This is a genomic window from Pseudomonas syringae, from assembly GCF_023278085.1.
GTDB lineage: Bacteria > Pseudomonadota > Gammaproteobacteria > Pseudomonadales > Pseudomonadaceae > Aquipseudomonas > Aquipseudomonas syringae_Q.
This window is the reverse complement of the sequence record NZ_CP066265.1, coordinates 111928-168020: the sequence shown is the minus strand read 5'-3', so window position 1 is coordinate 168020 and position 56093 is coordinate 111928. Positions and strand designations below refer to the sequence as shown.

At 59.2% G+C, this 56093-nt stretch carries 53 protein-coding genes and 1 pseudogene (2 of these 54 only partly in view); 18 read left to right on the top strand and 36 right to left on the bottom strand.

Annotated elements, in window-relative coordinates; translation table 11 throughout:
* A protein-coding gene (gene hutI / locus I9H07_RS00840) for an imidazolonepropionase (RefSeq protein WP_236424619.1) crosses the window boundary here: on the top strand, nucleotides 1–349 show its final stretch. The gene continues 857 nt to the left of window position 1, outside the view; only the last 349 of its 1206 coding nucleotides appear in the window; the start codon falls outside the window, past its left edge; the stop codon is at nucleotides 347–349.
* 11 nt (nucleotides 350–360) lie between these two features.
* Nucleotides 361–1161, top strand: coding sequence for an N-formylglutamate deformylase (hutG, locus tag I9H07_RS00835; protein WP_236424621.1), 801 nt, complete (start codon nucleotides 361–363; stop codon nucleotides 1159–1161).
* Nucleotides 1162–1297: 136 nt separating this feature from the next.
* Here the strand turns inward: hutG and I9H07_RS00830 are convergent, their stop codons facing one another.
* Entirely contained in the window at nucleotides 1298–3556 is a 2259-nt protein-coding gene (locus I9H07_RS00830; RefSeq protein WP_236424624.1) for a heavy metal translocating P-type ATPase, read from the bottom strand.
* Between the two features lie 85 nt (nucleotides 3557–3641).
* Between I9H07_RS00830 and cadR the strand changes: the two genes are divergently transcribed.
* Nucleotides 3642–4088, top strand: a complete 447-nt coding sequence (gene cadR / locus I9H07_RS00825) for a Cd(II)/Pb(II)-responsive transcriptional regulator (protein WP_024674598.1) — start codon at nucleotides 3642–3644, stop codon at nucleotides 4086–4088.
* A 61-nt stretch (nucleotides 4089–4149) separates the two neighbouring features.
* Here cadR and I9H07_RS00820 read toward each other — a convergent pair whose 3' ends face one another.
* The 4 genes from I9H07_RS00820 to I9H07_RS00805 form a co-directional block, all read right to left on the bottom strand.
* Complete coding sequence (locus tag I9H07_RS00820) at nucleotides 4150–5121, bottom strand: thymidylate synthase (RefSeq protein ID WP_058823811.1); 972 nt, start codon at nucleotides 5119–5121, stop codon at nucleotides 4150–4152.
* 52 nt (nucleotides 5122–5173) lie between these two features.
* Nucleotides 5174–5986, bottom strand: a complete 813-nt coding sequence (gene lgt, locus I9H07_RS00815) for a prolipoprotein diacylglyceryl transferase (RefSeq protein WP_024674613.1) — start codon at nucleotides 5984–5986, stop codon at nucleotides 5174–5176.
* A gap of 383 nt (nucleotides 5987–6369) precedes the next feature.
* On the bottom strand, nucleotides 6370–8649 hold the full coding sequence (gene ptsP, locus I9H07_RS00810) for a phosphoenolpyruvate--protein phosphotransferase (protein WP_024647673.1): 2280 nt from the start codon (nucleotides 8647–8649) through the stop codon (nucleotides 6370–6372).
* 21 nt (nucleotides 8650–8670) lie between these two features.
* A complete protein-coding gene (locus I9H07_RS00805; protein WP_002555745.1) occupies nucleotides 8671–9150 on the bottom strand; it encodes an RNA pyrophosphohydrolase in 480 nt (159 codons plus the stop codon).
* A gap of 142 nt (nucleotides 9151–9292) precedes the next feature.
* Here I9H07_RS00805 and I9H07_RS00800 point away from each other — a divergent pair, with 142 nt between their 5' ends.
* Nucleotides 9293–9949 carry an HAD family hydrolase gene (locus I9H07_RS00800; protein ID WP_024674614.1) on the top strand — a complete coding sequence of 219 codons (657 nt, stop codon included), beginning with the start codon at nucleotides 9293–9295 and terminating at the stop codon, nucleotides 9947–9949.
* 13 nt (nucleotides 9950–9962) lie between these two features.
* On the opposite strand, the gene I9H07_RS00795 is transcribed toward I9H07_RS00800, so the two are convergent.
* Complete coding sequence (locus tag I9H07_RS00795) at nucleotides 9963–10391, bottom strand: DUF2269 family protein (RefSeq protein WP_024674615.1); 429 nt, start codon at nucleotides 10389–10391, stop codon at nucleotides 9963–9965.
* Between the two features lie 368 nt (nucleotides 10392–10759).
* Nucleotides 10760–12255, bottom strand: a pseudogene (gene ilvA / locus I9H07_RS00790) (threonine ammonia-lyase, biosynthetic).
* Nucleotides 12256–12429: 174 nt separating this feature from the next.
* Here ilvA and rpiA point away from each other — a divergent pair.
* Nucleotides 12430–13101 (top strand): ribose-5-phosphate isomerase RpiA, encoded by a 672-nt coding sequence (gene rpiA, locus I9H07_RS00785; RefSeq protein ID WP_058825239.1) that lies wholly within the window; start codon nucleotides 12430–12432, stop codon nucleotides 13099–13101.
* 45 nt (nucleotides 13102–13146) lie between these two features.
* Here the strand turns inward: rpiA and I9H07_RS00780 are convergent, their stop codons facing one another.
* The 4 genes from I9H07_RS00780 to I9H07_RS00765 all read right to left on the bottom strand — a co-directional run bounded on the left by I9H07_RS00780 (nucleotide 13147) and on the right by I9H07_RS00765 (nucleotide 17414).
* On the bottom strand, nucleotides 13147–14052 hold the full coding sequence (locus I9H07_RS00780) for an SdiA-regulated domain-containing protein (RefSeq protein WP_236425249.1): 906 nt from the start codon (nucleotides 14050–14052) through the stop codon (nucleotides 13147–13149).
* A 125-nt stretch (nucleotides 14053–14177) separates the two neighbouring features.
* The gene (locus I9H07_RS00775) at nucleotides 14178–15110 is read right to left on the bottom strand and encodes an SdiA-regulated domain-containing protein (RefSeq protein WP_024672740.1); all 933 of its coding nucleotides are present in this window, start codon (nucleotides 15108–15110) and stop codon (nucleotides 14178–14180) included.
* A 195-nt stretch (nucleotides 15111–15305) separates the two neighbouring features.
* Nucleotides 15306–15971: a fumarylacetoacetate hydrolase family protein gene (locus I9H07_RS00770; protein ID WP_024672741.1), complete on the bottom strand. Its 666-nt coding sequence runs from the start codon at nucleotides 15969–15971 to the stop codon at nucleotides 15306–15308.
* A 48-nt stretch (nucleotides 15972–16019) separates the two neighbouring features.
* On the bottom strand, nucleotides 16020–17414 hold the full coding sequence (locus I9H07_RS00765; RefSeq protein WP_236425248.1) for an FAD-binding oxidoreductase: 1395 nt from the start codon (nucleotides 17412–17414) through the stop codon (nucleotides 16020–16022).
* 160 nt (nucleotides 17415–17574) lie between these two features.
* On the opposite strand from I9H07_RS00765, the gene serA reads away from it, so the two are divergent.
* The gene (gene serA / locus I9H07_RS00760; RefSeq protein ID WP_003382085.1) at nucleotides 17575–18804 is read left to right on the top strand and encodes a phosphoglycerate dehydrogenase; all 1230 of its coding nucleotides are present in this window, start codon (nucleotides 17575–17577) and stop codon (nucleotides 18802–18804) included.
* Nucleotides 18805–19372: 568 nt separating this feature from the next.
* Here the strand turns inward: serA and I9H07_RS00755 are convergent.
* Nucleotides 19373–19810, bottom strand: coding sequence for a DUF4399 domain-containing protein (locus I9H07_RS00755; protein ID WP_024673041.1), 438 nt, complete (start codon nucleotides 19808–19810; stop codon nucleotides 19373–19375).
* Between the two features lie 129 nt (nucleotides 19811–19939).
* Nucleotides 19940–20575 (bottom strand): 2OG-Fe(II) oxygenase, encoded by a 636-nt coding sequence (locus I9H07_RS00750; RefSeq protein WP_058390878.1) that lies wholly within the window; start codon nucleotides 20573–20575, stop codon nucleotides 19940–19942.
* Between the two features lie 141 nt (nucleotides 20576–20716).
* On the opposite strand from I9H07_RS00750, the gene I9H07_RS00745 reads away from it, so the two are divergent.
* Genes I9H07_RS00745 through I9H07_RS00735 form a run of 3 tightly spaced genes read left to right on the top strand, consistent with a single transcriptional unit; the run spans nucleotide 20717 to nucleotide 22110 of the window.
* On the top strand, nucleotides 20717–21475 hold the full coding sequence (locus I9H07_RS00745) for a DUF2059 domain-containing protein (protein ID WP_058824078.1): 759 nt from the start codon (nucleotides 20717–20719) through the stop codon (nucleotides 21473–21475).
* Between the two features lie 21 nt (nucleotides 21476–21496).
* Nucleotides 21497–21922 carry a hypothetical protein gene (locus I9H07_RS00740; RefSeq protein WP_058390876.1) on the top strand — a complete coding sequence of 142 codons (426 nt, stop codon included), beginning with the start codon at nucleotides 21497–21499 and terminating at the stop codon, nucleotides 21920–21922.
* Nucleotides 21919–22110 (top strand): hypothetical protein, encoded by a 192-nt coding sequence (locus I9H07_RS00735; protein ID WP_058390879.1) that lies wholly within the window; start codon nucleotides 21919–21921, stop codon nucleotides 22108–22110. Before I9H07_RS00740 ends, I9H07_RS00735 begins: the two co-directional genes overlap by 4 nt.
* Here the strand turns inward: I9H07_RS00735 and I9H07_RS00730 are convergent.
* On the bottom strand, nucleotides 22107–23048 hold the full coding sequence (locus I9H07_RS00730) for an alpha/beta hydrolase (protein WP_236425247.1): 942 nt from the start codon (nucleotides 23046–23048) through the stop codon (nucleotides 22107–22109). The genes I9H07_RS00735 and I9H07_RS00730 overlap by 4 nt on opposite strands.
* Before the next feature lie 290 nt (nucleotides 23049–23338).
* Between I9H07_RS00730 and I9H07_RS00725 the strand changes: the two genes are divergently transcribed.
* The gene (locus tag I9H07_RS00725) at nucleotides 23339–25726 is read left to right on the top strand and encodes a penicillin acylase family protein (RefSeq protein ID WP_236425246.1); all 2388 of its coding nucleotides are present in this window, start codon (nucleotides 23339–23341) and stop codon (nucleotides 25724–25726) included.
* Nucleotides 25727–25959: 233 nt separating this feature from the next.
* On the opposite strand, the gene I9H07_RS00720 is transcribed toward I9H07_RS00725, so the two are convergent.
* The 7 genes from I9H07_RS00720 to I9H07_RS00690 all read right to left on the bottom strand — a co-directional run bounded on the left by I9H07_RS00720 (nucleotide 25960) and on the right by I9H07_RS00690 (nucleotide 34242).
* Nucleotides 25960–26841 carry an ABC transporter permease subunit gene (locus I9H07_RS00720; RefSeq protein WP_024672345.1) on the bottom strand — a complete coding sequence of 294 codons (882 nt, stop codon included), beginning with the start codon at nucleotides 26839–26841 and terminating at the stop codon, nucleotides 25960–25962.
* A complete protein-coding gene (locus I9H07_RS00715) occupies nucleotides 26838–27758 on the bottom strand; it encodes an ABC transporter permease subunit (RefSeq protein ID WP_024672344.1) in 921 nt (306 codons plus the stop codon). Before I9H07_RS00715 ends, I9H07_RS00720 begins: the two co-directional genes overlap by 4 nt.
* On the bottom strand, nucleotides 27755–28897 hold the full coding sequence (potA, locus tag I9H07_RS00710; protein WP_058824075.1) for a polyamine ABC transporter ATP-binding protein: 1143 nt from the start codon (nucleotides 28895–28897) through the stop codon (nucleotides 27755–27757). Before potA ends, I9H07_RS00715 begins: the two co-directional genes overlap by 4 nt.
* 55 nt (nucleotides 28898–28952) lie before the next feature.
* A complete protein-coding gene (locus I9H07_RS00705) occupies nucleotides 28953–30047 on the bottom strand; it encodes a polyamine ABC transporter substrate-binding protein (protein WP_024672342.1) in 1095 nt (364 codons plus the stop codon).
* A gap of 172 nt (nucleotides 30048–30219) precedes the next feature.
* Nucleotides 30220–31317, bottom strand: coding sequence for a polyamine ABC transporter substrate-binding protein (locus tag I9H07_RS00700; RefSeq protein WP_024672341.1), 1098 nt, complete (start codon nucleotides 31315–31317; stop codon nucleotides 30220–30222).
* A 130-nt stretch (nucleotides 31318–31447) separates the two neighbouring features.
* A complete protein-coding gene (locus I9H07_RS00695) occupies nucleotides 31448–32815 on the bottom strand; it encodes an aspartate aminotransferase family protein (RefSeq protein WP_024672340.1) in 1368 nt (455 codons plus the stop codon).
* Nucleotides 32816–32883: 68 nt separating this feature from the next.
* The gene (locus I9H07_RS00690; RefSeq protein ID WP_024672339.1) at nucleotides 32884–34242 is read right to left on the bottom strand and encodes a glutamine synthetase family protein; all 1359 of its coding nucleotides are present in this window, start codon (nucleotides 34240–34242) and stop codon (nucleotides 32884–32886) included.
* A gap of 595 nt (nucleotides 34243–34837) precedes the next feature.
* Between I9H07_RS00690 and I9H07_RS00685 the strand changes: the two genes are divergently transcribed.
* Nucleotides 34838–36214: a glutamine synthetase family protein gene (locus I9H07_RS00685; protein ID WP_007252721.1), complete on the top strand. Its 1377-nt coding sequence runs from the start codon at nucleotides 34838–34840 to the stop codon at nucleotides 36212–36214.
* A gap of 276 nt (nucleotides 36215–36490) precedes the next feature.
* A complete protein-coding gene (locus tag I9H07_RS00680; protein ID WP_024673630.1) occupies nucleotides 36491–37129 on the top strand; it encodes a TetR/AcrR family transcriptional regulator in 639 nt (212 codons plus the stop codon).
* Nucleotides 37130–37187: 58 nt separating this feature from the next.
* On the opposite strand, the gene I9H07_RS00675 is transcribed toward I9H07_RS00680, so the two are convergent.
* The 7 genes from I9H07_RS00675 to I9H07_RS00645 form a co-directional block, all read right to left on the bottom strand.
* Nucleotides 37188–37403 (bottom strand): TOBE domain-containing protein, encoded by a 216-nt coding sequence (locus I9H07_RS00675; RefSeq protein ID WP_002555770.1) that lies wholly within the window; start codon nucleotides 37401–37403, stop codon nucleotides 37188–37190.
* Between the two features lie 27 nt (nucleotides 37404–37430).
* Nucleotides 37431–38243: an aliphatic sulfonates ABC transporter ATP-binding protein gene (gene ssuB / locus I9H07_RS00670; RefSeq protein WP_058824073.1), complete on the bottom strand. Its 813-nt coding sequence runs from the start codon at nucleotides 38241–38243 to the stop codon at nucleotides 37431–37433.
* Nucleotides 38240–39037: an aliphatic sulfonate ABC transporter permease SsuC gene (gene ssuC, locus I9H07_RS00665; protein WP_024673628.1), complete on the bottom strand. Its 798-nt coding sequence runs from the start codon at nucleotides 39035–39037 to the stop codon at nucleotides 38240–38242. The genes ssuB and ssuC overlap by 4 nt, the downstream gene beginning before the upstream one ends.
* A 28-nt stretch (nucleotides 39038–39065) precedes the next feature.
* A complete protein-coding gene (locus I9H07_RS00660; protein WP_236425245.1) occupies nucleotides 39066–40031 on the bottom strand; it encodes a sulfonate ABC transporter substrate-binding protein in 966 nt (321 codons plus the stop codon).
* A gap of 802 nt (nucleotides 40032–40833) precedes the next feature.
* Nucleotides 40834–41472 (bottom strand): peroxiredoxin, encoded by a 639-nt coding sequence (locus I9H07_RS00655; RefSeq protein ID WP_236423309.1) that lies wholly within the window; start codon nucleotides 41470–41472, stop codon nucleotides 40834–40836.
* Nucleotides 41473–41640: 168 nt separating this feature from the next.
* Complete coding sequence (locus tag I9H07_RS00650) at nucleotides 41641–42999, bottom strand: OprD family porin (protein WP_024675752.1); 1359 nt, start codon at nucleotides 42997–42999, stop codon at nucleotides 41641–41643.
* Between the two features lie 1025 nt (nucleotides 43000–44024).
* The gene (locus I9H07_RS00645) at nucleotides 44025–44465 is read right to left on the bottom strand and encodes a hypothetical protein (protein ID WP_024675751.1); all 441 of its coding nucleotides are present in this window, start codon (nucleotides 44463–44465) and stop codon (nucleotides 44025–44027) included.
* Between I9H07_RS00645 and trmL the strand changes: the two genes are divergently transcribed.
* Nucleotides 44464–44919 carry a tRNA (uridine(34)/cytosine(34)/5-carboxymethylaminomethyluridine(34)-2'-O)-methyltransferase TrmL gene (gene trmL, locus I9H07_RS00640; protein ID WP_002551469.1) on the top strand — a complete coding sequence of 152 codons (456 nt, stop codon included), beginning with the start codon at nucleotides 44464–44466 and terminating at the stop codon, nucleotides 44917–44919. The two genes, I9H07_RS00645 and trmL, sit on opposite strands and share 2 nt — an antisense overlap.
* 62 nt (nucleotides 44920–44981) lie before the next feature.
* On the opposite strand, the gene secB is transcribed toward trmL, so the two are convergent.
* The 3 genes from secB to I9H07_RS00625 are packed head-to-tail and all read right to left on the bottom strand — an operon-like array spanning nucleotide 44982 to nucleotide 46178.
* Nucleotides 44982–45470 (bottom strand): protein-export chaperone SecB, encoded by a 489-nt coding sequence (gene secB, locus I9H07_RS00635; RefSeq protein WP_024646364.1) that lies wholly within the window; start codon nucleotides 45468–45470, stop codon nucleotides 44982–44984.
* A 40-nt stretch (nucleotides 45471–45510) separates the two neighbouring features.
* Complete coding sequence (grxC, locus tag I9H07_RS00630) at nucleotides 45511–45762, bottom strand: glutaredoxin 3 (protein ID WP_002551467.1); 252 nt, start codon at nucleotides 45760–45762, stop codon at nucleotides 45511–45513.
* A 2-nt stretch (nucleotides 45763–45764) separates the two neighbouring features.
* Nucleotides 45765–46178, bottom strand: coding sequence for a rhodanese-like domain-containing protein (locus I9H07_RS00625; RefSeq protein ID WP_024675750.1), 414 nt, complete (start codon nucleotides 46176–46178; stop codon nucleotides 45765–45767).
* A 144-nt stretch (nucleotides 46179–46322) separates the two neighbouring features.
* Between I9H07_RS00625 and gpmI the strand changes: the two genes are divergently transcribed.
* From gpmI to I9H07_RS00600, 5 genes are all read left to right on the top strand, one after another.
* Nucleotides 46323–47855, top strand: coding sequence for a 2,3-bisphosphoglycerate-independent phosphoglycerate mutase (gpmI, locus tag I9H07_RS00620; protein WP_236423310.1), 1533 nt, complete (start codon nucleotides 46323–46325; stop codon nucleotides 47853–47855).
* 153 nt (nucleotides 47856–48008) lie between these two features.
* Entirely contained in the window at nucleotides 48009–49331 is a 1323-nt protein-coding gene (locus I9H07_RS00615; RefSeq protein ID WP_236423312.1) for a murein hydrolase activator EnvC family protein, read from the top strand.
* A gap of 33 nt (nucleotides 49332–49364) precedes the next feature.
* Complete coding sequence (locus I9H07_RS00610; protein WP_058390977.1) at nucleotides 49365–50696, top strand: S41 family peptidase; 1332 nt, start codon at nucleotides 49365–49367, stop codon at nucleotides 50694–50696.
* Nucleotides 50697–50699: 3 nt separating this feature from the next.
* Complete coding sequence (locus I9H07_RS00605; protein WP_058390978.1) at nucleotides 50700–51482, top strand: divergent polysaccharide deacetylase family protein; 783 nt, start codon at nucleotides 50700–50702, stop codon at nucleotides 51480–51482.
* 176 nt (nucleotides 51483–51658) lie between these two features.
* A complete protein-coding gene (locus I9H07_RS00600) occupies nucleotides 51659–53155 on the top strand; it encodes a trypsin-like serine peptidase (RefSeq protein WP_058390979.1) in 1497 nt (498 codons plus the stop codon).
* 4 nt (nucleotides 53156–53159) lie between these two features.
* On the opposite strand, the gene I9H07_RS00595 is transcribed toward I9H07_RS00600, so the two are convergent.
* From I9H07_RS00595 to hisH, 5 genes are all read right to left on the bottom strand, one after another.
* Nucleotides 53160–53915, bottom strand: a complete 756-nt coding sequence (locus tag I9H07_RS00595) for a substrate-binding periplasmic protein (RefSeq protein WP_058390980.1) — start codon at nucleotides 53913–53915, stop codon at nucleotides 53160–53162.
* Nucleotides 53916–54103: 188 nt separating this feature from the next.
* Entirely contained in the window at nucleotides 54104–54874 is a 771-nt protein-coding gene (hisF, locus tag I9H07_RS00590) for an imidazole glycerol phosphate synthase subunit HisF (protein WP_024675742.1), read from the bottom strand.
* Between the two features lie 19 nt (nucleotides 54875–54893).
* Nucleotides 54894–55631 (bottom strand): 1-(5-phosphoribosyl)-5-[(5-phosphoribosylamino)methylideneamino]imidazole-4-carboxamide isomerase, encoded by a 738-nt coding sequence (hisA, locus tag I9H07_RS00585; protein WP_003372206.1) that lies wholly within the window; start codon nucleotides 55629–55631, stop codon nucleotides 54894–54896.
* 93 nt (nucleotides 55632–55724) lie between these two features.
* A complete protein-coding gene (locus I9H07_RS00580) occupies nucleotides 55725–55985 on the bottom strand; it encodes a DUF2164 domain-containing protein (RefSeq protein WP_024675740.1) in 261 nt (86 codons plus the stop codon).
* Between the two features lie 4 nt (nucleotides 55986–55989).
* On the bottom strand, nucleotides 55990–56093 hold the final stretch of the coding sequence (gene hisH, locus I9H07_RS00575; protein ID WP_024646355.1) for an imidazole glycerol phosphate synthase subunit HisH. The gene runs 535 nt beyond the window's last position; only the last 104 of its 639 coding nucleotides appear in the window; its start codon lies off the right edge, out of view; it ends in the stop codon at nucleotides 55990–55992.

Here is a 56093-nt window from a genome sequence, read left to right as displayed (position 1 = left end):
CTTCCTGCGTGAAACCCAATTGCCGCCGATGGAAGCGCTACGCAAGCACGGCGTGCCGATTGCCATTGCCACCGACCTGAACCCCGGCACTTCGCCCGGCCTGTCATTGCGCCTGATGCTCAACATGGCCTGCACGCTGTTTCGCATGACGCCTGAAGAAGCGCTGGCTGGCGTTACATTCAACGCTGCCAAGGCACTGGGCATGAGCGCGACCCACGGTTCGCTGGAGGTCGGCAAGGTGGCGGATTTTGTGGCCTGGAACATCGAACGACCGGCTGATCTGGCGTACTGGCTGGGCGGCGATCTGGACAAACGCATCGTGCGCCACGGCGTCGAATCATCGATCTGAAGGAGTGCCCTGTGGATAACGTTCTGACATTCAAACGTGGCCGCGTGCCGTTGCTGATCAGCATGCCGCATGCCGGTCTGAGGCTGACGCCGGTGGTTGAAGCGGCCTTGGTGGACGAAGCGCTGAGCCTGCCGGACACTGACTGGCACATCCCGCGCCTGTATGACTTTGCCGACGAACTGGGTGCCAGCACGCTGGCCGCCGAGTATTCGCGTTTTGTCATCGACCTCAATCGCCCCTCCGACGACAAGCCGATGTACGTCGGCGCGACCACTGGCCTGTTCCCGTCGATCCTGTTCGATGGCGTGCCACTGTTCAAGGACGGTCAGACGCCAAGTGCCGAGGAACGAGCGCGGTATCTGGAGCAGATATGGACGCCCTACCACCAGACGCTGGAGCAGGAACTGCAGCGAATGCGCGATGAATTCGGCTATGCGCTGCTGTTCGACGCCCACTCGATTCGCGGCCATATTCCGCACCTGTTCGATGGCCGTCTACCCGACTTCAACCTGGGCACCTTCAATGGCGCGAGCTGTGATCCAGAGCTGGCCAGCAGGATGGAGCAGGTCTGCGCGGCGGCCAAGGATTACAGCCATGTGCTGAACGGACGCTTCAAGGGCGGCCACATCACCCGCCACTATGGCGACCCGGCTAACAACATCCATGCTGTGCAACTGGAACTGGCGCAAAGCACCTACATGGACGAATTCGTGCCCTTTCACTACCGCCCGGACCTGGCCGAACCCACCCGCACCGTGCTCAAGCCGCTGCTGGAAACCTTCATTGCCTGGGGGCAAGAGCGGTTCGGCTGACAAAGCCGGACGCAGAGCGTCCAGAAAGGCGCGGAGCGTGGGAGCGAGCCGGTTGTCGGCCAGTTATCGTTCCCACGCTCCGCGTGGGAATGCAGTTCCGGACGCTCCGCGTCCGCCCTTCAAGGTTCCCGCCTGATCACTTCTTGAGCAATCGCAAGCCGTTGAACACTACCAGCAGGCTCACGCCCATGTCGGCGAACACGGCCATCCACATGGTCGCCAGGCCGGCAAAGGTGATGCCGATGAACAGCACCTTGGTCACGATCGCCAGAATAATGTTCTGCTTCAGCACCGCCGAAGTCCGACGCGACAGACGAATAAATGTCGGTATCTTGCGAAGATCGTCGTCCATCAGGGCGACATCTGCCGTCTCGATCGCTGTATCCGTACCCGCAGCCGCCATCGCAAAACCAATCTCGGCCCTTGCCAGTGCCGGTGCGTCATTGATGCCGTCACCGACCATGCCCACGCGATGGTTACGAGCGTAGAGCGCCTCAATGGCACCCAGCTTGTCGGCAGGCAACAGATTGCCCTGCGCTTCATCGATCCCGACCTGATCGGCAATCGCCTTGGCCGTGTGTGGGTTGTCGCCGGTCAGCATGACCGTCTTGATGCCCAGCTCGTGCAACTGAGCAATGGCTTCACGGCTGGTTTCCTTAACGGTATCGGCGACGGCAAACAGCGCAATCGGGCCGGATGCATCGAGCAACAGCACTACGGTTTTGCCCTGAATTTCCAGCGCATCCAGCCTGGCTTCCAGCTCTGGCGAGCACAGGCCCAGCTCTTCAACCAAGCGGTGGTTACCCAGGTGATACATCTGGCCGTTGACTTCGCCCTTCACGCCACGCCCGCCCAAGGCTTCGAATGCAGTGACCTCATGCAGTGTCAGGCTGCCGTCGGCGGCCTTGGCAATCGCCTGGGAAACCGGGTGGTCGGAACGACCCGCAAGGCTTGCGGCAATGACCGGCGCGCTGTCAGCGACAGCAGGGTTCAGCGGCACATAGTCGGTCTGCACCGGCTTGCCGTGCGTGAGCGTGCCAGTCTTGTCGAGGGCCAGGTAGTCGAGCTTCTCGCCCATCTCCAGATAGACGCCGCCCTTGATCAGAATACCTTTGCGCGCGGCGGCTGCCAGACCGCTGACAATGGTCACCGGCGTAGAGATCACCAGCGCACACGGGCACGCCACCACCAGCAACACCAGCGCCCGGTAGATCCAGTCGAACCATTCGCCGCCGAAGATCAGCGGCGCAATCAAAGCCAATGCCAAGGCGACGACGAACACCACCGGCGTGTAGATACGTGAAAAACTGTCGACAAAGCGCTGGGTCGGCGCTCGCGAACCCTGCGCCGCTTCAACCGCGTGAATAATCCGCGCCAGCGTCGAGTTGTTGGCCGCTGCGGTAACACGGTACTCCAGCGACCCCGCCTGATTGATGGTGCCTGCAAAGACCTTATCGCCGACGGTCTTCTCGACCGGCAGGCTTTCGCCGGTGATCGACGCCTGATCGATAGTCGAATTACCAGACACCACCTCGCCATCCAGACCGACACGCTCGCCTGGCTTGATTCGGACAATAGCTTCCAGTTCGACGTTTTTGGCTTCAATTTCCTGCCAACTGCCGTCTGCCTGTTTAACGGTGGCGAGTTCCGGCGTCAGCTGCATCAATCCGCTGATTGCATTGCGGGCCCGATCCAGCGACTTGGCTTCGATCAATTCGGCGATGGTGAACAGGAACATCACCATCGCCGCTTCCGGCCACTGACCGATCAGAATCGCGCCAGTCACCGCAATGCTCATCAGGGCATTGATGTTCAGGTTGAAGTTCTTGAGTGCGATCCAGCCCTTCTTGTAAGTCGTCAGCCCGCAACTGAAGATCGACACCAGCGCCAGCAGCGCGACGACCCAGGTCGGACCAAGCGAAGCAAAATGGACCACTTCCGCGCCCAGCGCGGCAACGCCGGACAAGGCCAGCGGCCACCAGTGTTTTTTCACCACCGGAGCGGGTTCAGTTGACGCCGCGCCGTCTTCGACCGGCTCCGCCTGCATGCCCAGCGAACTGATGGCCTCGCGAATCGGATCGGTGGACGGCAGGTCGTGCCAGACGCCCAGCATGCGATTGATCAGGTTGAATTCCAGCTTCTGCACACCAGCCAGCTTGCCCAGTTTGTTCTGGATCAGCGTCTGCTCGGTGGGGCAATCCATCGCTTCAATACGAAAGCTGCTCAGACGACCGCCCGCTGCAGGCGCTTCGCCAAAGGTCACGACAGCAGGTTGTGCATCGCTGGAGCAGCACGAATGCGCATGCTCCACGGGCTTCTGCTCGTGCGCGTGCTCGCCGTGATCATGGTCATGATCGTGGTCATGTGCGGGGGAATTCTTGATTGTCGTGCCCATTCGTTGCGCTCCAGGATTCTGCTTGTTGCCAAGTGAACACCCTGTAGCCACTATAGGGTCAAGCACTCAAACGAGATGAGTCCAAATGAAAATCGGCGAACTGGCAAAACTGACCGACACCCAGGTCGAGACTATCCGTTATTACGAGCGCGAAGGCCTGCTGCCCGCCCCCGCCCGCACTGACGGCAATTACCGGCTGTACACCCAGGCGCACATGGAACGCCTGTCGTTCATACGCAACTGCCGCAGCCTGGACATGACCCTCGAAGAAATCCGCAACCTGCTCAACCTGCGCGACAGCCCGCAGGACCAGTGCGAAAACGTCAACGCGCTGATCGACGAACACATCGAACACGTCAACGCTCGCGTTGCGACCCTGCAAGCGCTCCAGGAACAACTGCTCGACCTGCGCCGCCGCTGCAGCGACGGCACGGCAGAGCATTGCGCGATACTGGAAAGGCTGGAAGTAACGGGCGCTGTTGCGGCCCCGGAGGGGGAGGCTTCGCATGTGGGCAGGAGTCATGGGCATTGAGACGGGTTTGACACCTCTCGTTCCTCATGCGGGAACGAGAAGATCATAGCGGGCAGCCTTTTTAAACCGCCATCGGCGCCGTCATCGCCGGGTGATGCTGATAGCCTTCCAGTGAGAAGTCCGAAGGCTCGATCAGCTCCAGCCATTCAGGCTGGTACACGCCAGTCTTGGCGAACTCCGGAACGCGGTCGGAGATGACCAGTTTCGGCATCGGGTATGGCTCGCGGGTCATCTGCTCGTTGAGCATATCCAGGTGGTTTTCGTACACATGGGCATCGCCGATGAAATAGGTGAACCAGCGCGGCGTGTAGCCGGTCAGGCGGCCGATGAGGCTCAGCAGCGCAGCACCTTCGGTCAAATTGAACGGCGTGCCAAGGCCCAGATCGTTAGAGCGGATGTACAGCGTCAGCGAGATCTCGCGGGTCTGCGGGTTGGGGTGCAACTGGTACAGCAAGTGGCACGGCGGCAGGGCCATTTCATCGAGCTGGGCGCAGTTCCAGCCATGAAACAGGATGCGGCGGCTGCCCGGGTCGTTGATGATGGTGTCGACGCACTGGCGGATCTGGTCGATGGCCTTGTACAGCACCACGAATGACTGGCCGTCTTCCTCCGATTCGGCAATCTGACGATAACCCTGGCCCAGCGCCAGTTCGATGGCTGCGACGTTGCCAGCGTCGATGCGCTTGTAGGCTGGCCATTTGCGCCATTGCACGCCGTAGATCTCGCCCAGATCGTCATCGCCCTTGCGGAACGGGTTGTTCAGCCACTGGGCGTTTTCGTTGGCGTTCTGGTCCCAGACTTTGCAGCCCAGCGCGCGGAATTCGGCGGCATTGCTCACGCCACGCAGAAAACCGACCATCTCGCCAATGGCAGATTTGAACGCCATGCGCCGTGTGGTGATCGCCGGAAAACCTTCCTGCAAGTCGTAACGCAGCATCGCACCCGGAAAGCTGATGGTATTCACGCCGGTGCGGTTGGCTTGCAGGGTGCCGTTCTTGATCACATGAGCGACCAGTTCCAGATATTGCTTCATAAATCACCTGCGTTGTTGAACGCGCCGGGCATCGTGACCCGGCGTTTCGGTGTTAAACCGCTGCCTTGCTGGCAGCCGGGTCGCGCTTGTAGGCCAGCCAGATCAGGAACAGGCCGGCGATGATCATCGGCAGGCTGAGGACCTGCCCCATGGTGACCCAGCCCCATGCCAGATAGCCCAGCTGGGCATCAGGAACGCGGACGAATTCGACCACAAAGCGGAAGATGCCGTAGAACAGCGCGAACATGCCAGACACGGCCATGGTCGGGCGCGGCTTACGGGCGTACAGGTTGAGGATGATGAACAGCGCAACGCCTTCCAGGGCGAACTGATACAGCTGCGACGGGTGGCGCGCCAGTTGTGCAGGGTCGCTGAATGGCGGGAAGACCATGGCCCACGGCACGTCGGTCGGCTTGCCCCACAGCTCGGCATTGATGAAGTTGCCGATTCGCCCGGCACCCAGGCCGATGGGCACCAGCGGGGCGACGAAGTCCATCAACTGGAAGAAGCTTTTGCCATTACGCTTGCCGAACCACCAGGCCGCGATCATGACCCCGACAAAGCCGCCGTGGAACGCCATGCCGCCCTTCCAGACCTCGAAGATCAGCAGCGGATTGGCGATGTAGGCCGACAGGTCATAGAACAAGACATAGCCCAGCCGCCCGCCGACGATCACGCCCATGGCCAGCCAGAAAATCAGATCCGAGAGCTTTTCCTTGGTCCAGGTCGGGTCGAACGTGTTCAGACGACGCGACGCCAGCAGCCAGGCGCCGCCGATGCCGACCAGGTACATCAAACCGTACCAGTGAATTTGCAGCGGGCCGATAGCGACGGCTACCGGGTCAATCTGCGGGTAAGGCAGCATTGCGAATCCTCAATTGGAACGCCCTTGCGAGCGACTGAATCAGGCGCGCATGTTACCGGAGCCCGGCCAGATGCTCTAGCGGCGACAGAAGGAAGCTGGCTGAACGAAGTGAAAAAAGATGCGACTGATGTGTCCAGCCGTAAGGTCTGGAGTGTGCTGTGCGGCGCAGACTTGTGGTTATCGCTCCCACGCTCCGCGTGGTAGCGCCGTTCTGGACGCTCTGCGTCCGGTCTTGAAACAGGTGTGTGAGCTTGCTCACGAAGGCCGTAGCGCAAACGCCCCATTCCCCGGAGTCTGTACCAGCCTCTTCGCGAACAAGTTCGCTCCTTGGGCAATGTGTACCCCTGTGGGAGTGAGCTTGCTCACGAAAGCATTAGTAGCGCTTAGTGCCCTTTGACCGAGCTCGGGTTGATCATGCGCGACAGGCCGAGGTTTTTCAGTGCCAGTTGCAGCGAGCTGCTGATGACTTGCGGGTTGTCGTTGGTCATCAGTTGCGCCAGCAGTTCCTTTGCCTTGCTGAGGTTGATCTGGCGCAGCATCCACTTCACTTTCGGCAGGTTGGTGGCGTTCATCGACAGGCTGTCAAAGCCCATCGCCATCAGCAGCACCGCCGCAGCCGGATCGCCGGCCATTTCGCCGCAGATGCTGACTGGCTTGCCCTCGGCGTGCGCATCACGCACGACGCTTTGCAGCGCCTGAAGCACCGCCGGGTGCAGGTAATCGTAGAGATCGGCCACACGCGGGTTGTTACGGTCGACCGCCAGCAGGTATTGGGTCAGGTCGTTCGAGCCCACCGAGAGGAAGTCCACCTGACGCGCCAGATCGCGGGTCTGATAGACCGCAGCCGGCACTTCGATCATCACGCCCACGGGCGGCATCGGCACGTCGGTGCCTTCGTCGCGCACTTCGCCCCAGGCGCGGTGGATCAGGTGCAGCGCCTCTTCCACTTCGTGGGTGCTGGAGATCATCGGCAACAGGATGCGCAGGTTGTTCAGGCCTTCACTGGCCTTGAGCATTGCGCGGGTCTGGACCAGGAAGATTTCCGGGTGGTCGAGGGTGACGCGAATACCGCGCCAGCCGAGAAACGGGTTGTCTTCCTTGATCGGGAAGTAGGACAGCGATTTGTCGCCGCCGATGTCAAGGCTGCGCATGGTCACCGGCAGCGGATGGAAGGCAGCCAGCTGTTCACGGTAGATCGCCAGCTGTTCCTTTTCACTCGGAAAACGCTGGTTGATCATGAACGGCACTTCGGTGCGGTACAGGCCAACGCCTTCAGCGCCACGCTGCTGGGCGCGAGCCACATCGGCCAGCAGGCCGGTGTTGACCCACAACGGCATACGATGCCCGTCGAGGGTCACGCACGGCAGTTCGCGGAGCGCGTCCAGACCTTGGGAGAGCTGACGCTCCTCTTCCACCACCTTGCCGAACTGCTTGCGCATGATTTCGCTGGGGTTGGTGAAGACTTCGCCGTGATAGCCATCCACCACCAGGCTGATGCCATCGACTTTGGAGTACGGGAAGTCCACCAGCCCCATGACCGTCGGAATGCCCATGGCACGGGCCAGAATCGCGACGTGGGAGTTGCCGGAACCCTGAACCGATACCAGGCCGACCAGCTTGCCTTCAGGCACCTCGCCCAACATGGCCGGGGTCAATTCTTCGCTGACCAGAATCGTGTTGTCAGGGTAAACCAGCGCCTGCTGCCGCGCTTCCTGCAAGTAAGCCAGCAGACGGCGACCCAGGTCCTTGACGTCCGAAGCCCGCTCGCGCAGGTAGGCGTCGTCCATCAGCTCGAAGCGTTTTACGTGTTCGCTGACCACCGAGCGCAAAGCGCCTTGCGCCCACTGGCCGGTCTTGATGACGTCGGTCACCTCACTGCCCAGCGAGGCGTCGTCGAGCATCATCAGGTAGACATCGAACAGCGCACGCTCTTCAGGGCGCAACTGGGTGGCGAGCTTGGCTGACAAGGTGCGCATGTCACCGCGCACGCCTTCCAGCGCGTTCTGGAACAGCGCCAGCTCGGCAGCGATGTCAGTGACGGTTTTGTCGGGGACCACTTCCAGATCGGCAGGCGGCAGCATGACCACGGCAACACCGACCGCTGCGCCCGGCGAACCGGCCACACCCACGAATTTGGCTTCCTGAATGCCCTTGCCCTGACGACCCAGACCACGGATCGAGCCGGTGGCCTCGGCATGAGCGATAACGCCCGCCAGCTGTGCACTCATGGTGACCAGGAAGGCTTCTTCGCCCTCATCGAACTGGCGGCGCTCCTTTTGCTGGATGACCAGTACGCCGACCACACGACGATGGTGGATGATCGGCGCGCCCAGGAACGACGCGTAGCGCTCTTCGCCGGTCTCGGCGAAGTAGCGATAACGGGGGTGATCCGCAGCGTTTTCGAGGTTCAACGGTTCTTCGCGCGTGCCGACCAGACCGACCAGGCCTTCGTTCGGTGCCATGCTGACTTTGCCGATGGAGCGCTTGTTGAGGCCTTCGGAGGCCATCAGCACAAAGCGGTTGACCTCGGCATCGAGCAGGTAGACCGAGCAGACCTGGCTGCCCATGGCCTCCTTTACGCGCAACACAATAATGCCCAACGCCGCCTTGAGATCCTTGGCGGAGTTAACTTCCTGGACGATCTTGCGCAGCGTATTGAGCATGGCTCGGGGTCGAACTCCGTGTCAGTCGCGCGACAAAAGGCGCGGGGCAAGCTCTTTGAGTGCGCGTCGATACACCTCGCGCTTGAATGTCACCACCTGACCTAACGGGTACCAATAACTGACCCAGCGCCAGCCATCGAACTCCGGTTTACCGGTCAGATCCATCCGCACCCGCTGCTCGTTGGAGATCAGGCGCAGGAGAAACCATTTTTGCTTCTGGCCGATACACAGCGGCTGGCTGTGCGTACGGACCAGTCTTTGCGGCAGACGATAGCGCAACCAGCCCCGAGTGCAGGCAAGTATTTGCACATCATGTCGTTCAAGCCCGACTTCTTCGTTCAATTCACGATAAAGAGCGTCTTCCGGCGTCTCCTGCGGGTTTATACCACCCTGAGGAAACTGCCAGGCATCCTGGTTAATACGCCGAGCCCATAGGACCTGACCAGCATCGTTTGTCAGAATAATCCCGACATTAGGACGGAAACCATCGGGGTCGATCACGGCAACAACCTCGCAAACGCATGTCGCCGCATTGTTCCACAAAGGCGATCAAACCAGCAACGAGGCTTATCACCTTATGTGAAGACTTGTGAAAACCTCGTATTCTGGGGCTCTTTTTTCAACTATTTCAGCGAGTAACCCTATGCGCCTGGCTCTATTCGACCTCGACAACACGCTTCTGGGCGGCGACAGCGATCATGCCTGGGGCGATTATTTGTGCCAGCGCGGAATCCTCGATGCTGCCACTCACAAGACCCGCAACGACGAGTTTTACCAGGATTATCTGGCTGGCACGCTGAACATGACCGATTACCTGAATTTCACCCTGGAGATTCTGGGCAACACCGACATGGCTCAGCTTGAGGAATGGCATCGTGAGTTCATGCGCGATTGCATCGAACCGATGATCCTGCCCAAGGCGCTTGAGCTGATTGGCAAACACCGCGATGCAGGCGACAAGCTGGTGGTAATCACTGCGACCAATCGCTTCGTGACCGCTCCGATTGTGGCGCGCCTGGGGATCGATACGCTGCTGGCGACCGAGTGCGAGATGGCTGACGGACGCTATACCGGCCGCACCACAGGTGTGCCGTGCTTCCGTGAGGGCAAGGTGACGCGTCTTGACCAATGGCTGGAAGACAACGCGTTCAGCCTGGAGGACAGCTATTTCTACAGTGACTCGATGAATGACCTGCCACTGCTGGAGCAAGTCGCCAACCCGGTTGCAGTAGACCCGGACGACAAATTACGCGCCGAAGCCGAGCAACGCGGCTGGCCGGTGATCACCTTGCGCCACTGAGTGCTGGCAAGGCTCAGGCCGGTTTGAAGCCCATCAGACCGGCCATCACGACAAAACACACGACACTGATCACGCTCAGCGCCACGGTAAAGCCTCGCTTGTTCCTGGTAACGCCGAGACGCAGCCGATTGAGCCTGACGACCAGCCAGCCCCAACTGCACAGCCCAACCGTATATAGCACGCTGCTGCCCAGGACCCAGGTCTGACCCAGCGACAGCCCTTCCAGATGCACCAGCCACCAGCCGCTGAACGGCAACGTCGCCAGGCACACGGCCATCAGCACCCAGAAAAACACCAACGGCCGCTTGAGCAGACGGTTCTGGATGGTCGCGTCACCTTCCAGACGAACCTTGATGACCCCGCTGGCCAACACCAGAACGCTGATCAGCAGCAATGTGATGGCGGTGATGTGCAGGGTGTTGAGGGCGGTGATGGATTGCATTGCGCGGTGTTCCTCTTGAGTCAGGCCTGGATGAGTTTAGCAGCGTGGACACAGCAGCTGCGCCTTGAGACACCTATAGTTCCTCTCGCTACAGCGCAGGAATGGCTTGGGTGACGCTCTGCGTTATAAATCTGCACCGCGCCGCACGCTCAAGACCGGACGCAGAGCGTCCAGAAATGCATCCCCACGCGGAGCGTGGGGATGATAATCATAGGTCTCCAGATAACATCTATTGTGCCCATGCCCCGCGTGGGTACGCCGGTCTGGACGCTCCGCGTCCTCTTGCGACGCAGAGCGTCGTGAACTGCATTCGCGCGCGGTGAGGAACGATAGCGCTGTAACTATCGTGCCAGCGCTCTGCGTATGCGTTAGCCCAGAAACAACCGATACGCCGGGTTCTCGCTTTCATCCCAGTACGGATAACCGATTTCGTCCAGCGCTGCTCCCACCAGATGCCGCTCTTCCTCAGGCACCACCAGCCCGGCAACCACCCGGCCATCTGCCGCGCCGTGGTTGCGGTAGTGGAACATCGAGATGGTCCAGCGACCGCCCAGGCGGTTGAGGAAGTTGAACAGCGCGCCAGGCCGCTCCGGAAATTCAAAGCGCAGCACCACTTCATCATCGACCCGCTCGGCGTGCCCGCCGACCATGTGGCGGATGTGCAGTTTGGCCAGCTCGTTATCGGTCAGGTCCAGCACCGGAAAGCCTTGCCCGGTCAGGCTGGCGATCAGTGCGCTGCGCGGATCGTTTTCCGGATGGGTCTGCACGCCGACGAAGATGTGCGCTTCACGGTCGGTATGGTAGCGGTAGTTGAATTCGGTGATCTGGCGCTTGCCGATGGCCTCGCAGAACGCCTTGAAGCTGCCCGGCTGCTCGGGAATGGTCACGGCGATGATCGCCTCACGCCCTTCGCCCAGCTCGGCGCGTTCCGCCACGTGGCGCAGGCGGTCAAAGTTGACGTTGGCCCCGGAATCAATCGCCACCAGCGTCTGGCCACTCACGCCACGCTGCTCGACATACTTTTTGATACCCGCGACGCCCAGCGCACCGGACGGTTCGGTGATCGAGCGAGTGTCGTCGTAGATGTCCTTGATTGCCGCGCAGATCTCATCGGTGCTGACCGTGATCACTTCATCGACGTAATGACGGCAGACTTCAAAGGTGTGATAACCGATCTGCGCCACTGCCACGCCATCCGCAAACAGCCCGACCTGGCTCAGCACCACGCGCTCACCCGCCGCCATCGCCGCTTGCAGGCAGTTCGAATCATCCGGCTCGACGCCGATGACCTTGATCTCCGGGCGCAGGTATTTCACATACGCCGCAATACCCGCAATCAAACGAAGATCGCGTCCAGTTGCCCCGGCTGCTGACGAAGGATTTCCATCGCCACGGTGCCTTGCCCGGCAATGGTGTCGGGGTCGTCATACGGGTGGATATAGACGAAACCATGCTCATCGACCAGTTTCAGCGAGTAGGCCAGCGCTTCGGGGAACGAATCGCCGTGCAGCACCACCGTGGCGCCACGCGAGCGCACACCTTCGACCTTGATCTCCGGCGTGGTGCGCGGCATGACGATGGTTGCGAGGATGCCCAGTTCACGTGCCGCTAGGGCCAGCCCTTGGGCATGGTTACCCGCCGAAGCCGTGACCACGCCGCGTGCGGCTTCTTCTGCGCTCAGTTGCGCGAGCTTGTTGTACGCGCCGCGAATCTTGAACGAGAACACCGGCTGCAAGTCCTCGCGCTTGAGCAACACCTGATTGCCCAGCCGTTCGGAGAGCTGGCGAGCGCCTTGCAGCGGCGTTTCGATAGCCACGTCGTAGACGCGGGAGGTGAGGATTTTCTTGACGTACTGTTCAAGCATCGGGGCGGCATCACTGACGAAGCGGGCAAGGTCGGGAAGTCTACCCTGCGCACCCAAGGACGACCACACGAATGACAGGGCTTTGCGGCGCAGTCACCGCTATAATGCGGGGCTTTTTGCTTTCCCCCTTTCCAGACACCCTCATTTACATACTTCAGGCACCGTGGAGCCCGCATGACCCAGGATCAACTCAAACAGGCAGTCGCCCAAGCCGCTGTCGATTTCATCCTTCCGAAGCTCGATGACAAGAGCATTGTCGGCATCGGCACCGGCTCCACGGCCAATTGCTTCATTGATGCGCTGGCAAAGCACAAGGCCGCCTTTGATGGCGCAGTCGCCAGCTCCGAAGCCACCGCTGCACGCCTCAAGGGCCATGGTATTCCGGTCTATGAGCTGAACACGGTCAGCGATCTGGAGTTCTACGTCGATGGCGCAGACGAAAGCGATGAGCACCTGAACCTGATCAAGGGCGGCGGCGCTGCACTGACGCGCGAAAAAATCGTCGCTGCGGTGGCCAAGACCTTCATCTGCATCGCCGACGGCAGCAAGCTGGTGCCGGTGCTGGGCGCGTTCCCGCTGCCGGTCGAAGTGGTCCCGATGGCGCGCAGCCATGTCGCACGGCAACTGGTGAAGCTGGGCGGCGACCCGGTGTATCGCGAAGGCGTGCTGACCGACAACGGCAATATCATCATCGACGTGCACAACATGAGCATCACCAACCCGGTGGAGCTGGAAGCGAACATCAATGCCATCGTCGGCGTGGTCACCAATGGCCTGTTCGCCGCCCGTCCTGCAGACCTGTTGCTGCTGGGCACGGATGAAGGTGTGAAAACCCTGACCCGCTGACCAAAACGGCCATGCCCACTGCGCGTGGGCATGCGCCTCAACGCATCAAGGCTTGCGGAACACGTAAAACAGGTTCGGCTCGCTCACCAGATACAGTGTGCCTTGCGCGTCCATCGCCATCCCTTCCGCCTGCGGCACGCCCTTGCTCAGCCCCATCGATCCTTTTTCCAGCGAGCCGCTGCCAATTGGCTGGCCACCGGTGTCGAGCTCGAGAATCCGCTTCGACTCATCGGACAGCGCAAGCAGATGGCCGCTGGTCTCATCGAATTGCAGACTGGAAAGATCGCGAACGGAAAGCTTGCCATCGCGCTTGCTGTTGGAGATGACTTGCAGATTGCCAGGCCCGTCAGGATTGGCTCTGGGAAAGCCGCGCACTTCTATGATCTGCACCGGGTCGCGCTCCCTGGCGACAAACAGGCGTTTGCCCACCGAGTCATAGGCCAGCCCTTCAAAGCCCTTGTTGCCGCCAGCATCGATGCCCAGCGTCAGTTGCTCGGCATTGGCCGCGTCCAGGCTTTTAGTGGTGTCATCGACGTGAATCTGAATCAGCCGAAGCCGACGCTCGTCACTGACGACATAAGTGCCGGGGCTGATGTACTCGATGGCTTCCGCGTCGCCAAAGCCTGCCAGCGGAATGCGCCGCAGCACCCGTCCTTCCAGGCTCAGTTCGACCAGCTCGGGATTCTGGTTGGTCACCGTAAACAGGCTCTTGCGGTCGGGGTCGTAACTGAGGCCAGAGACATCATCTTTCAGCCCGTCGATAACCTGTGCCTCTGTCGTGACGCGATACTGATCCAGACCGATGGAATGAAGCGAGTCGGACTGCCAGAGCATCTGCCAGTCGAACAGGGCGCTTTCCACGTAGCGGTATCTCTGATTGGCAAGCACGAATACCACGACCAGCGGAACCAGGGCGAGGAGCAGGACTAAAGAGCGAGTAGAGCGACGCATTGGGGTGACTCGGACGGATTGAGCGGGCGGACTTGATACCACGCCATTCTGAAAACAGGCTTAATGGCGTGGTGCTATTTGTTTACCGATTGTGTATCGGCCGTCTTTGTAGCTGCCGTCCTGGCTCAGTGCTTGCGAAACGAATAGAACAGGTTCGGCTCGCTGACCATGTACAGCGTCCCGGCCTCATCCAGCGCAACGCCTTCTGCGCGCGGAATCGTATCCTTCAAGCCATTCATGCCACCCAGCAGGGTCATGAAGCTCACCTGTTCGCCCTGCTCGTCCACCTCCAGCAACATATGCGAATCAGCTGAAAGCGCCAGCATATGGCCTGTTCGCGGATCTATGCTCAACGAAGACAGGTTGCGCATATCCAGAGAGCGACCCGGAAGCGTCTGTTTGTCGCCCTTCAACACATTGCTGCCATCACTCTTCCAGGTGTACAGCGCTGGAGGACGTTCTTCGCCCAGCAGCAGTTGCTGACGGCGCGGGTCCCAGGCAATGCCCTCGAACCCCTTGTTCTTGTTAGCCGACGTGCCCAACTCGTATTTGGGGAAGTCCGCGATGTTCAAGGTCTTGGTGTCGGCGGTGACTCTGACGATGGTCAATTTGTGCTGACGCTCGTCAGTGATAGCAATCAGGCCATTGCTCATGACTGCAACACCTTCTGGATTGCTCCAGCCCACCAGCGGGATCTTGCGCAGCACATCGCCCTTGAGCGTCAACTCTGCCAGAAACGCATGCTTGCCCATGACCGCATACAGCGTTTTGCTGACCGGGTCATACGACAGGTCGGAAGCCTCGTCCGCTTCCATGCCCAGCAACGGCTTGGCGTCGATATCGACATGGTAGTCCGGCAGCCAGATGCTGGCGCTGCGCTCCTCCTTGCTATCGAATCTCTCCTTGAACCAGAGCAGCGCACGATCGTCCCAGTGCATGATATGAGACAGGCCGTAGCCGAGCACGACAACCAGCAATAGCCACGAATACCAGCGCATAGCGCGTATGAAGGCGAAGCGTTTGTTGGCGCGAGGCGGCGTTGGGGCAGGACTGACCATTCAAGTGTTCCTGAGCGAGTGAGACTTCATGACGACTTGGTGCCCTTGAGGGGCCGGCAGGATTATCCAGAGCGGGTGTGAAAAAAACGCAAAACCGACTGAACTATTGACCAACCCACAAACAAAAGCCACCCGGGAGCAATCCCGCGTGGCTTTGTGTACTACGTGCAGCGGCTATCCAGCCAGCAAACCCGATCAGCGAACAACGCTGCTGAAAGGTGCCTGCCCGGTCAGTTCCAGAACGATTTCGTCGCCTGCTTCGAACGGCCCCACACCGGCAGGCGTGCCAGTCATGATCAGGTCACCGGCCTGCAACGAGAAGTTGGCGGCCATGTGCTGGATCATCGGTACGATCGGGTTGAGCATCAGGTTGCTGTTACCGTCCTGTACCACTTTGCCGTTGATGGTCAGGCGGATGCCGATATCAGTCAGGTCAGGAAAGGTGCTGGCCGGAACGAACGGCGGGATCACGGCTGCGCCGTCGAAGCACTTCGCCAGTTCCCACGGCAGGCCTTTCTCGCGCAGTTGTGACTGGACGTCCCGCAACGTCAGATCCAGGCCCGGCGCAAAGCCGCTGATTGCATCGAGCACTTCTTCGCGGGACGGATTCTTGCTCAGCGGCTTGCCGATCAGTACCACGATTTCGGCTTCGTAATGCACTGAACCACGGTCTGCCGGGATAGTAAAACCACCCTCCAGCGCAACCACTGCGCTGCCGGGCTTCATGAACAACAGCGGTTCGGCAGGCACCGGATTGCCCAGTTCCTTGGCATGTTCGGCATAGTTACGGCCAATACACACCACTTTGCCCAGCGGAAAGTGGATGCTCGTGCCATCGACATATTTGTGCTGGTAGCTCATGACGTCTCCTGAAGCTGATAGATGTGGCCTGCTTATTATTGCGACGGATCAAACGGCGAAGATTTTTCCGGGATTCATGATCCCGCTGGGGTCGAACACCGCTTTCAACGCCTTCATGTATTCGATTTCGACTGGCGAGCGACTGTACGTCAAATAATCACGCTTGGTCATCCCGACCCCGTGCTCGGCGGAAATCGAGCCGTTGTACTTCTCGACGATCTCGAACACCCACTTGTTGACCCGCGCACATTTGACGAAGAACTCGTCCTTGTCGAGGCTCTCGGGCTTGAGGATGTTCAGGTGCAGGTTGCCGTCGCCGATATGGCCGTACCAGAGCACTTCGAAGTCCGGGTAATGTTCGGCGACGATCGCGTCTATCTCAGCCAGAAATTGTGGCACTTTCGAGACAGTGACCGAAATATCGTTCTTGTACGGTGTGAAGTGCGAGATGGTTTCGGAGATGTATTCGCGCAGCTTCCACAGGTTGCGCAATTGCTGCTCGCTCTGACTCATCACGCCGTCGAGCACCCAGCCTTGTTCGACGCAGTGCTCGAAAGTCGCCAGGGCCTGATCGGCCAGGTCTTCGGTGGTCGCTTCGAATTCCAGCAGCACATAGAACGGGCACGGCGTCTCGAAGGGCGACGGCACATCACCCCGCGCCATGACCCGGGCGAAGGATTTGTCCGAGAAGAATTCAAAAGCAGTCAGGTCGAGCTTGCCGTGGAAGGCATGCAGCACCGGCATGATCGAGTTGAAGTCGGTAGTGCCGAGCACCATCGCGGTGAGGTTCTTCGGCGCGCGATCCAGACGCATTGTGGCCTCGACCACGAAACCCAGTGTGCCCTCGGCGCCGATGAACAGCTGTCGCAGATCGTAACCGGTAGCGTTCTTGATCAGGTCCTTATTCAGCTCCAGCAGGTCGCCCTTGCCGGTGACGACCTTGAGGCCCGCCACCCAGTTACGGGTCATGCCGTAGCGAATGACTTTGATACCGCCTGCGTTAGTGCCGATATTACCGCCGATCTGGCTGGAGCCCGAAGAGGCGAAGTCGACCGGGTAATAAAGGCCATTGTCTTCGGCAAGCGCCTGCAACTGACGCGTGATGACGCCCGGCTGGCAGACCGCCGTGCGGTCCGTGAGGTTCAGATCCAGCACTTGGTTCATGTAATCGAATGACACGACCACTTCGCCATTGGCTGCCACCGCTGCGGCGGAAAGCCCGGTCCGCCCGCCAGACGGCACCAGCGCTACATGTCGCTCATTGGCCCAACGCACGATGGCCTGGACCTGTTCGGTGGTCTTGGGAAACGCAATGGCCAGCGGCGCGGGGGTGAACTGCTTGGTCCAGTCCTTGCCGTAGGTTTCCAGAGAACCGCTGTCAGTCAGCACTTTGCCGGGGGCGATCAGGGTCTTGAGCTCATCAATCAAAGCGGGATCGGTCATCGACTCAACTCTCGGACAATTCATGGGCATCCTGAGAACGGTTCACGTTCTGGAATGGGGTTTCGCGGGGCTCGTATGCTAGCATACGCCCCCCGTGAATCGTGCCCAGCGCCGATCCGGCCACCCCCTGCCATTTTCTCCGGGACACAGGTTTAAGCAGATGAGCAAGACTTCCCTCGACAAGAGCAAGATCAAGTTCCTTCTTCTCGAAGGCGTTCATCAATCCGCTGTCGACGTCCTCAAGGCAGCCGGCTATACCAGCATCGAGTACCACACCAAGTCTCTGCCGGAAGCCGAACTGAAGGAAAAGATCGCCGACGCTCATTTCATCGGCATCCGCTCCCGCACCCAGTTGACCGAAGAACTGTTCGATAGCGCCAAGAAACTGGTTGCAGTCGGCTGTTTCTGCATCGGCACCAATCAGGTTGATCTGAACGCGGCGCGCGAGCGCGGTATCGCGGTGTTCAATGCACCGTACTCCAACACCCGGTCGGTCGCCGAACTGGTGCTGGCCGAAGCGATCCTGCTGCTGCGTGGCATCCCCGAGAAGAACGCTTCCTGCCACCGTGGCGGCTGGATTAAGAGCGCGGCGAATTCCTTTGAAATCCGCGGCAAGAAACTGGGCATCGTCGGCTATGGCTCGATTGGTACTCAATTGTCGGTGCTGGCAGAAGGCCTGGGCATGCAGGTGTACTTCTACGACACACTGACCAAGCTGCCGCTGGGCAACGCCACTCAGGTTTCCAGCCTGAACGAGCTGCTGGGCATGTCCGACATCGTCACCCTGCACGTTCCGGAAACCACTGAAACCCAGTGGATGATCGGCGAAAAAGAAATCCGTGCGATGAAAAAGGGCAGCATCCTGATCAACGCCGCGCGCGGCACGGTGGTCGAGCTGGACGCTCTGGCCGACGCGATCAAAGACAAGCACCTGATTGGCGCCGCCATCGACGTGTTCCCGGTCGAGCCTCGCTCGAACGACGACATCTTCGAAAGCCCGTTGCGCGGCCTGGACAACGTGATCCTGACCCCGCACATCGGTGGCTCCACCGCCGAGGCGCAGGCCAACATCGGTCTGGAAGTCGCTGAAAAGCTGGTCAAGTACAGCGACAACGGTACGTCTGTGTCCTCGGTCAACTTCCCTGAAGTGGCCCTGCCTGCTCACCCAGGCAAGCACCGCCTGCTGCACATCCACGAGAACATTCCGGGCGTGCTCAGCGAGATCAACAAGGTCTTCGCCGAGAACGGCATCAACATCTCCGGTCAGTTCCTGCAGACCAACGAGAAGGTCGGCTACGTGGTCATAGACGTCGACGCCGAATACTCGGACCTCGCTCAAGCCAAGCTGCAACACATCAAAGGCACCATCCGCAGCCGCGTGTTGTTCTGATCCGTTCGCTCTGATCAGCGTGCTCATGCCCTGCATGGGCACGCCTTCCGCTCAAGACCGGACGCAGAGCGTCCAGAACGGCATGCCGACGCGGAGCGTCGCACGATAGTTGAGATTATCGTTCCTCACGCTCCAGCGTGGGAATGCCGTTCGTGACGCTCTGCGTCGCCCATCACTCTGGAAGTCGGACGCGGAGCGTCCAGAACCGCATGCCGACGCGCAGCGTCGCACGATAGTTGAGATTATCGTTCCTCACGCTCCAGCGTGGGAATGCCGTTCGTGACGCTCTGCGTCACCCATCACCCTGGAAGTCGGACGCGGAGCGTCCAGAGCTGCATGCCGCGACGCAGAGCGTCGCACGATAGTTGAGATTATCGTTCCTCACGCTCCGGCGTGGGAATGCCGTTCGTGACGCTCTGCGTCACCCATCACCCTGGAAGTCGGACGCGGAGCGTCCAGAACTGCATGCCGACGCAGAGCGTCGCACGATAGTTGGGGTTATCGTTCCTCACGCTCCAGCGTGGGAATGCCGTTCGTGACGCTCTGCGTCACACAAGCGCTGATACCCCTACTTCACATTGATCGTGATCTTCTTCGATTCGACCGGAGGGTTGAGCGGCATGTGGCCTTTATCGCCCATCAGCAATTGCAGGGTGTGCTGACCTGGCGGCAGGTTGATTTCGGTTTCGGTCTGGCCTTTGCCAAAGTGGCGAATGTTGTCGCTGACTGGTAACGGCGCATCCATGGCTGGCTGGGTTTTGACGTCGATCAGCAAGTGATGATGACCGGTGTCAGGAACATCCACACCCGCAGGCGCGACGCCCATGCCCCGCAGGCCGAACTGCACAGTAAACGGCGAAGTCACGGTTTCGCCATCCTTGGGCGAGATGATGTACACCTCCGCGCCTTCAGGCGATGCAGTACGCGGCATGTCGGCGGCGCTGACCAGCATGGATGCGCTCAGCAACAGGCCCGCCACTGCCGTTCCAGAAAATAAGGATTTCATGATTGCTCCCGATCCAGATTCAATTGACGTAAGTCCGACCTGCACCAGAACTCCCGGTTCAGGGATTCTCACGATAGCCCGCCGGCAGGCTTCGTTCATGAAACAGTTTTCATGAGCAAGACATGAATATCACTGAAACAGCTCGTTACCTCGACGCCTGAACCAGCCCGTCAAGGAAAGCCGGTCACGAGTCGCGGGCATGACTTCGTGAGGGATATCGCCGGAAAGGAAGACCACCAGACACCCGCCTGTGGGCTGGACGTCATACGCCAGGTCATCCTTCAGGTACATGCGCAACTGGCCGCCATGCTCCGGCAGCCAGGCGTTATTAAGGTAGAGAACGGCTGACACCATGCGCTTGTCGTCATCGCGAAAGCGGTCGACATGCCTTAGATAGAAGGCCCCGGGCGGGTAGAGCGCGAAATGGCTTTCGTAATCATCGAGCCCCAGAAACAGGCCGCGATTAAGTGCCTCGCGCAAGCTTTCCATCAGCTCCAGATAGCTGTCGCAGCACTGAGCCTGACCCGCCTCCAGCCACTGGATGCGATCACCACGAACCCCCTCGCGGACCTCCAGCGCTGGCCCTTTGCCAACACCGGCAGGCTCAAGTTCGCCCTCGGCAGCACGTTTGCGGCACTCCTGCTCCAGCTCAAGGGTCAGAGCTTCGGGCAGGAAAATATTCTGCTGCGACCAGCCATTGGCGGCCAGGTCGTCGACGATTCGCAGCAGCAAGGGATGGTCAGAGGGTATGCGCATGGCGAGCATAGTATCCATTAGCTCTGAAATCCGACAGCCGCGCGTAGGGAAGCCGTCATGTGCGTGAGATTTCATTCGCCAAAGGCAGTCATAACTCGACAAATCCACGTTAACACCGGGAGAATAGCCGCCTGCCGACAGGAGTCCCCAATGCGTCGTTTGCTTGTTTTGTTGTTGATGTTCTGCACCATGCCTGTCTGGGCAGACAGCTATGATCAGTTGTACAAGGCTGCAGGCTGGCCGGAACAACGCGCGCATTTCAACGATGCCCTCAAGGCTGCCCAGCAACGCTACAGCAGCAACCTGCCGCCTGCGGTTTATCAGGCGCTGGTCAGTAACAGCAATCAGCGTTTTGCCCCCCAGGCCATGGATCAACGCGCCGCAAAGCGTCTGCGCGAGAGCCTCAAGGACCCTGCCCCTGCGCTGCAATTCTTCCAGTCACCGCTCGGCCGCAAAATCGTCAACGCGGAGCTGACCGCCACCCGCGCCGATCAACTGGCCAAACACGCGCAAGGGCTGCCGCACATCGAAGCAGATGCAACCCGTCAGTTGCTGATCGGCCACCTGGCCCAGGCGCTCCCCGCGAAAGAAGCCGGTGCCGAAGTCAGCCTTGCCATCGCCGGCGTTGCAGCCGACAGCCTGAGCCAGATGATCCCCGGCCTGCTGGGTGGCGGTCAGGCGCAGGGCATGCTCGAAGGCCAGCGCGAACGCCTGATGGCGCAGATCAGTGCCGACCTGAACAACACGCTGCTGTACGTCTACCGTGACCTGTCCGACCCGGAGCTTGAAGAGTTCTCGACCTTCGCCGAGTCCCCGGAAGGCAAAGCCTATTACCAGGCCGCACTGGCCGCGATTCGCGCAGGGCTGGCAGTCGGGCAAAGTGCGTCGAGTTTGAATCCCGGACCGTAAAACGACATAGCAGGAGCTTCAATGTCTGACTTCTATAAGTACTTCAAAGAAAACATGGACGCTTTAAATCTTCCGGCTCCCGAAGCCTTGTTCGGCTCGCTGACTGCGGCGGTAAGCACCGCATCGACAATACTTGGGACCATCGAAAAACTGGGTCCCACTGTCACGCTGGGCGAGATTATCGGCGCAGCGACGAGACTCGAGGCATTGGCAGCAATCAGTGCGGTATCGGCAGCGTTCTACGCTGGCGCGGTGATTGGAAGCATCGCGGTCGCGACGGGTAGGACCCTGTCAGGCGGCACATCCCTATCTGAAGTGCTGTTCACTGCCCAAAAGCACAATCTGGCACCAGAATGGCTGTCACGTTATCTGACTGCTTATCCGGGCATCTACAGCGCCAGAGCGCCCGGTAGAGACAGCTACAGACACAGGCTGGCTTTCGTATGAAAGACTCTATCGCCCTGCTCGCCACCGCTGTCGTCATGGCGTTTTTAGCCTGGCTGTTCTGGAGTTCTCTGGGGCAGGATGCGTTTGCTGTTCTCGGCGCGCTGATGGTCGTCGTGCTGTTCGTCGACAACGCTCGCCTGCGCCGCCAGGTGAAGGCGTTGCAGGCCGGCAAGGCCGATAGGCTTTAAAGCATTCGCGTGGACAGGTAGTCGAAATACCGCTCGCGCATTTCCGGCGATTCGTTCGCCAGGTGATGGCGGGCGTGGCTGAGCATGAGGACTTGCGGCTGGCTGAACTTGTCTTTCAGGACTGCCAGGTTATGCGACCAGTCGACCGTCATGTCTGCCTCACCCTGAATGATGATCGGGCTGCGCTGGCTGCGCGGTGCGCTTTCAATACGCCTGATCCACTTTTCCAGCGCGCCGACCCAGGCAGTCGGCAGGCGATCAGGCTGTAACGGGTCTGCCAATAGAAAGGGCAGGAACGCCGGAGCATTCGAGTTTTCCGTGAAGCGCCGGGCAATGCCGGTCACGAACGGCTTAAGCAGGTGATAGCTGAAACGCGACCAGCCCCAGGCTCTTGGCCTCACCAGTGGCGCCAGCAGGATCACTTCACCTTGCGCAGGCGTGTCCGCACCGTGATGAAGCAGGTGATCCACCACAACGGCGCCACCCATGCTTTGTCCGCACAAGTGCCAGGGATGCGGCAGCCCAAGGCCTTCGGCTTCGAGCAGCAGGCGTTGCAACACCAGCTGGTACTCGGCGAAGTCGTTGATACTGGCGCGACGGCCGCTGGACAGCCCATGCCCCGGCAAATCACAGGCAATCACTGCAAATCGTTGATCCAGCGCCCACTCGATGACATGCCGGTACAGACCCATGTGGTCGTAAAAGCCGTGAAACAGAAACAGCGTGGCAACCGGGCTGTCAGGTAACCACACCTGCCCGACAATTTCGTAGCCCGCGACGTCGAGACGCCCTAGCCAACTGCGTACGACACTTACACCGCCCAGTCCGGCAAGACCGTAGAAGCGCTGATAGGCCAGCCCGTCCATGGAAAGCGGATCGATGATATTCAGCGGCAGCAGGCTGGCGCGCAGTTTATCGGGGGCAAACGTGGCGGACATGTGGCTTCCAGATTCCGGCAAACGGTGGGTAAAATTGTGTAACGATATTCTTCTGTATGCAGAGGCATGGCAAGCTGCGCCTCTGCAATCGTACGCTTCAATCAGGAATCAGTCTGTCGCCACGCGCCTGCACGGTAGCTGACAAGATCTTCATGTTTGCTCTGCACGCGATCGCGGTAGGCTTTCGAGCGGTGTTCGCTTGAGCTGCATGTCAGTCTGCTGCCGTATTGCACAACCATAGCCTGCACCCATGCCTCGCGCCATTCACTGCGCCATTACAGAGAAACCGGATGAAACGCAGTCTCGTCATTCTTGCCATCATTATTGCCATTCTCGCTGGCGGCGCTGGCTGGTACATAAACAGCAAGCAGCCGGTCCGTGACGGCGAGATCGCAATGAGCCGCCTTCAGGCGCCTGTCACCCTGCGTTACGATGAGCGCGGCGTCCCGCACATACGGGCTGAAAACGAAGCGGATCTGTACCGTGCGCTGGGTTACGCCCACGCGCAGGACCGGCTGTTCCAGATGGAAATGCTGCGTCGTCTGGCACGTGGCGAGCTGGCCGAAATCCTGGGGCCGAACCTGGTAGAGACCGACAAACTGTTTCGCAGCCTGCGCATTCGTGAGCACGCCGATGCCTATGTCGCCCGTCAGGATAAGAACACACCGACCTGGAAAGCGCTGGAAGCTTACATCGACGGTATCAACCAATATCAGGACACCCACGCGAAGCCGATGGAGTTCGACGTACTGGGCATCCCCAGGCGCCGTTTCACCACCGAAGACACCGTCAGCGTGGGTGGCTATCTGGCTTACAGCTTTGCCGCGGCGTTCAGGACCGAGCCGCTGCTGACCTACGTGCGTGATCAACTGGGGCCGCAGTACCTGAACGTGTTCGATCTGGACTGGCACCCGGACGGCATGCTCGACTCGAAACCGGCACTGGCCAGCGCGGACTGGAAAAGCCTGAACCAGCTGGCGCAGTTGAGCCACAAGGCGCTCGAAGACGCAGGCCTGCCGCAGTTCGAAGGCAGCAATGCCTGGGTGATTTCCGGCAGCCGTACGCAAAGTGGCAAGCCGATCCTCGCGGGTGATCCGCACATTCGCTTCTCAGTGCCGTCGGTGTGGTACGAAGCGCAGTTGTCGGCACCGGGTTTCGAGCTGTACGGGCACTTTCCGGCGCTCAACCCGTTCGCGTTTCTGGGTCACAACCTGGACTTCGGCTGGAGCCTGACCATGTTCCAGAACGACGACGTGGACCTGATCGCCGAAAAGACCAACCCCGAGAACCCGAATCAGGTCTGGTACCACGGCCAATGGGTGGACATGACCCGCACCGAGCAGCAGATCGCGGTCAAAGGCCAGCAGCCCGTTAACCTGACGCTGCTGGAGTCGCCGCACGGTCCGATCATCAACAATGTGGTGGGCAAGAACGCCGGTCAGGCACCGATTGCGATGTGGTGGTCATTCCTGGTGTCCGCCAACCCGGTGCTTGATGGCTTCTACGAGGCCAACCGCGCCGACACGCTGGAGAAGATGCGCAGCGCCGCCAAGAAGATCCAGTCGCCGGGACTCAATATCGTCTGGGCCAATGCCAAGGGCGATATCGGCTGGTGGGCAGCGGCGCAATTGCCGGTCCGCCCGCAAGGCGTCAACCCTGCATTCATTCTGGACGGCAGCACGGCGCAGGCCGATAAACTCGGCTTCTACCCGTTCAGCGCCAACCCGCACGAAGAAAACCCGGCGCGGGGTTATATCGTGTCCGCCAACTTCCAGCCGGCATCGCCGACCGGCATGCCGATTCCGGGCTATTACAACCCGGCAGAACGTGGCCAGCAACTGAACCGGCAATTGAGCGATTCGACGGTGAAGTGGGACCTGAACGCCAACAAGGCCTTACAGCTGGGGACACAGACCGATTACGCGCCGAGCATTCTCAAACCGCTGCTACCCGTATTGCGCAGCGTTGTCAGCGACCCGGACGAACTCGCCCTTGTCGAGCGGCTGGCCAACTGGAAAGGTGATTACCCGGTCGATTCGGTCGGCGCCACGCTGTTCAACCAGTTCCTGTTCGATTTGACTGAAGAGACCTTCCACGACGAACTGGGCGATGCGTTCTTCGACACACTGCTGTCATCGCGTGTTCTGGACTCCGCCCTGCCGCGTCTGGCCGCCGATGCCGACTCACCCTGGTGGAACAACCGCAATTCACCCCATGAAGAAAGCCGCGCCAACACCGTCAAAGTCGCCTGGCGGGCCAGTGTTTCGCACCTTAAGTCGCTGTATGGCAACAACCCGGATGAATGGGTCTGGGGCAGGACTCACACCCTGACCCAAGGTCATCCGCTGGGCTCGCAGAAGCCACTGGACAGAATCTTCAACGTCGGCCCGTACGCAGCGCCCGGCACCCACGAAGTGCCGAACAACCTGTCATCCAGTATCCGCCCTGCCCCGTGGCCCGTCGGCTACGGCCCCTCGACCCGCCGCCTGATCGACTTCGCCGACCCGGCACACAGCCTGGGGATCAACCCGGTTGGCCAGAGCGGTGTGCCGTTCGACAAACACTATTCGGATCAGGCCAAAGCCTTTGTGAGTGGCGAGTACATGCCACAGCGCTTCAGCGAGAAGGACGTGGCCGAGCATACGGAAGGGGTTTTACGGTTGGTGCCGGGGGCGTAGCGATCTGAGCCGCACCGCGTACTGGCTATCGTGCCAATGCTGCGCGTTGGCATGCCTTTCGTGACGCTTCGCGTCACACGTCTGCGTAGCACCGCCCACTCAAGATCGGACGCAGAGCGTCCAGAGCTGCGCCCCCACGCCGGAGCGTGGAAGGGATGACCATTTGCCCGGTCATCGTGCCTGCGCTCTGCGTAGGCATGCAGTTCAGGACGCTCTACGCCCTGCAGTAGCGGTCACGCCGCTGGCGCACGCCTCGGATCAGGCTGCTTCCAGGCGTCTGCGGCGCTCTCCTCGATGGCTTGCTGGATGGCGCGCCTGCGGTTGTTTTCCGCGCGGCGGGTGAAGAACCAGACCAGGAAGGTCGCCAGTGAAACGGCAAGCAGAATCAGGCTCGCGACGGCGTTGATTTCAGGCTTCACGCCCAGTCGAACGGCCGAGAACACTTCCATCGGCAGGGTCGTAGAGCCCGGCCCGGAAACGAAGCTGGCGAGTACCAGGTCGTCGAGCGACAGCGCAAACGACATCATGCCCCCGGCCGCCAGCGACGGTGCGATCATCGGGATGGTGATCAACAAGAACACCTTCCACGGACGGGCGCCCAGGTCCATTGCGGCTTCTTCGATCGACAGGTCCAGCTCACGCAGGCGCGCCGACACCACCACCGCCACGTAGGCCGCGCAGAATGTCGTGTGGGCAATCCAGATGGTCATGATGCCGCGTTCCTGCGGCCAGCCGATCATCTGCGCCATGGCCACGAACAGCAGCAACAGCGACAGACCGGTGATCACTTCCGGCATCACCAGCGGCGCCGTCACCAGCCCGCCAAAGAACGTGCGGCCCTTGAAGCGGCTGATACGGGTCAGGACGAACGCTGCCATCGTGCCCAATGCCACTGCCGCAATCGCGGTGTAGCAGGCGATTTCCAGCGAGCGCATCACCGAGCCCATCAGTTGCGAGTTGTCCAGCAGGCCGACGTACCATTTCACCGACCAGCCGCCCCAGACGGTGACCAGTTGCGAGGCGTTGAACGAGTAGATGACCAGAATCACCATCGGCGCATAGATGAACAGCAGGCCGAAAACCAGCATCAGGTTCGAGAATCGAAAGCGGTTCATGCCTTGCCCTCCAGTTCTTTGGCCTGACTGCGATTGAACAGGATGATAGGCACGATCAGCACCAGCAGCATGATGACCGCCAGCGCGGAAGCCACGGGCCAGTCACGGTTATTGAAGAATTCCTGCCACAGCACGCGGCCGATCATCAGGGTTTCCGGGCCACCCAGCAGCTCGGGAATCACAAACTCGCCGACCACCGGGATGAATACCAGCATGCAGCCAGCGATCACGCCGTTCTTGGACAGCGGCACGGTGATTTTCCAGAAGCTGTTGAAGGTACTCGACCCCAGATCGGACGCGGCCTCCAGCAGGCTGGTGTCGTGCTTCACGAGGTTGGCGTACAGCGGCAGGATCATGAACGGCAGGTAGGAATAGACCACGCCGATGTAAACCGCCAGGTTGGTGTTGAGGATCTGCAACGGCGAGTCGATCAGGCCCAGCCACATGAGGAAGGCATTGAGCAGACCGTTGTTACTGAGAATGCCCATCCACGCATAGACGCGGATCAGGATCGCGGTCCAGGTCGGCATCATGATCAGCAGTAACAGCACGGTTTGCAGGTCTTTGCGGGCGCTGGCGATGGCGTAGGCCATCGGATAGCCGATCAGCAGGCACAGCAAGGTGCTGATGAAGGCCATTTTCAGCGAGCCCAGGTACGCCGAAACGTACAGGTCATCGCCACTGAGCAAGGTGTAGTTGGCGAAATTGAGGGCCATCTGCAGCTTTTCGTCGGCGTAGCTGAAGATCTCGGTATACGGCGGGATCGCGACGTCGGCTTCGGCAAAGCTGATCTTGAGCACGATCAGGAACGGCAAGGCAAAGAACAGGAACAGCCAGAGGAACGGCACGCCGATGACCATCTGCCGCCCGTTGGGCTTTATGCGCTCGAAGGCGCGCTTGATCTTGCGTATTTTCATGAGCGCAGTACCACGCCACTGTCGTCTTCCCACCAGACGTAGACTTCATCGCCCCAGGTAGGTCGCGCGCCCTGACGCTCGGCGTTGGCCACGAACGACTGCACCAGCTTGCCGCCCGGCAGCTCGACGTAGAACACCGAGTGGCCGCCCAGATAAGCGATGTCGTGGACCTTGCCGCGTGACCAGTTGTATTCGAAACCCGGCTGCTCTGTGGTGATCAGCAGTTTTTCCGGGCGCAGTGCGTAGGTGATGTGCTTGTCTTCCACCGAGGTACTGACGCCGTGGCCGACATAGATATTGCGCTCCAGCTCCGGACTGCGGATCAGCGCATGGCCTTCCATGTCCTCGATCACTTCACCTTCGAACAGGTTGACGCTGCCGATGAACTCGCAGACCAGACGGCTGGTCGGGGTTTCGTAGATGTCGATCGGGCTGCCGATCTGCGCGATCCAGCCCAGGTGCATGATCGCGATGCGCTCGGCCATGGTCATGGCCTCTTCCTGATCGTGGGTCACCATCACGCAGGTCACGCCAACACGCTCGATGATTTCCACCAGTTCCAGCTGCATCTGCGAACGCAGTTTCTTGTCCAGCGCGCCCATGGGCTCGTCAAGCAACAGCAACTTCGGCTTCTTGGCCAGCGAGCGGGCCAGCGCCACACGCTGACGCTGACCACCCGAAAGCTGATGGGGCTTGCGCTTGGCGTACTGGGTCATCTGCACCAGCTTGAGCATCTCGGCCACACGAGCTTCGATTTCCGACTTGGCCAGCTTGTCCTGCTTGAGGCCAAAGGCGATGTTGTCGGCCACAGTCATGTGCGGGAACAGGGCGTAGGACTGGAACATCATGTTGATCGGACGTTCGTACGGCGGCATGTCGGTGATGTCGACGCCGTCGAGGAAGATACGCCCCTCGGTCGGACGCTCGAAACCCGCCAGCATGCGCAGCAGCGTCGATTTGCCGGAGCCCGAGCCGCCGAGCAGGGCGAAGATTTCACCCTTGTTGATCTGCAGGGACACGTCGTCCACCGCAATCGTCTCGTCGAACTTCTTGGTGACCCGATCGATCCGGACCAGCACCTCTTTGGGTTGCTGACCGCCTTCGATGGCTTTCTTGTAGGCGCCGGAGGCAACTGCCATGGGTGAAACTCCCAACAGGTAGGCTACCCGGCCAAAACGACCGGGTGCTGAATAGTTATTTGCCCGACTTGACCTTGGTCCAGCTGCGGGTCATGAGGCGTTGCACCTTGGGTGGCAACTCGCTGTTCACGAACAGGCGATCCAGTACTTCCTGAGGCGGGTAAACCGCCGCGTCCGTACGGATTTTCTGGTCCATGAACTCACCGGAGGCGGGATTGGGGTTGGCATAGCCGACTTCATCGCTGACCTGGGCAATGACCTTGGGATCAAGCATGTAATTGATGAAAGCACTGGCGGCCTTGACGTTTTTCGAGTCAGCCGGAATTGCCAGCATGTCGAACCACAGGTTGCCGCCCTCTTTCGGAATGCTGTAGGCAAGCTTCACGCCCTTGCCTGCTTCTTCGGCGCGGGAACGGGCCTGAAACACATCGCCCGAGAAACCGGCAGCAACACAGATGTCGCCGTTGGCCAGGTCGGTGATGTACTTGGACGAGTGGAAATAGGTCACGTAAGGACGAATCGCCATCAGCTTGGCTTCGGCCTTCTTGTAATCGGCTTCCTTGGTGCTGTTGGGGTCCAGCCCAAGGTAGTTGAGCACCGCTGGCAACATTTCATCGGCAGAGTCGAGAAACGCTACGCCACAGCTGGAGAGCTTCTTGATGTTCTCCGGTTCGAACAGCACGGCCCAGGAGTCGATCTTGTCGACGCCCAATACCGCTTTGACCTTGTCGACGTTGTAACCGATGCCGTTGGTGCCCCACAGGTACGGCACGGCGTACTGGTTGCCAGGGTCGTTCTTCTCCAGACGCTTGAGCAGCGCCGGGTCAAGGTTCTTGTAGTTGGGCAGCAACGACTTGTCGAGCTTCTGGAACGCGCCGGCCTTGATCTGCTTGCCGAGGAAGTGATTGGACGGCACCACCACGTCGTAGCCGGTACGCCCGGCCAGCAACTTGGCCTCCAGGGTTTCGTTGGAATCGAACACGTCGTACATCGGCTTGATGCCGGTACTGGCTTCGAAGTCTGCCAGCGTGGTCTTGCCGATGTAATCGGACCAGTTATAAATATGCACGGTGGATTCAGCCTGAGCACTGAGTGTCAGTGTCAGCCCGGCGACCGCCAGCAAAGCTTTGGAAAAAATAGAAATAGACAAAGAATGAGTCCTTTTAACAGAGGGGCCTGAGCGCCAGAGGGCGTCCGGAAAACCAGACCGGCGCGCAACTTACCGCCTATAAGCCCAACCAGCAAAGTTTTAGGCAATATTCCTGTCTGCTGGAGGCTGCGCACCCGGAGGTTACGCAGCATCCACAGGTTTCATGACAGGCTTATTTACCTGACTTTATCTTGGTCCAGCTGCGGGTCATGATCCGCTGGGTAGCCGCTGGCAGATCCGCGATGGCATACAGTTTGGCCTGGACGTCGGCAGGCGGATAAACGCCAGGGTCACTGGTGATTTCCTTGTCGACCAGCGCCGTAGCGGCCGCGTTACCGTTCGGGAAGCGCACGGCGTTGGTGATCTCAGCCATGACTTCCGGCTTCATCAGGAAGGTCATGAACTTGTAGGCACCCTCGACGTTTTCGGCATCCTTGGGGATGGCAACCATGTCGTAGAAGCTGCCGGCACCTTCTTTCGGAATGTTGTAGGCAACCTTCACCTTGCCACCGGCTTCGGCAGCGCGGGATTTGGCCTGGTAGATATCACCCGAGTAGCCAACTGCTACGCAGATGTTGCCGTTGGCCAGGTCCGAGATGTACTTGGACGAGTGGAAGTAGCCAATCGACGGACGAATCTTCATGAACAGCGCTTCAGCTTCGGCGAGCTGCTTCTTGTCCTGCGAGTCGGTCGGATAGCCGAGGTAATGCAGGGCGATCGGCAGCATTTCGGTCGGCGAATCGAGGAAGCTGATGCCGCACGACTTCAGCTTGGCCGCGTTTTCGGGCTTGAACAGCAAGTCCCACGAGTTGACCGGTGCATCAGCCCCCAGCGCGGCCTTGACCTTGTCCGGGTTGATGCCGATACCGATCGAACCCCACATGTACGGGAAGGCGTGCTTGTTGTCCGGGTCGCTGACCGACACGGCCTTGAGCAGCGATTCGTTCAGGTTCTTCCAGTTCGGCAGCTTCGACTTGTCCAGTTCCTGGTAAACGCCAGCCTTGATCTGCTTGGCGAGGAAGTTGTTGGACGGTACGACGATGTCATAGCCGGATTTGCCGGCCAGCAATTTGGCTTCCAGCGTCTCGTTGCTGTCGAAAACGTCGTAGACCACCTTGATGCCCGATTCTTTCTCGAACTTGGCGACGGTATCCGGTGCGATGTAGTCGGACCAGTTATAGACGTGCAGCACTTTGTCATCGGCCTGCGCAGCGGTGGCCACGACGCCCATCAGGGACAGCGCGAGAAGGGTCTTGCCAAATTTTTTCATGCGTAGCTCCACTGTATTTTTATCACTGACCGTCGGTTAGCGGCTTGTAGCCATTAGTCTGGCAAGTTCCAGGGCAGGCTTTCAAGCTGCCCCTTGTTAAACAACGCACATCCCCGCACTTTCTGCAGGTTCAGCCCTGCAATGCAGCCAGAGTCAGGTCCAGGCACTTACGCGCCTTTTCTACCAGCTCGTCGATTTCCGCAAAACTGATCACCAGGGGCGGCGCAATGATCATCGTGTCGCCCACGGCCCGCATGATCAGGCCATTGTCGAAGCAGAAGGTTCGACAGATCATGCCCGCGCCCCTATCGGTATAGCGCTCGCGGGTGGTCTTGTCCTTGACCAGCTCAATGGCCCCCAGCAGTCCGACGCCTCGAACCTCGCCCACCAGCGGATGATCGCTCAGCTCACGCAAACGCTTTTGCAAATACGGTGCCGTTTCCGACCTGACCCGTTCGACGATCTTTTCTTCGCGCAGGATACGAATATTCTCCAGCGCGACGGCGGCCGCCACCGGATGCCCTGAATAGGTGAATCCATGGTTGAAATCGCCGCCCTCATTGAGCACCGCAACGATTTCATCACGCACCAGCAGGCCGCCCATCGGTACGTAACCGGAAGTGAGCCCCTTGGCGATGGTCATCATGTGCGGCTTGAGGCCGTAGAAATCGCTACCGAACCACTCACCGGTGCGCCCGAAACCACAGATCACCTCATCGGCAACGAACAGGATGTCGTAGCGCGACAGGATCTCCTTGATCTTCGGCCAGTAGGAATCCGGCGGAATGATCACACCGCCCGCACCCTGGATCGGCTCGGCGATAAATGCGCCGACGTTCTCGACGCCCAGTTCGAGGATCTTCTTTTCCAGCTGCCCGGCGGCCCACACACCGAATTCGTCGGGCGTCATGTCGCCGCCTTCACCAAACCAGTAGGGCTGTGCAATGTGGACAATGCCCGGAATGGGCAGGTCGCCCTGTTCGTGCATGTACGTCATGCCGCCCAGGCTGGCACCGGCGACCGTGGAGCCGTGATAGCCGTTGACGCGGCTGATGATGGTTTTCTTGTTCGGCTGGCCTTTCAGGGCCCAATAATGACGCACCATGCGCAGCATGGTGTCATTGCCTTCCGAGCCCGAACCGGTAAAGAACACGTGGTTCATGCCCTCGGGAGATATCTCGGAAATGGCTTTGGCCAGCTCCAGCACCGGTGGGTGGGCGGTCTGGAAGAACAGGTTGTAATACGGCAGCTCGCGCATCTGTTTGCTGGCCGCATCGGCCAGTTCTTCGCGGCCATAACCAATCGCCACGCACCACAGACCGGACATGCCATCGAGGATTTTATGGCCCTCGCTGTCCCACAGATAAACGCCCTCGGCGCGGGTGATGATGCGCGGGCCTTTTTCTTTCAGTTGTTTGTAGTCGCTGAACGGTGCCAGGTGGTGCTCGCTGCTCAGGGCCTGCCATTCGAGGGTTTGCGGGTTGTTGTGGGCACTCATGCAGCACTTCCTATGATCAGGTCAGTTATCAGAACGCCGCGCAGCAACCGGCGCGGCGCTCTGCGGGATCAGACAGCAAAGAGCAGGAATTCCCGCTCCCATGAGCTGATCACACGCTTGAAGTTTTCATGCTCGGCGCGCTTGACCGCGACGTAACCGATGATGAATTTCTTGCCCAGGTATTTTTCGATGGTCTTGCTGTTTTCCATACGTTCCAGCGCATCTTCGATGGTCAGCGGCAGGCGCAGGTTGCGACGCTCGTAACCGCGCCCCACCACCGGCGCACTCGGGTTGATGCCTTCGACCATGCCGATGAAGCCACACAGCAGGCTGGCGGCAATAGCCAGATACGGGTTGGCATCGGCACCCGGCAGGCGGTTCTCCACACGCCGGTTCTGCGGCCCGGCATCCGGCACCCGCAGGCCGACGGTGCGGTTTTCTTCGCCCCACTCGACGTTCACGGGTGCCGAGGTGTCCGGCAAAAAGCGCCGGAACGAGTTGACGTTGGGGGCGAACAGCGGCAACAGCTCGGGGATGAACTTCTGCAAACCACCGACGTGGTTGAGAAACAGCTCGCTCATGGTCCCGTCTTCATTGGAGAAGATATTCTTGCCGGTCTCGATGTCGATGATGCTCTGGTGCAAATGCATGGCGCTGCCCGGCTCGCCGGTCATGGGCTTGGCCATGAACGTTGCCGCTACATTGTGCTTGAGCGCGGCTTCACGCATGGTGCGCTTGAACACCAGAATCTGATCAGCCAGCGACAGGGCATCGCCGTGACGGAAGTTGATCTCCATCTGCGCCGTGCCGTCTTCATGGATCAGCGTGTCCAGATCCAGATTCTGCAGCTCGCACCAGTCATAGACGTCTTCGAACAGCGGATCGAATTCGTTGGCGGCCTCGATCGAAAACGACTGGCGCCCGGTCTCAGGGCGCCCGGAGCGGCCGATTGGCGGCTGTAGCGGGTAATCCGGGTCGTCACTGCGCTTGGTCAGGTAAAACTCCATCTCCGGCGCCACGATGGGCTGCCAGCCCTGATCGGCGTAGAGTTTGAGAACCTTCTTCAATACGTTGCGCGGCGACAGCTCGATGGGGTTGCCGTGCTTGTCGTAGGTGTCGTGGATCACCTGCGCAGTGGGCTCGACGGCCCAAGGCACCAGATACACCGCGTTCTGGTCGGGGCGGCAGATCATGTCGATGTCCGCCGGGTCCAGCAACTCGTAGTAGATATCGTCTTCCACGTAGTCGCCGGTAACCGTTTGCAACAAAACGCTTTCCGGCAGACGCATGCCTTTTTCAGCGATGAATTTGTTGGTCGGCGAGATCTTGCCGCGTGTGATCCCGGTGAGGTCGGACATCATGCATTCGACTTCGGTAATCTTGTGTTCTTTCAACCAATCGGTGAGCTGGTCGAGGTTGGTACTCATAAATACCTCAGGGTTTTCATGTCCTGATCGCGATCAGGCGTTTTCTAGACGCATCGGCGTCATGGTGTGCAACTCGTTTCGGCAGAAGCCGATTAGGGGTAAGGTGGCACTTGCCGGGCCGAAATTCCAGGCAGCCACCGTCACACCGACGTGGCCGTTATAGTGGTAGTGTCCGGTATCGAGAGTAGAACAGGTGAGCCCGGAAGGCCGCTCGGGGATCGGCGCAATGTGCGTCAAAACACCACGAGCACCGATATCACAGGCATGATGAGCGCTGTATGGGCTGGATATCTGCGTGCCGGTCGGCGGACGGTGAAACATCGAACACCCGCTGTTGTTGCGCTATGGGTTGCGATCGAGCTTAGCCTCGTTCATTTTTTTATACAACAACCCGTTAAAGATAGAAGACAGGCTGCTGTAGCCGGTATTTAACGTCGGCCAAAAACAGGATAAAACGCCCTAAATAGCAGCAAAAAAGGCCAAATGGCGCAGTTTTAGGGCAAAAAAGGCTCTATTGACTTCATCATGGCTTTCGGATTGACTGAGATCCGCAATCATTGATGATTGATATTTTTAACAACAAAGGTGTTGCATCATGTCGGTACCCCCGCGTGCCGTTCAGCTTAACGAAGCGAACGCGTTCCTTAAGGAACATCCTGAGGTTCTGTACGTTGACCTTCTGATTGCAGATATGAATGGTGTGGTGCGTGGCAAACGCATCGAACGCACCAGCCTCCATAAGGTTTACGAGAAGGGCATCAACCTGCCTGCCTCTTTATTTGCTCTGGATATCAATGGCTCCACGGTGGAAAGCACCGGCCTGGGCCTGGACATCGGTGATGCTGACCGAATCTGCTATCCCATCCCTGACACCCTGTGCAACGAGCCATGGCAGAAGCGCCCTACCGCGCAATTGCTGATGACCATGCACGAACTCGAAGGCGATCCGTTTTTCGCCGACCCGCGCGAAGTTCTGCGCCAGGTCGTGGCCAAGTTCGATGAAATGGGCCTGACCATCTGCGCCGCCTTCGAGCTGGAGTTCTACCTGATCGATCAGGAGAACGTGAACGGTCGTCCGCAGCCTCCGCGCTCGCCGATCTCGGGCAAGCGTCCGCATTCGACACAGGTCTACCTGATCGACGATCTCGACGAGTACGTCGACTGCCTGCAGGACATTCTTGAAGGTGCGAAGGAGCAAGGCATTCCTGCCGACGCGATCGTCAAGGAAAGCGCCCCGGCCCAGTTCGAAGTCAACCTGCACCACGTCGCCGATGCGATCAAGGCATGCGATTACGCCGTGTTGCTCAAGCGCCTGATCAAGAACATCGCCTACGACCACGAAATGGACACGACCTTCATGGCCAAGCCCTATCCGGGTCAGGCGGGGAATGGTTTGCACGTCCACATCTCGATTCTGGATCGTGATGGCAAGAACATCTTCACCAGCGAGGATCCCGAGCAGAACGCCGCATTGCGTCACGCAATCGGCGGTGTGCTCGAGACCCTGCCGGCGCAAATGGCGTTCCTTTGCCCGAACGTCAACTCGTACCGCCGGTTCGGTGCGCAGTTCTATGTCCCGAACTCACCCACCTGGGGCCTGGACAACCGCACGGTCGCCGTCCGTGTGCCCACCGGTTCGGCTGATGCCGTACGTATCGAACACCGTGTCGCCGGTGCCGATGCCAACCCGTATCTGGTGATGGCTTCGGTGCTGGCAGGCGTGCATCACGGCCTGGTCAATAAAATCGAGCCGGGCGCTCCGGTGGAAGGCAATTCGTACGAACAGCACGAACAAAGCCTGCCGAACAACCTGCGCGACGCACTGCGCGAGCTGGACGACAACCCGGTCATGGCCAAGTACATCGATCCGAAATACATCGATATCTTCGTGGCCTGTAAAGAGAGCGAGCTGGAGGAGTTCGAACACTCCATCTCCGACCTTGAATACAACTGGTATCTGCATACGGTCTGATTGAGGCTGGGCAATAAAAGAACGCCGCAGGCTTTGAGCTTTGCGGCGTTTTTGTTTGCAGGACACCTATCGTTCCTCACGTTCCAGCGTGGGAACGCATTTCATGACGCTCTGCGTCACAACTCTGCGCCGCGCCGCTAGCTCAAGATCGGACGCAGAGCGTCCAGAACGGCGCTACCACGCGGAGCGTGGGAGCGATAATCGTTTGGCGACGACAGAGATTCCTTCCGGTCAGAATCCCTTACAATACCGCCAGCCCAACCAAGAGCCACGCCCATGACACGCGCCGTCACCCCCCGCAAACCTCAAGCACGCAGCCAGGCCAGAATCGATTCGATTCTGGACACCGCACGTACGCTGCTTGCAGAACAGGGGGTGGCCAGCCTGTCGATCTACAGCGTTGCCGAGCGAGCCGGCATTCCGCCCTCGTCTGTGTACCACTTCTTCGCCAGCGTCCCCGCGCTGCTTGAAGCACTGACCGCCGACATCCACGCCGCTTTCCGCGCCTCGCTGCAGGCCCCCATCGACACCGACCAACTCCATACCTGGCGCGACCTGTCACGTATCGTCGAACTGCGCATGCTGGCCATCTACAACGCCGACGCCGCCGCCCGCCAGTTGATTCTTGCCCAGCACGGCCTGACCGAAATCAATCAGGCCGACCGTCAGCACGATATTGAACTGGGGCACCTGATGCTTGAAGTGTTCGATCGCCACTTCCAGCTGCCTGCGCTGCCGGACGATGTAGACGTGTTTGCACTGGCGATGGAACTGGGGGATCGGGTGTATGCGCGGTCAGTGCAGTTGCATGACGAGATCACACCGCGCATGGCCGAAGAAGGCATGCGGGTGTTTGATGCTTATCTGGGGCTGTATTTGCCAGTGTTTTTGCCGAAACGTATTCAGAACACCTGAAATAAAGCAAAAAACCCCGGAGGGCCAGGACCGTCCGGGGTATTTTTTTGCCCATCGGTTACAACTTGGCGATAGAGACTTCAGTCGACTTCACGAAGGCAATCACTTCACTGCCAACGACCAGCTCCAGCTCTTTGACCGAGCGAGTGGTGATGACCGAGGTCACGACGCCCGAAGCGGTTTGCACGTCGATTTCCGACAGTACGTCGCCGTGGACGATTTCCTTGATGGTGCCTTTGAACTGGTTGCGAACGTTGATGGCTTTGATAGTCATGGCATGTCTTCCTTTGGGGGATCAGGGTTAATTTGCCCAGCGCAGTTGCGTGGGCAGTGGCGAAAACGGTTCCGGGTCGGGTGGCGAGCCAGGGAGTGCCAGCACGCGGTTGAGTACTTCGGCTTCCAGTGCGGCAAGGCGATGCGAGCCTCGAGCGCGTGGACGAGGCAGGTCGACCAGCAGGTCGAGGCCGATCTGTCCTTCCTCGATCAGGATCACCCGGTCGGCAATGGCGACGGCCTCGCTGACATCGTGGGTGACCAGCAGCACGGTGAAGCCGTACTGGCCCCATAGCTTTTCGATCAGTTGCTGCATTTCGATGCGGGTCAGGGCATCCAGCGCACCCAATGGCTCGTCGAGTAGCAGCAGCCGCGGCTTGTGGATCAGCGCGCGGGCCAGTGCAACACGCTGCTTCTGGCCACCGGACAACGCCGCCGGCCATTCATTGGCGCGCTCGGCAAGGCCGACGGCCTCAAGCGCTTCAAGGGCTTGCGCGCGCCAGTCACCGCTCAGCCCCAGACCAACGTTATCGATGATTTTCTTCCAGGGCAGCAAGCGCGCTTCCTGAAACATCAATCGCGTATCTTCACGGGCATCGTCCAATGGCGCAGAGCCGGCAAGCAACTGGCCTTGCGTCGGTTTCTCGAGGCCGGCGAGCAGGCGCAACAGGGTGCTTTTGCCGCAACCACTTCGGCCGACGATGGCGACGAACTGACCGGCCGGAATGTGCAGGTCGATGTCCTTGAGTACTTCACGGGAGCCGAAGGCTTTTTTCAGGTTTTGCACCGCCAGCGGTATGCCGCGCAACAGATGCGGTGGTTGCTGTTTCAGACTGGTCATGCGGCACCGCCTTTGCTCGTTTGATAGGCCGGATGCCAACGCAGGCAGACACGTTCCAGGCCTCGCGCCGCCAGGTCGGCCAGCTTGCCGAGTACGGCGTACAGCACGATGGCGAGCACCACGATGTCGGTTTGCAGAAACTCCCGCGCATTCATCGCCAGATAGCCAATGCCGGAACTGGCCGAAATGGTTTCAGCGACGATCAGCGTCAACCACATGAAACCCAGCGCAAAGCGCACGCCGACCAGAATCGAGGGCATGGCACCTGGCAGAATCACATGACGAAACAGGCTGAAACCTGACAGGCCATAGCTACGAGACATTTCTACCAGCGCCGGATCAATGTTGCGGATGCCGTGATAGGTATTCAGGTAAATCGGAAACAGGGTACCCAGCGCGACCAGAAATATCTTGGCGGTCTCGTCAATGCCGAACCACAGGATGACCAGCGGAATCAGCGCCAGATGCGGCACGTTGCGGATCATCTGCACCGAGCTGTCCAGCAGACGCTCGCCCCACTTGCTCAGGCCGGTGATAAAACCCAGCGCCAGGCCGATGCCGCCACCGATAGCAAAGCCGATCCCGGCGCGCCAGCCACTGATTGCCAGGTGGGTCCAAATTTCGCCACTGGCGACCAGATTGACGCCCGCCTCGATGACGGCGCTGGGTGCTGGCAGGATGCGTGTGGATAACCAGCCAGCGCTGACCGACAGTTGCCAGACCGCCAATAACAGGACTGGAAGCGCCCAGGGTGCCAGTCGGTGAACGATGCGTTGTGAAGCACTGAGGCTCATGGAGTTTTCTCCTCGAAGGGCCTGTTGATCACTGTGCCTGAGCCACAGCAGCAGGTGGCGTCCAGACCACATCAGCGATGCTGAGCGGCTTGGGAATCAGCTTGAGCTGGTAGAAGGTGTCAGCGATTTTCTGCTGCGCAGCCACCACCGGCGGAGTCAGGAACTGCGCGCCGTAGCCCTGGCGTTTCACCGAGGTCAGGGTGATGTCGGCAGGCAGCCCCAGCAACGGTGCGACCTGTTTGGTCACGTCTTCCGGGTGAGCCTTGGACCACTCGCCCACTGCGCGAACTTCCTCGATCAAGGCCTGAATGACCTTGGGGTTCTTCTGCAAGTAAGGTTTGGTTGCCAGATAGAACTGATGGTTGTCGACGATGCCGGTGCCATCTTTCAATGTGCGCGCCTGCAGTTGCTGTTCAGCTGCGGCCTGGTACGGGTCCCAGATGACCCAGGCGTCCACGCTGCCGCGCTCGAAAGCGGCACGCGCATCGGCTGGCGGCAGGAACACGGTCTGAATATCGGTGTATTTGAGACCTGCGTCTTCCAGCGCTTTAACCAGCAGGTAATGAACGTTGGAGCCTTTATTGAGCACGACTTTCTTGCCTTTCAGATCCTTCACCGAGGTGATCGGTGAGTCCTTGGGCACCAGGATGGCTTCGCTGGTCGGAGCGGGTGGCTCGTAGGCAACGTACAGCAGATCCGCACCCGCAGCCTGAGCAAAGACCGGCGGTGTTTCTCCAGTCACGCCGAAGTCGATAGAGCCTACATTCAGCCCCTCAAGCAACTGCGGACCACCGGGAAATTCGGTCCACTGCACGTTCACGCCCTGCTCGGCCAGACGCTTCTCCAGCGAGCCCTTGGCTTTGAGCAGGACCAGCGTGCCGTACTTCTGATAACCGATACGCAGGTCTTCTGCCTGAGCTTGAGTAACGACACCAAAGGCAATCGCAGCAGCAAACAGCGCAACAAGGCCTCGACGCAAAATGACAGTGCGCATGCTGCGCTCCTATACCGATATGGGTGGGTCTCTGCTCGGCACATGCCGATGGACAAAGCGGGAATGAAGGAGACATTAACAGCCATTTTTTATATCCATAAATCTTATTTATTCATTTGGTTATTCCATAAATGAATATAAGAGATCTCAACTACCGTGCCGCGCTCCGCACCTGCATGCTGTTCTGGACGCTCTGCGTCCGGTCCTGACTCTGGGGCGCGGCGCAGATAGGTGACGCAGAGCGTCACCCACGGCATTCCCACGCTGGAGCGTGAGGAACGATCGGTGTCCGGTCAGGCGGCTATCGCTCCCACGCTCCGCGTGGTAGCGCCGTTCTGGACGCTCTGCGTCCGATCCTGACTCTGCGGCGCGGCGAAGATATTTGACGCAGAGCGTCACCCACGGCATTCCCACGCTGAGCGTGAGGAACGATCGGTGTCCGGTCAGGCGGCTATCGCTCCCACGCTCCGCGTGGTAGCGCCGTTCTGGACGCTCTGCGTCCGATCCTGACTCTGCGGCGCGGCGAAGATAGTTGACGCAGAGCGTCACCCACGGCATTCCCACGCTGGAGCGTGAGGAACGATCGGTGTCCGGTCAGGCGGCTATCGCTCCCACGCTCCGCGTGATAGCGCCGTTCTGGACGCTCTGCGTCCGATCCTGACTCTGCGGCGCGGCGCAGATAGGTGACGCAGAGCGTCACCCACGGCATTCCCACGCTGGAGCGTGAGGAACGATCGGTGTCCGGGCATAAAAAAGGGCCGATAAATCGGCCCGAATAACCCCACGCCTGGTCGATCGAAAGTCAGCGGTTTGGCTGTGGCGTCAGGCGCAGGTAAGGCGTGACGGCTTTGTAACCTTTGGGAAAGCGTTCCTTGATCTCGGCTTCGTCCTTGATCGACGGTACGATCACTACGTCATCGCCATCCACCCAGTTGGCAGGCGTGGCCACTTTGTAGTTGTCGGTCAGTTGCAAGGAGTCGATGACCCGCAGTATCTCGTGGAAGTTGCGCCCGGTACTGGCTGGATAAGTAATGGTCAGGCGCACTTTCTTGTTCGGATCGATCACGAATAGCGAGCGCACCGTCAGTGTGTCACTGGCATTGGGATGGATCAGGTCATACAGATCGGAAACCTTGCGGTCGGCATCGGCCAGGATGGGGAAGTTGACCTGGGTGTTTTGCGTGGTGTTGATGTCGTCGATCCACTTGATGTGCGAGTCGACCGGATCTACCGAGAGCGCAATCGCCTTCACGCTCCGCTTGGCAAACTCGTCTTTCAATTTGGCGGTGAAACCCAGCTCGGTGGTGCAGACAGGTGTGAAATCCGCCGGATGAGAAAACAACACACCCCAGCTATCGCCGAGCCACTCATGGAAACGGATACGACCTTCGCTGGATTCCTGCTCGAAGTCCGGGGCGATGTCGCCAAGTCGCAGTGTCATGGTGTTGCTCCTGGTCATGTTCTGGATGTCTTGGTTTGACCTCACTGTGCGCCGGATGGAGGAAAATCAAAAAGAATAAATAATAACTTTCATATACCTGCCAGGAATATCAAAAAACAGGCAAAAGAAACCCCGCACGGGGCGGGGTTTCTTTGAGCATCAATACACTTACATGAAGTTGTAGGTGTAGTTGAAGATCAGACGGGTTTGATCGGTGTTGGTCGAGTTGTTCAGGTCGCCGTCGGCACGGTAGGTACCGTGACGCAGAGTAGTGCCGAAGCCCTTCATCGGACCGCTCTGGATCACGTAGTCAACGCGCATGTCGGTTTCCCACTCGGAGTACTCTTCGTTACCGGTAGTGCGGTCACGAATGTCGTCTGCGTGCAGGTAGGCAACCGCTGCTTTCAGACCTGGAACGCCGACTTTGGCGAAGTCATACGAGTACTGACCGAACGTGGTGTTTTCACCCGCGCGGTTGAAGCCGTTGATCATCGAGTCAGTGAACAGGTAGAAGCTCGAACCGCCGTTGCCTTCAAGACTCGTACGGGAAGTGCCGTCTTTGGTTACGTTGCCCTGGTTCAGGAAAACCATACCGCCGTCATCACCAACCTGCTGATGACCAACCATCAACGCATGGCCACCCAAGGAGTAGGTGAACATGGCAGACCAGGTGGAGTTATCCACTTCGCCAGCGTTCTTGGCATAACCGTTGTTGTTGTTGAAACGGTAGCCGGTAGCGGCGTCGCTGTTTTTGCCGTCAGAGCTGCTGTTGAAATAACGCAGGTCAGTCTTGAAAGACTGGTTGTCGCTGATCGGGTAAACATGAACCAGACCCAGGAAGTGCTGCTTGTAGAAGTCTTCCAGGTTGGCGTAGTAGTACTGCAGGGTCAGGTCTTTGGTGACTTTCCAGTCAGCACCGGCGAAGCGGAACTGATCGCTGGTCTGCGAAGCGCCGGCAATGGACAGGTCAGTCCAGTTGCTCGAGGCACGGCCGATGGACTTGTCCAGTTGGCCAGCGGTGAAGGTCACGTTGTCCAGATCTTTGGAAGTCAGGATGCCGCCCTGGAAAGCCTGAGGCAGAAGACGACCGTCGTTGCTGACCAGGATTGGCAGGTTAGGTGCCAGTGCATTACCGACTTTCAGCTCGGTTTTCGAGAAGCGTACCTTGCCGTTGGCGCCCAGACGGCTCCACTCGTTGACAGCAGAACCGTCGCTGTCGGTAGGCAGAATGCCGCCGTTCAAAGCACCGGAGTGAGCGCCACGGCCACCGTCAAGGTGAACACCGACCAGACCTTGCAGGTCCAGACCAAAACCAACGGTGCCCTGAGTGAAGCCCGACAGGTAGTCGAATTTCAGGCCAGTGGCCGTCTCGCGGTTGTTGTGGGTGGTGCCTTCGCGGAAATCGTTGTCAAAATACAGGGTACGAGAACTGACGGACGCTTTACTGTCTTCCAGAAAACCAGCTGCACTGGCCTGCTGAGCCAATACACCGACAGTGACGGCCAAAGCCAGGGTGGACTTCTTCATTGCTACGCTCCTCGTGAATCTAATTTTTTATATCCATGGTGCCGGGCTTTGCCCTGACCCACGGATTAGCGATAGGCGACAGTCCCGATCCGAGATCAATGGATTCTGTTCGCCCTGACTTTTGACTAGACCGCGTTTGTCGATGGCAACACGTTGACCAAATGCTTTTATGCGCTAAAGAAGCTTTTTCAAGAATCTTGAGAACATCCAGTCATATGTCACAACTCGTGTCAGCAACAACGTCACGGAGTGTATCGACCTAATTACCCAATTCCCAAAATATATTTTGGTACCGTTCGTCAGATCTCTTGTTTTCACGCACCCAACCGCAAAAATGCAGCCGTTCCGGGCCCTGCACTCATGGAAGGCACAATAGTGGCCAACCGGTGAAAGCCTTGTAGTTCGGGCACTTCGGGGAGACTAGTCAGTTAATGTGACAGTTGTCATCACTTTGACGACGCACCCTCTTCAAGCACAAAAAAAATTCTTCACTTTGCTTTTCTGGGCCATTTTCAAGGTCTTTTCGCGATGAAAACCCGTTCATCACTGTAGACCAGATGAACAAAAAGGCAATTTCGGTGTCGCGCGCAGCTCCACTCGGCCATTTGGCAGATGCGCGAAGAGGCGTTTATATGCGGGGGAGGAACAATGCGGGCCGACGGTCGCCTTCCAGCGAATGAGTGCATCAGTATGGGTTTGTGCGCTTGCGTGGTGCGCAAATTGAGTGCGCTGGTGCAGAAGTGGAGGCTTCGGTACTCAGTGTCTTATCGAGAGGGCGCAGCACGGCACTATGACCTGCTCAGGATGGCGGCCATGATGCAGTGCTCCGCTGGATTTATAAAACATTTAAATTTCAAACAGTTATGTGATTTACAGAGAACACACAGGTTGAAAGGGGCGAGGCGAATTAAAATATGGAGAAGTTTTTCAGGACTCGTTAATGAAAACTGGCACGCCCTCTGCATTAGGTTATACATCACCTGTTTTGGGGACCTTGGTACAGGCAGGCCGGGGATTCCCCTCTTTTATTCCTCCCGGAGACTGACCTCCAGTCTCCAGCGCCCGTCCACCTTCTCAGTGCGCCAGTCGCCATGAAGTGGGCGGGCCGCCAGGAGCGTCAGCACCAACCCCTTCTCTCCTCGTTCAACCTTCCAGCGCGCTACCTTGTTGTCGAATCTCAGTTGCCCCGTCCATGGCCGCCCTGAAGCGTCGACATTGAGCACCACTGCACCGTCTACCGTCGCGCCCTGATACTTCGGTTCTTCGTTGAACCAGAGTGCAAGCCCAGTGGGCAATTCCTCGATCTGCTCAAGCTCGACAGGATCAGGCTGCAGCAGGCGACCGATAATAGTGCCCACCGTGAAGCCGACAATTGCCATCGAGCCAAGAACACGCGGCCATAGCTTCGGTCTCGGGTCCTCTTCGAGGGTAGAATGCATCCCGTCCTTTCGTTCGGAGCCGTGCATGTTTCACGTCATCCTTTTTCAACCAGAAATTCCGCCGAATACCGGCAACGTCATCAGGCTATGCGCCAACAGTGGCTGCACCCTGCATTTGATCGAACCCTTGGGTTTCGAGCTGGACGACAAGCGTCTGCGCCGTGCCGGTCTCGACTATCACGAGTATGCCACGCTGCAGACTCATGCTGATCTGGCCAGTTGCCTGGAGAAGATCGGCAACCCCAGGTTGTTCGCCTTCACCACCAAAGGCTCGCGACCTTTTCACGATGCGAGCTTCGAGCCGGGCGACGCATTTCTGTTCGGTCCGGAAAGCCGCGGCCTGCCCGCTGACATTCTCGACTCGCTGAGCAGCGAGCATCGCCTGCGACTGCCCATGCGTGAAGGCTGCCGTAGCCTCAATCTGTCCAACACCGTCGCCGTGGCTGTCTATGAAGCATGGCGTCAGCACGGGTTTGCCTAGACCGATCGGCGATGCACAAAAAAAGCGCCCCGAAAGGCGCTTTTTGCTTGCAGCGGTAACGCTTACTGAACAGTCGGCGTTTCGCCAGCTTCCTGCATGCGTTGCAGCTCCTGCGCGTACAGCGCGTCGAAGTTCACCGGGGCCAGCATCAGCGCAGGGAACGAGCCACGTACGACCAGGTTGTCGATGGCTTCGCGAGCGTAAGGGAACAGGATGTTCGGGCAGAACGCGCCGAGGGTGTGGCTCATTGCGCCGTCTTCCAGACCCTTGATCAGGAAGATACCGGCCTGCTGCACTTCAACGATGAAAGCAACTTCGTCGCCGTTGTTGACGGTCACCGACAAGGTCAGCACGACTTCGTAGAAATCGCCTTCCAGTTGTTTCTGGCGGGTGTTGAGGTCAAGGCTGACGGTTGGCGTCCATTCCTGGCGAAAGATCGCCGGGCTCTTTGGCGCTTCGAACGACAGGTCGCGAACGTAGATACGCTGCAGGGAAAATTGCGGGCCGTTTTCTTCGTTTTCAACAGCGCCGTTGTTCGGTTGATCGGTCATCTCGGATCCTTGTCAGATAGGGCTGAAAGATTAAAGGGAATCAGGCCAGCAGCGCATCAAGCTTGCCGGCACGCTCCAGAGCGAAAAGGTCGTCACAGCCGCCCACGTGGGTCGAGCCGATCCAGATCTGCGGTACAGACGTGCGACCGGCTTTCTTGGTCATCTCGGCGCGGAGCTGCGGCTTGCCGTCCACGCGAATTTCCTCGAAAGCCACGCTTTTGCTCTGCAACAACTGTTTGGCACGTATGCAATACGGGCAATAGTCGCTGGAATAGACGATGACTTGGGCCATTTTCACTTCACCAGAGGAAGATTGTCGCCGCGCCAGCTGGAAATACCGCCGGACAGCTTGGCCGCCTTGAAGCCGGACTTGAGCAACTCCCGGGCGGTGCTGCCCGCATGCTGCCCCATTGCATCGACTATGATCAACGTCTTGTCCTTGTATTTCTGCAGTTCATCGGTGCGGGTCAGCACCTTGTCCTGCGGAAAGTTCAGGGAGCCGACAATGTGACCCGCCGTGAAATCCTTTTTAGAGCGCACATCGATGACCACGCCCTGGTCGCTGTTGACCAGTGCTGTCAGCTCGCGGGTGCTCAGGCTGGCGCCGCCTTTGCTCAGTTCGTAAGCGATCAGCAGTCCCAGCAGAATGACGAAGGCACCGGTGATCAAATAGTGGTTAGTGGCGAATTCAAGCAGGTGAGCAACCATCAGTAGGTTCCAGGGCGTTAAAATGTCGGCCAGTATACACAGCAGCCAAGGTCGGCCAAAGTCCGTACGGCAGTGACGCCGTTTGAACTTGTCCTTAAAATGCCGTTCCCTTGTACTTTATCCAACCAGCATCGAGTGGGTTCTATGACTGCCACGCCAAAACCTCTGGTCCTTATCATCCTGGATGGCTTCGGACACAGCGAAAGCCACAAGGGCAACGCCATTCTGGCCGCCAAGATGCCAGTCATGGATCGTCTCTACGAAACCATGCCCAATGGCCTGATTTCCGGCTCGGGCATGGACGTCGGCCTGCCGGACGGGCAGATGGGCAACTCTGAAGTCGGGCACATGAACCTCGGGGCCGGTCGGGTGGTGTATCAGGACTTCACGCGGGTGACCAAGGCCATTCGTGACGGCGAGTTTTTCGAGAACCCGACCATCTGCGCTGCGGTGGATAAAGCAGTGAGTGCAGGCAAGGCCGTGCATATCATGGGCCTGCTGTCCGATGGCGGCGTTCACAGCCATCAGGATCACCTGGTCGCCATGGCTGAACTGGCCGCCAAGCGCGGCGCCGAGAAAATCTACCTTCACGCGTTCCTCGACGGTCGCGACACACCACCACGCAGCGCAAAGAAATCCCTTGAGCTGATGGACCAGACCTTCGCTCGCCTGGGCAAAGGTCGAGTCGCCACGATCATTGGCCGCTACTTCGCCATGGACCGTGACAACCGGTGGGACCGGGTTTCTTCTGCCTATGACCTGATCGTCGACAGCACGGCAGAGTTTCACGCGGAGACTGGCGTAGCCGGGCTTGAAGCCGCCTATGCCCGCGACGAGAACGACGAGTTCGTCAAAGCCACACGCATTGGCGAGCCCGCCAGAGTGGAAGATGGCGACGCGGTGGTGTTCATGAACTTCCGCGCCGACCGCGCCCGCGAACTGACCCGCGTATTCGTCGAAGACGATTTCAAGGACTTCGAGCGCGCCCGCCAGCCAAAGATCAACTACGTGATGCTGACCCAGTACGCGGCGAGTATCCCGGCACCCTCCGCGTTTGCGGCGGGCAGCCTGAAAAACGTACTGGGCGAATACCTGGCTGCCAACGGCAAGACCCAGCTGCGTATTGCCGAGACTGAAAAATATGCGCACGTCACCTTCTTCTTCTCTGGCGGACGTGAAGAACCGTTCCCCGGCGAAGAGCGCATCCTGATTCCGTCACCGAAAGTTGCCACCTATGACCTGCAACCGGAAATGAGCGCGCCGGAAGTGACCGACAGGATCGTCGATGCCATCGAACATCAGCGTTACGACGTGATCATCGTCAACTATGCCAACGGCGACATGGTCGGCCATAGCGGGATCATGGAGGCCGCGATCAAGGCGGTTGAATGCCTGGACGTCTGCGTTGGGCGGATTACCAAAGCGCTGGAAAAAGTCGGCGGCGAAGCGTTGATCACGGCAGACCACGGCAACGTCGAACAGATGACCGATGACTCTACCGGACAGGCGCATACTGCACACACGTCAGAACCGGTGCCGTTCGTCTATGTCGGCAAACGACCGCTGAAAGTTCGCGAAGGCGGGGTTCTGGCTGATGTCGCGCCCACCATGCTGCAACTGCTGGGCATGGAGAAGCCGGCGGAAATGACTGGTCATTCGATCCTGGTGACCGAGTAAACCGCTGAAAACCGGCCTTTAGCCATTAGGCAAGGCCGGTTTTTTATGTTCCAGGCCTCAAAGCAGTGGCTGCGAGGCGTTTTTTTTGCAACGCATGGCGGGCATACTAGGCCTGACATTTTTTCTCACAATTCCTCGGTATCGCCCACCCACATGCTCCGCGCCTTGATTGCCCTTGCTCTGATCTGCCTGCTCAATCCGGCGTTTGCCGAAGACGAGCGTGTGCAAACCCAAAAACAGATAGATGCTGCGCGTCAGGACGTGACGGAGCTGCAAAAAGTCCTGGGCAAGCTTCAGGAAGAACGTGCAGGCGTCCAGAAGGATCTGCGCACCACTGAAACCGACATGGGCAAGTTGGAGAAGCAGGTCGAGGTCCTGCAAAAGGAACTAAAAAAGACCGAAGCCGAGCTGCAAAAGCTCGACAGTGAGAAAAAAAAACTCAACACCGCTCGCGTTGAACAGCAACGTCTGATTGCCATCCAGGCCCGCGCCGCCTATCAGAGTGGCCGCCAGGAATACCTCAAGCTGTTGCTCAATCAGCAGCACCCCGAGAAGTTTGCCCGAACCCTCACCTATTACGATTACCTGAGCCAGGCGCGTCTGGCGCAGCTGCACAATTTCAATGAAACCTTGCGCCAGCTGGCCGGAGTCGAAAAAGACATCGATCTGCAACAGGCACAACTGTTGGTGCAGAAGAGCAACCTGGAAAGCCAGACAGAAGAGCTGGCCAAGGTTCGCCAGGAACGCCAGCAGGCGTTGGCCAAGCTGAATCAGGACTACAAGGCCCGCGACCAGAAATTGCAGGCCCGCCAGCAGGATCAGGCTGATCTGGCCAAAGTGCTCAAGACCATCGAAGAAACCCTGGCCCGTCAGGCACGCGAAGCCGAAGAGGCGCGTCAGAAGGCGCTGGTTGCAGCCCGCGAAGCCGAAGAGAAACGTCAGCGCGAAGCTGAAGCCGTGGCTCGCAACAGCAATAGCAACAGCAGCAAGGCCGATGATGAACCCGCACCGCGTCGCCCGGTCAAAGCCCCCGGCGCAGTCGTTTCCAGTGCCGGTGTTTCCTACGGCGGACCTTTTGCCGAGGCCAAGGGAAAACTTCCATGGCCTATCGATGGTCGACTGCTTGCACGTTTCGGTGAAGCGCGCGGTGATGATGAACGGACCAAATGGGACGGCGTCATGATCAGCGCGGCAGCCGGAAGCCAGGTACATGCAGTGCACGGCGGACGAGTGGTGTTCGCTGACTGGTTGCGCGGTGCCGGGCTTCTGGTCATTCTCGACCATGGCAATGGCTATTTGACCCTATATGGGCACAATCAGAGCCTGCTCAAGTCGGCAGGTGACATTGTAAAAGCCGGTGAAGCGATTTCCACGGTCGGCAATAGTGGCGGTCAGGACACGGCAGCGTTGTACTTTGCTATTCGTCAGCAGGGTCGCCCCAGCGATCCGGCCCAATGGTGCCGCACTCAAGGATAAGTCGGCGCCAATATCTGTAGGAGTTCGTTAGACATGCTGCATTTGTCCCGCCTCACCTCGCTGGCCCTGGCGATTGCCATCGTTATCGGCGCGCCACTGGCGCAAGCTGCCGAAAAGACCGCGCCAGCCGCTCCTGCAGCCGTTGCGCCCGCCAACGCCAATGCCAAGCCGCCGCTGCCTCTGGATGAGTTGCGCACCTTTGCCGAGGTCATGGATCGGGTCAAGGCCGCGTATGTCGAGCCGGTGGATGACAAGACCCTGCTGGAGAACGCCATCAAGGGCATGCTCAGCAACCTCGACCCGCACTCTGCTTATCTCGGCCCGGAAGATTTCCAGGAGCTGCAGGAAAGCACCAGCGGCGAGTTTGGCGGGCTGGGCATCGAAGTGGGCGTCGAAGACGGTTTCGTCAAAGTGGTTTCGCCCATTGACGACACCCCGGCTTCCAAGGCTGGCATCGAGGCAGGCGACCTGATCGTGAAGATCAACGGCACGCCGACCCAGGGCCAGAACATGCAGGAAGCCGTCGACAAGATGCGCGGCAAGATCGGCGAGAAGATCACCCTGACGCTGGTGCGCGACGGCGGCACGCCGTTCGACGTGACACTGGCGCGAGCGACCATTCAGGTCAAGAGCGTCAAGGCGCAGATGCTGGAGAACGGCTACGGCTATATCCGTATCACTCAGTTCCAGGTCAAGACCGGTGACGAAGTCGGCAAGGCGCTGGCCAAATTCCGCAAGGACAACGGCAAGAAGATGAGCGGCCTGATCCTCGACCTGCGCAACAACCCGGGCGGCGTGCTGCAATCGGCGGTGCAAGTGGCGGATCACTTCCTGACCAAAGGCTTGATCGTCTACACCAAAGGCCGTATCGCCAACTCCGAGCTGCGCTTCTCGGCAGACCCGGCAGACGCCAGCGAAGGCGTGCCTCTGGTGGTGCTGATCAACGGCGGCAGCGCCTCTGCGTCGGAGATCGTTGCCGGCGCGCTGCAAGACCAGAAACGCGGCATTCTGATGGGCACCGACACCTTCGGGAAAGGCTCGGTGCAAACCGTTCTGCCGCTGAACAACGACCGCGCACTGAAGATCACTACGGCGCTGTATTACACGCCTAATGGCCGATCCATTCAGGCGCAGGGCATCAACCCGGACATCGTGGTGCGTCGGGCGAAGGTCACCAACGAAGCGGACGGCGAGAACTACAAGGAAGCCGATCTGCTGGGTCACCTGGGCAACGGCAACGGCGGTGCCGACAAGCCGACGCTCAAAGGTAGTGCTGCAGCCAAGGCGCGTCCGCAGGATGACGACTTCCAGCTCAGTCAGGCGCTCAGCCTGCTGAAGGGGCTGAGCATCACCCGCGGTAACTGACCGATGCGTGTTCTCGGCGTGTTGCTGTTGGCACTCTCGATCACTGGCGCTGCCCATGCAGCGTCAGCCGAGCATGCCGACAAACCCTCGAAAGCGTACCTCAGCCTGATCATCGACGATCTGGGGCAGAATCCGGACCGCGACAGCCGCACGCTGGCGTTGCCAGGCCCCGTCACGCTGGCGATCATGCCTGACACCCCGCATGCCACCGACTTTGCCCGCCAGGCTCACCACGCCGGTAAAACGGTGATGCTGCACATGCCGATGGACCCCGCGACCGGCCCGTATGCCTGGCACCCCGAACTGCCCCTGCCTGAACTGGAAAGCCGTTTGAACGCCGCGCTGCTGAAAGTGCCGTATGCCGCCGGCATCAATAATCACATGGGCAGCAGAATGACGGCCGAGCCCGTTGCCATGAGCTGGCTGATGGCCGAGTTGCAGCGGCGTCATCTGTTTTTCGTCGACAGCCGCACCAGCGCCAAAACCGTGGCCGCTGCCGAAGCGCAACGCGCGGGTCTGGCCAGCGTGTCTCGCGATGTGTTTCTGGACGACGAGCGCACGGCCGAAGCCATTACCCGCCAATTGCAGACCGCCATCAAAATCGCCCACAAATATGGCTCGGCCGTAGTGATCGGTCACCCCTACCCGGTCACGCTGGACGTACTGGAACGCGAGTTGCCTAAACTCAAAGCCCAAGGCGTCGAGTGGATCGACCTGCGCAGCATGATCAGCGAACGCGGCAATCAGGCGAGTGCGGCGCATGGCAAGAATGGGGTGTATCGCTGACCCGTCAGATTTCCGGGCAGCACTCATCAAAGCTGAGTCAGCACCTTCCTTACACAAAGTAGGTAAAGTCTGTTTTAGGTGCCCACTGCCATTGCAGCCTTGCAGGCGCGTCAATTCCGGATTAAAGGGAAAGGGTCTCCATGAGGGAGGCCAACTACTTTTATCAAGGATTGATGATGAAACGACTCACAATTGCCGGTGCATGTTGCATCGGCGCACTACTCCCCTTATCCATACATGCCGCCCCCGCAGACCTGGGTGAAGGGCTGCAATCTCTGACCCCTTCTATGGTCCTGCTCAATGCCGATGGCTCACGCGACCACTGGAATGGCATCGGTCGTATCAGGAGCCAGTCCGGCTCGAACTGTACTGCGACGCTGATCGACACCCGAGCCCCGGACGGTCCGCCACAAGCCCCGGCCTACGTGCTTACCAGCGGGCATTGCATCAACCGCCAGAACGGTTTGATCATCACTGACGGCGAGATCGAAGGCAGCGTTCAGTTCAACTTTTTCACCGACAGCACGGCACGCAGTTACCCGTTGAAACGCATCAACTGGAGCAGCATGCAGGGTGTTGATCTCGCTATTGTCGAGTTACAGCCATCGCTCGGATCGCTGATCGACGACGGTATTCAGCCGCTTGCACTGGCCAGCGAAATGCCAGAACAGGGACAGGAAGTTCTTTGGGTGGGGGCTCCGCTGGACAAGGACACGGGCCACCTGCGCATGGCGGCATGCGTTCACAACCCATCGCAGGAAGTCCTTGAACAGCCGTGGGTCTGGCGTCACACGGTCAGCAACCAATGCCGGGATGTCGATACCGGCGCCTCCGGCAGCCCGCTCCTGACCCGCGACAACGGTGAGGTCTATGCCGTGGTGAACCTCACCAACCAGGCCTCGTCGGGAAACGCGACCGAAGACCTCAGCGATGAAATACCCGGCTTTCCACCGATGCTAGCCGACAGCAACTATGGCAGCCCGGTCACGCTGTTGAAGAAGTGCTTTGTCGTCGGCGTGCTGAGTACCGACCCGACAATCTGTGACCTGTTTCCGAGATTTTCGGTCGACTTCGACACCCTGGGCAGGCAACCCGCGCAACGCGCCAGGGTGCAACTCGATGCCGAGGGCAAGAGTGTCTATCCATCCTGGGACCTGTTATTTCAGGTCGACACGCCCCTCTACCGCTACAAGAAAGTCGACTCGGCCCTGCAGTGTGAAAACCCGGTGGGCTACAGTCACACCCTCGTTTCGCAGGACGCGACCATCAATGACCTGGTCGATAACCGCATCGGCATCAACTGGCTGTGCATCGTCGGAGTGTCTTCGGCGGACGAGAGACCGAGTATCGGCCTGATGCGCAACGCGCTGACCCTGGCCATGGAGCTGCAACCGGCGGGGCCGACGCCTGAGCCGCAGGTGAAGATTGGCAAAAGCCGGTTCGGTGCACTGTCAGTCAAGTGGTCATACGACCACCGTCTGATCGACCACTACACAGTCAAAACCGGCCCTCCGGACAACACGGACTGCTCGGACCCTCAAGGCTTCAAGGTGCAGTTCCGTGAACTGACATTGCGCGCAAAGTCGCTGCCGTTGAAGATCTGTACCTACGCCCATGACATCAATGGCCAGCCTTCCGTGGTACGAGAGGACATTGTGCCCGTGCCCGGTTGATTGACTACTGATAACGCGCTTTGACAGCGTCTACCCAGCCTTCGGCGCGCATTGCGTCGAGGGCTTTTTGCAGACGGGTGACGACCTCGTCGGGCGTGTTTTTGTTGAGGGCCAGATACAACTCGGCACTGTTGAAACGCAGCGCCGTCTTGAACCCGGTGACACCTTCAAGCCTGGCCAGATAGCGACCCACAGGGTCGCCCACTGCCCACAAGTCGATCTGCCCATTGGCCAGTTTTTTAACGTTGTCCCGGTCACGCAGCATCAGGATCGGATTCAACCCCATGGCGTTCAGACGTTCGCCGATGGCATCGCCTTTGTAGGCGCCAATCCTGTAATCCCGGGCCTGCTCCAGCGAAGTCAGAGTGATGGGGCTGTCGCCACGCGCGAGCATGATCCAGTCATAGGAACCGACCGGGCCGACCCATTTGAAAAGGTTCTCGCGTTCGGGCAGACGCGTGGTGGAAAACACCCCGTAGCCGGGCTTTTCAAGGGCGAGTTTGTAAACGCGATCCCACGGAAAACGCAGGGTCATGCTGTAGCCGATATTGGCGCGCTTGAACATCTCGCGCACGACTTCAGCGGCGATGCCGTCGATGTTGTTTTCCTGCGCGAAATTCTTGCCATCGACCGCCATATTGAACGGCGGAAAATTCTCGGTCAGCAGCACCATGGAATAAGGCCGTGTGTCGCTGGCATGAGCACCTTCACTCAACAGGACGCCGACCCCGATCAGGGCAAGAAATAGACGTTTGAACATTGTTCAGGCACTCGATCGTGGACGACGCATGCAGAGTGCCGATAACGCGTTGTACTGTCTAGCCCGGTACTCTGCGATGTCGCTTACAAGCAATAACCCGCACCGGAACGACCTGAAATGAAACGAGCGCCGGGTGTTGCAAACTCAGAGGCTGCAACAGGCAACGCTCGCCCTGCATGCGCAAGAGCTTAACGCACCACGATTCCACGGCCAGCCATGTAGGCCTTGGCCTCAGGAACGGTGTACTCGCCAAAATGGAAAATACTTGCGGCCAGCACTGCACTGGCATGGCCTTCAATCACACCGGCAGCCAGGTGCTCAAGGTTGCCGACGCCACCGGAGGCAATCACTGGAATGCCCAGCGCATCGCTGATGGCGCGAGTAACGCCCAGATCAAAGCCGTTCTTCATGCCGTCCTGATCCATGCTGGTCAGAAGAATTTCGCCAGCGCCCAGGTCTTCCATCTTTTTCGCCCAGAGCACCGCATCCAGCCCGGTAGGCTTACGCCCGCCATGGGTGAAGATTTCCCAGCGCGGGGTTTCACCCGGGGCCGAGACCTTTTTGGCGTCGATAGCCACCACGATGCACTGCGAGCCGAAACGCGCAGCCGCCTCACCGACAAACTCGGGGGTGAACACCGCGGCGGTGTTGATCGAGACTTTGTCCGCGCCTGCATTGAGCAGGTTGCGGATGTCCTGAACGGTACGCACGCCGCCGCCCACGGTCAGCGGAATGAACACCTGGCTTGCCATGCGCTCGACGGTATGCAGCGTGGTGTCACGGCCGTCAACGCTGGCTGTGATGTCGAGAAAGGTGATTTCGTCGGCACCCTGCTCATCGTACCGACGCGCGATTTCCACCGGATCGCCAGCATCGCGAATGTTCTCGAACTTGACGCCCTTGACCACTCGACCGTTGTCGACGTCGAGGCAAGGAATGATGCGTTTGGCTAGGGCCACAGAGTCAATCTCCAGCTATTCAGCGTTGTTCGCGGTCGCAGAGCGCCTGAGCTTCGGCCACATCCAGCGTGCCTTCGTAAATCGCACGGCCGGTGATTGCGCCGATGATGCCCGGAGCCTTCGCATTCAGCAGCGCCTGGATATCGCCGAGGTTGTGAATGCCACCCGAAGCGATCACCGGGATCCGCGTGGCAGCCGCCAATGCCGCGGTGAACGGGATGTTGCAGCCCTGCATCATGCCGTCTTTGGCGATGTCGGTGTAGACAATGGCCGACACACCATCGGCCTCGAAGCGCTTGGCCAGATCGATGACCTGCACCGAGCTAACTTCAGCCCAGCCGTCGGTGGCGACGAAACCGTCCTTGGCATCCAGACCGACAATCACCTTGCCGGGGAACGCACGGCAGGCTTCGGCCACGAATTCTGGCTCCTTGACGGCTTTGGTGCCGATGATGACGTAGCTCACGCCCGCCTTGACGTAATGCTCGATGGTTTCCAGCGAACGGATGCCGCCGCCGATCTGGATCGGCAGGTTCGGGTAGCGTCTGGCGATGGCCGTGACCACATCGCCGTTGACCGGCTGACCTTCGAACGCACCGTTCAGATCGACCAGATGCAGACGGCGGCAACCACCCTCGACCCACTTGGCGGCCATGGCCACCGGGTCATCGGAGAATACTGTGGAATCTTCCATCCGGCCCTGACGCAGACGCACACAGGCGCCGTCCTTGAGATCGATAGCGGGGATAATCAGCATGCTTTTTCCTTGGTCAAAAAGAGCGGCAAGCTGCAAGCGATTGGCTGCAAGTATGCGTACTCACTGATTCTTGAAGCGTGAAGCTGCTTCTATTCAATTTTTCTCAAGCGCCCAAAGGTCACTTTCGATGCTCTCGAACCGCTCCTTGAGATGCTGCTGAACATCGAAGATGGCGCGATTGTAGTAATGCGGGGCAATCTCGCGCGTGAACAGCTCCAGCACTTCCGCCACTTCAAATGTCCCCAGCTCCAGCTCGAAGCGGTCTGCAAACAGGCGCTTGAGCTTGTCGATCGCCTGCTGCTCATGCTCAGGCGAGAGGGTCAGAATGGGCGGCTTGCCCTTGGTTTTGCTCATGCGCTTACCAGCGACCATCCCAGGCGGCGAAGTTCTGCAGCAACTGCAGGCCGTGGGTATGGCTCTTCTCGGGGTGGAACTGCACGGCGAAACGCGAACCGTCGGCCA

What these genes read in the sequence shown, in the direction of transcription:
- I9H07_RS00615 (WP_236423312.1), top strand. Translation starts at nt 48,009, where the DNA reads ATGCTCCGCGCCTTGATTGCCCTTGCTCTGATCTGCCTGCTCAATCCG.
- I9H07_RS00780 (WP_236425249.1), bottom strand. Translation starts at nt 14,052, where the DNA reads ATGCGTCGCTCTACTCGCTCTTTAGTCCTGCTCCTCGCCCTGGTTCCG.
- I9H07_RS00735 (WP_058390879.1), top strand. Translation starts at nt 21,919, where the DNA reads ATGAAAGACTCTATCGCCCTGCTCGCCACCGCTGTCGTCATGGCGTTT.
- potA (WP_058824075.1), bottom strand. Translation starts at nt 28,897, where the DNA reads ATGGCAGTTGCCTCCGGCGCCTACAAGAAAGCCATCGAAGGCGGTCAG.
- I9H07_RS00605 (WP_058390978.1), top strand. Translation starts at nt 50,700, where the DNA reads ATGCGTGTTCTCGGCGTGTTGCTGTTGGCACTCTCGATCACTGGCGCT.
- I9H07_RS00580 (WP_024675740.1), bottom strand. Translation starts at nt 55,985, where the DNA reads ATGAGCAAAACCAAGGGCAAGCCGCCCATTCTGACCCTCTCGCCTGAG.
- I9H07_RS00645 (WP_024675751.1), bottom strand. Translation starts at nt 44,465, where the DNA reads ATGCACGGCTCCGAACGAAAGGACGGGATGCATTCTACCCTCGAAGAG.
- I9H07_RS00685 (WP_007252721.1), top strand. Translation starts at nt 34,838, where the DNA reads ATGTCGGTACCCCCGCGTGCCGTTCAGCTTAACGAAGCGAACGCGTTC.
- I9H07_RS00730 (WP_236425247.1), bottom strand. Translation starts at nt 23,048, where the DNA reads ATGTCCGCCACGTTTGCCCCCGATAAACTGCGCGCCAGCCTGCTGCCG.
- serA (WP_003382085.1), top strand. Translation starts at nt 17,575, where the DNA reads ATGAGCAAGACTTCCCTCGACAAGAGCAAGATCAAGTTCCTTCTTCTC.
- I9H07_RS00745 (WP_058824078.1), top strand. Translation starts at nt 20,717, where the DNA reads ATGCGTCGTTTGCTTGTTTTGTTGTTGATGTTCTGCACCATGCCTGTC.
- ssuC (WP_024673628.1), bottom strand. Translation starts at nt 39,037, where the DNA reads ATGAGCCTCAGTGCTTCACAACGCATCGTTCACCGACTGGCACCCTGG.
- I9H07_RS00715 (WP_024672344.1), bottom strand. Translation starts at nt 27,758, where the DNA reads ATGAAAATACGCAAGATCAAGCGCGCCTTCGAGCGCATAAAGCCCAAC.
- I9H07_RS00725 (WP_236425246.1), top strand. Translation starts at nt 23,339, where the DNA reads ATGAAACGCAGTCTCGTCATTCTTGCCATCATTATTGCCATTCTCGCT.
- trmL (WP_002551469.1), top strand. Translation starts at nt 44,464, where the DNA reads ATGTTTCACGTCATCCTTTTTCAACCAGAAATTCCGCCGAATACCGGC.
- rpiA (WP_058825239.1), top strand. Translation starts at nt 12,430, where the DNA reads ATGACCCAGGATCAACTCAAACAGGCAGTCGCCCAAGCCGCTGTCGAT.
- grxC (WP_002551467.1), bottom strand. Translation starts at nt 45,762, where the DNA reads ATGGCCCAAGTCATCGTCTATTCCAGCGACTATTGCCCGTATTGCATA.
- gpmI (WP_236423310.1), top strand. Translation starts at nt 46,323, where the DNA reads ATGACTGCCACGCCAAAACCTCTGGTCCTTATCATCCTGGATGGCTTC.
- I9H07_RS00690 (WP_024672339.1), bottom strand. Translation starts at nt 34,242, where the DNA reads ATGAGTACCAACCTCGACCAGCTCACCGATTGGTTGAAAGAACACAAG.
- I9H07_RS00610 (WP_058390977.1), top strand. Translation starts at nt 49,365, where the DNA reads ATGCTGCATTTGTCCCGCCTCACCTCGCTGGCCCTGGCGATTGCCATC.
- I9H07_RS00695 (WP_024672340.1), bottom strand. Translation starts at nt 32,815, where the DNA reads ATGAGTGCCCACAACAACCCGCAAACCCTCGAATGGCAGGCCCTGAGC.
- I9H07_RS00660 (WP_236425245.1), bottom strand. Translation starts at nt 40,031, where the DNA reads ATGCGCACTGTCATTTTGCGTCGAGGCCTTGTTGCGCTGTTTGCTGCT.
- lgt (WP_024674613.1), bottom strand. Translation starts at nt 5,986, where the DNA reads ATGCTGCCTTACCCGCAGATTGACCCGGTAGCCGTCGCTATCGGCCCG.
- I9H07_RS00740 (WP_058390876.1), top strand. Translation starts at nt 21,497, where the DNA reads ATGTCTGACTTCTATAAGTACTTCAAAGAAAACATGGACGCTTTAAAT.
- I9H07_RS00755 (WP_024673041.1), bottom strand. Translation starts at nt 19,810, where the DNA reads ATGAAATCCTTATTTTCTGGAACGGCAGTGGCGGGCCTGTTGCTGAGC.
- I9H07_RS00595 (WP_058390980.1), bottom strand. Translation starts at nt 53,915, where the DNA reads ATGTTCAAACGTCTATTTCTTGCCCTGATCGGGGTCGGCGTCCTGTTG.
- I9H07_RS00625 (WP_024675750.1), bottom strand. Translation starts at nt 46,178, where the DNA reads ATGGTTGCTCACCTGCTTGAATTCGCCACTAACCACTATTTGATCACC.
- I9H07_RS00765 (WP_236425248.1), bottom strand. Translation starts at nt 17,414, where the DNA reads ATGACCGATCCCGCTTTGATTGATGAGCTCAAGACCCTGATCGCCCCC.
- I9H07_RS00600 (WP_058390979.1), top strand. Translation starts at nt 51,659, where the DNA reads ATGAAACGACTCACAATTGCCGGTGCATGTTGCATCGGCGCACTACTC.
- hisA (WP_003372206.1), bottom strand. Translation starts at nt 55,631, where the DNA reads ATGCTGATTATCCCCGCTATCGATCTCAAGGACGGCGCCTGTGTGCGT.
- I9H07_RS00775 (WP_024672740.1), bottom strand. Translation starts at nt 15,110, where the DNA reads ATGGTCAGTCCTGCCCCAACGCCGCCTCGCGCCAACAAACGCTTCGCC.
- I9H07_RS00800 (WP_024674614.1), top strand. Translation starts at nt 9,293, where the DNA reads ATGCGCCTGGCTCTATTCGACCTCGACAACACGCTTCTGGGCGGCGAC.
- I9H07_RS00650 (WP_024675752.1), bottom strand. Translation starts at nt 42,999, where the DNA reads ATGAAGAAGTCCACCCTGGCTTTGGCCGTCACTGTCGGTGTATTGGCT.
- I9H07_RS00820 (WP_058823811.1), bottom strand. Translation starts at nt 5,121, where the DNA reads ATGAAGCAATATCTGGAACTGGTCGCTCATGTGATCAAGAACGGCACC.
- cadR (WP_024674598.1), top strand. Translation starts at nt 3,642, where the DNA reads ATGAAAATCGGCGAACTGGCAAAACTGACCGACACCCAGGTCGAGACT.
- I9H07_RS00795 (WP_024674615.1), bottom strand. Translation starts at nt 10,391, where the DNA reads ATGCAATCCATCACCGCCCTCAACACCCTGCACATCACCGCCATCACA.
- I9H07_RS00750 (WP_058390878.1), bottom strand. Translation starts at nt 20,575, where the DNA reads ATGCTCGCCATGCGCATACCCTCTGACCATCCCTTGCTGCTGCGAATC.
- ssuB (WP_058824073.1), bottom strand. Translation starts at nt 38,243, where the DNA reads ATGACCAGTCTGAAACAGCAACCACCGCATCTGTTGCGCGGCATACCG.
- I9H07_RS00655 (WP_236423309.1), bottom strand. Translation starts at nt 41,472, where the DNA reads ATGACACTGCGACTTGGCGACATCGCCCCGGACTTCGAGCAGGAATCC.
- I9H07_RS00770 (WP_024672741.1), bottom strand. Translation starts at nt 15,971, where the DNA reads ATGAGCTACCAGCACAAATATGTCGATGGCACGAGCATCCACTTTCCG.
- I9H07_RS00720 (WP_024672345.1), bottom strand. Translation starts at nt 26,841, where the DNA reads ATGAACCGCTTTCGATTCTCGAACCTGATGCTGGTTTTCGGCCTGCTG.
- ptsP (WP_024647673.1), bottom strand. Translation starts at nt 8,649, where the DNA reads ATGCTCAATACGCTGCGCAAGATCGTCCAGGAAGTTAACTCCGCCAAG.
- I9H07_RS00830 (WP_236424624.1), bottom strand. Translation starts at nt 3,556, where the DNA reads ATGGGCACGACAATCAAGAATTCCCCCGCACATGACCACGATCATGAC.
- I9H07_RS00675 (WP_002555770.1), bottom strand. Translation starts at nt 37,403, where the DNA reads ATGACTATCAAAGCCATCAACGTTCGCAACCAGTTCAAAGGCACCATC.
- secB (WP_024646364.1), bottom strand. Translation starts at nt 45,470, where the DNA reads ATGACCGATCAACCGAACAACGGCGCTGTTGAAAACGAAGAAAACGGC.
- I9H07_RS00680 (WP_024673630.1), top strand. Translation starts at nt 36,491, where the DNA reads ATGACACGCGCCGTCACCCCCCGCAAACCTCAAGCACGCAGCCAGGCC.
- I9H07_RS00700 (WP_024672341.1), bottom strand. Translation starts at nt 31,317, where the DNA reads ATGAAAAAATTTGGCAAGACCCTTCTCGCGCTGTCCCTGATGGGCGTC.